The sequence below is a fragment of the Bradyrhizobium sp. HKCCYLRH2060 genome (assembly GCF_051168135.1).
Lineage (GTDB): Bacteria > Pseudomonadota > Alphaproteobacteria > Rhizobiales > Xanthobacteraceae > Bradyrhizobium.
In genome coordinates this window covers 566827-623799 of the sequence record NZ_JBNPUK010000001.1, presented here as the reverse complement: position 1 = coordinate 623799, position 56973 = coordinate 566827, and the positions used below count along the sequence as shown (strand labels likewise).

At 66.6% G+C, this 56973-nt stretch carries 49 protein-coding genes and 1 tRNA gene (2 of these 50 cut by a window edge); 27 read left to right on the top strand and 23 right to left on the bottom strand.

The window, feature by feature from the left end; genetic code table 11:
* The 5 genes from ACQR10_RS02725 to ACQR10_RS02705 all read left to right on the top strand — a co-directional run.
* A protein-coding gene (locus ACQR10_RS02725) for a cytochrome P450 (protein WP_316215462.1) crosses the window boundary here: on the top strand, positions 1 to 1268 show its 3' portion. 124 nt of this gene lie to the left of the window's left edge; 1268 of the gene's 1392 nt are visible here — the last part of the coding sequence; its start codon lies beyond the left edge, outside the window; its stop codon occupies positions 1266 to 1268.
* Positions 1269 to 1332: 64 nt separating this feature from the next.
* Positions 1333 to 2742 carry an adenylate/guanylate cyclase domain-containing protein gene (locus tag ACQR10_RS02720; protein ID WP_316215461.1) on the top strand — a complete coding sequence of 470 codons (1410 nt, stop codon included), beginning with the start codon at positions 1333 to 1335 and terminating at the stop codon, positions 2740 to 2742.
* Positions 2743 to 2868: 126 nt separating this feature from the next.
* The gene (locus tag ACQR10_RS02715; protein WP_315800817.1) at positions 2869 to 3336 is read left to right on the top strand and encodes a TerB family tellurite resistance protein; all 468 of its coding nucleotides are present in this window, start codon (positions 2869 to 2871) and stop codon (positions 3334 to 3336) included.
* Positions 3337 to 3553: 217 nt separating this feature from the next.
* Entirely contained in the window at positions 3554 to 4333 is a 780-nt protein-coding gene (locus ACQR10_RS02710) for an SDR family NAD(P)-dependent oxidoreductase (protein WP_315800818.1), read from the top strand.
* An 81-nt stretch (positions 4334 to 4414) separates the two neighbouring features.
* The gene (locus ACQR10_RS02705) at positions 4415 to 5221 is read left to right on the top strand and encodes a glutamine amidotransferase (protein WP_315800819.1); all 807 of its coding nucleotides are present in this window, start codon (positions 4415 to 4417) and stop codon (positions 5219 to 5221) included.
* 182 nt (positions 5222 to 5403) lie between these two features.
* On the opposite strand, the gene ACQR10_RS02700 is transcribed toward ACQR10_RS02705, so the two are convergent.
* Positions 5404 to 5479 (bottom strand) — tRNA-Ala (locus ACQR10_RS02700).
* Between the two features lie 198 nt (positions 5480 to 5677).
* Here ACQR10_RS02700 and ACQR10_RS02695 point away from each other — a divergent pair.
* From ACQR10_RS02695 to folD, 3 genes are read left to right on the top strand one after another with little or no spacing between them, the layout of a single operon-like run.
* Entirely contained in the window at positions 5678 to 5968 is a 291-nt protein-coding gene (locus ACQR10_RS02695; protein ID WP_315716734.1) for a YggT family protein, read from the top strand.
* A gap of 18 nt (positions 5969 to 5986) precedes the next feature.
* Positions 5987 to 6319, top strand: a complete 333-nt coding sequence (locus ACQR10_RS02690) for a DUF167 domain-containing protein (protein WP_316215460.1) — start codon at positions 5987 to 5989, stop codon at positions 6317 to 6319.
* Between the two features lie 51 nt (positions 6320 to 6370).
* Positions 6371 to 7255, top strand: coding sequence for a bifunctional methylenetetrahydrofolate dehydrogenase/methenyltetrahydrofolate cyclohydrolase FolD (gene folD, locus ACQR10_RS02685; protein WP_316215459.1), 885 nt, complete (start codon positions 6371 to 6373; stop codon positions 7253 to 7255).
* A 117-nt stretch (positions 7256 to 7372) separates the two neighbouring features.
* On the opposite strand, the gene ppa is transcribed toward folD, so the two are convergent.
* Both ppa and ACQR10_RS02675 read right to left on the bottom strand, forming a co-directional pair.
* Positions 7373 to 7909 (bottom strand): inorganic diphosphatase, encoded by a 537-nt coding sequence (gene ppa, locus ACQR10_RS02680; protein WP_011923519.1) that lies wholly within the window; start codon positions 7907 to 7909, stop codon positions 7373 to 7375.
* A 172-nt stretch (positions 7910 to 8081) separates the two neighbouring features.
* Positions 8082 to 8591 (bottom strand): GNAT family N-acetyltransferase, encoded by a 510-nt coding sequence (locus tag ACQR10_RS02675; protein WP_006611902.1) that lies wholly within the window; start codon positions 8589 to 8591, stop codon positions 8082 to 8084.
* A 240-nt stretch (positions 8592 to 8831) separates the two neighbouring features.
* On the opposite strand from ACQR10_RS02675, the gene ACQR10_RS02670 reads away from it, so the two are divergent.
* The 6 genes from ACQR10_RS02670 (at position 8832) to ACQR10_RS02645 (ending at position 14068) form a co-directional block, all read left to right on the top strand.
* Positions 8832 to 9737, top strand: coding sequence for a dienelactone hydrolase family protein (locus tag ACQR10_RS02670; RefSeq protein WP_316215458.1), 906 nt, complete (start codon positions 8832 to 8834; stop codon positions 9735 to 9737).
* A 9-nt stretch (positions 9738 to 9746) separates the two neighbouring features.
* Positions 9747 to 10214 carry a DUF2269 family protein gene (locus ACQR10_RS02665; protein WP_316215457.1) on the top strand — a complete coding sequence of 156 codons (468 nt, stop codon included), beginning with the start codon at positions 9747 to 9749 and terminating at the stop codon, positions 10212 to 10214.
* Positions 10215 to 10224: 10 nt separating this feature from the next.
* Positions 10225 to 11553 (top strand): SDR family oxidoreductase, encoded by a 1329-nt coding sequence (locus ACQR10_RS02660; protein ID WP_316215456.1) that lies wholly within the window; start codon positions 10225 to 10227, stop codon positions 11551 to 11553.
* The gene (locus ACQR10_RS02655; RefSeq protein ID WP_316215455.1) at positions 11553 to 11963 is read left to right on the top strand and encodes a thiol-disulfide oxidoreductase DCC family protein; all 411 of its coding nucleotides are present in this window, start codon (positions 11553 to 11555) and stop codon (positions 11961 to 11963) included. Before ACQR10_RS02660 ends, ACQR10_RS02655 begins: the two co-directional genes overlap by 1 nt.
* Positions 11964 to 12183: 220 nt before the next feature.
* Positions 12184 to 13158 (top strand): YeiH family protein, encoded by a 975-nt coding sequence (locus tag ACQR10_RS02650; RefSeq protein WP_316180454.1) that lies wholly within the window; start codon positions 12184 to 12186, stop codon positions 13156 to 13158.
* A 7-nt stretch (positions 13159 to 13165) separates the two neighbouring features.
* The gene (locus ACQR10_RS02645) at positions 13166 to 14068 is read left to right on the top strand and encodes a LysR family transcriptional regulator (RefSeq protein ID WP_316215454.1); all 903 of its coding nucleotides are present in this window, start codon (positions 13166 to 13168) and stop codon (positions 14066 to 14068) included.
* A gap of 142 nt (positions 14069 to 14210) precedes the next feature.
* Here ACQR10_RS02645 and ACQR10_RS02640 read toward each other — a convergent pair whose 3' ends face one another.
* The 3 genes from ACQR10_RS02640 to ACQR10_RS02630 form a co-directional block, all read right to left on the bottom strand.
* A complete protein-coding gene (locus tag ACQR10_RS02640) occupies positions 14211 to 15455 on the bottom strand; it encodes a flavin monoamine oxidase family protein (RefSeq protein ID WP_316215453.1) in 1245 nt (414 codons plus the stop codon).
* A gap of 166 nt (positions 15456 to 15621) precedes the next feature.
* On the bottom strand, positions 15622 to 17448 hold the full coding sequence (gene typA, locus ACQR10_RS02635) for a translational GTPase TypA (RefSeq protein WP_315800830.1): 1827 nt from the start codon (positions 17446 to 17448) through the stop codon (positions 15622 to 15624).
* A 413-nt stretch (positions 17449 to 17861) separates the two neighbouring features.
* A complete protein-coding gene (locus tag ACQR10_RS02630; protein WP_315800831.1) occupies positions 17862 to 18623 on the bottom strand; it encodes a Crp/Fnr family transcriptional regulator in 762 nt (253 codons plus the stop codon).
* A 168-nt stretch (positions 18624 to 18791) separates the two neighbouring features.
* On the opposite strand from ACQR10_RS02630, the gene ACQR10_RS02625 reads away from it, so the two are divergent.
* On the top strand, positions 18792 to 19166 hold the full coding sequence (locus ACQR10_RS02625) for a response regulator (RefSeq protein ID WP_315800832.1): 375 nt from the start codon (positions 18792 to 18794) through the stop codon (positions 19164 to 19166).
* 45 nt (positions 19167 to 19211) lie between these two features.
* Here ACQR10_RS02625 and ACQR10_RS02620 read toward each other — a convergent pair whose 3' ends face one another.
* Entirely contained in the window at positions 19212 to 20783 is a 1572-nt protein-coding gene (locus tag ACQR10_RS02620; RefSeq protein WP_316180181.1) for an alkaline phosphatase D family protein, read from the bottom strand.
* 139 nt (positions 20784 to 20922) lie between these two features.
* Complete coding sequence (locus ACQR10_RS02615; protein ID WP_316180179.1) at positions 20923 to 22269, bottom strand: TAXI family TRAP transporter solute-binding subunit; 1347 nt, start codon at positions 22267 to 22269, stop codon at positions 20923 to 20925.
* A gap of 349 nt (positions 22270 to 22618) precedes the next feature.
* Here ACQR10_RS02615 and ACQR10_RS02610 point away from each other — a divergent pair, with 349 nt between their 5' ends.
* Positions 22619 to 22921 (top strand): 4a-hydroxytetrahydrobiopterin dehydratase, encoded by a 303-nt coding sequence (locus ACQR10_RS02610; protein WP_315800835.1) that lies wholly within the window; start codon positions 22619 to 22621, stop codon positions 22919 to 22921.
* Positions 22922 to 23026: 105 nt separating this feature from the next.
* On the top strand, positions 23027 to 23440 hold the full coding sequence (locus ACQR10_RS02605) for a YkvA family protein (protein ID WP_316215452.1): 414 nt from the start codon (positions 23027 to 23029) through the stop codon (positions 23438 to 23440).
* A 120-nt stretch (positions 23441 to 23560) separates the two neighbouring features.
* Here the strand turns inward: ACQR10_RS02605 and ACQR10_RS02600 are convergent, their stop codons facing one another.
* The 3 genes from ACQR10_RS02600 to ACQR10_RS02590 form a co-directional block, all read right to left on the bottom strand.
* On the bottom strand, positions 23561 to 24736 hold the full coding sequence (locus ACQR10_RS02600; RefSeq protein WP_315800837.1) for a TAXI family TRAP transporter solute-binding subunit: 1176 nt from the start codon (positions 24734 to 24736) through the stop codon (positions 23561 to 23563).
* 148 nt (positions 24737 to 24884) lie between these two features.
* Positions 24885 to 25895, bottom strand: coding sequence for a hypothetical protein (locus tag ACQR10_RS02595; protein ID WP_315800838.1), 1011 nt, complete (start codon positions 25893 to 25895; stop codon positions 24885 to 24887).
* Positions 25896 to 26424: 529 nt separating this feature from the next.
* Positions 26425 to 27399 carry an NADPH:quinone oxidoreductase family protein gene (locus ACQR10_RS02590; protein WP_316215451.1) on the bottom strand — a complete coding sequence of 325 codons (975 nt, stop codon included), beginning with the start codon at positions 27397 to 27399 and terminating at the stop codon, positions 26425 to 26427.
* Between the two features lie 262 nt (positions 27400 to 27661).
* On the opposite strand from ACQR10_RS02590, the gene ACQR10_RS02585 reads away from it, so the two are divergent.
* From ACQR10_RS02585 to argG, 5 genes are all read left to right on the top strand, one after another.
* Positions 27662 to 28273: an invasion associated locus B family protein gene (locus ACQR10_RS02585; protein WP_316215450.1), complete on the top strand. Its 612-nt coding sequence runs from the start codon at positions 27662 to 27664 to the stop codon at positions 28271 to 28273.
* Positions 28274 to 28388: 115 nt separating this feature from the next.
* Positions 28389 to 29600 carry a 23S rRNA (adenine(2503)-C(2))-methyltransferase RlmN gene (rlmN, locus tag ACQR10_RS02580; protein ID WP_315800841.1) on the top strand — a complete coding sequence of 404 codons (1212 nt, stop codon included), beginning with the start codon at positions 28389 to 28391 and terminating at the stop codon, positions 29598 to 29600.
* 168 nt (positions 29601 to 29768) lie between these two features.
* Positions 29769 to 30254, top strand: a complete 486-nt coding sequence (locus ACQR10_RS02575; RefSeq protein WP_316215449.1) for a hypothetical protein — start codon at positions 29769 to 29771, stop codon at positions 30252 to 30254.
* A 46-nt stretch (positions 30255 to 30300) separates the two neighbouring features.
* Complete coding sequence (locus ACQR10_RS02570; RefSeq protein WP_316180173.1) at positions 30301 to 31080, top strand: phosphatase PAP2 family protein; 780 nt, start codon at positions 30301 to 30303, stop codon at positions 31078 to 31080.
* Between the two features lie 102 nt (positions 31081 to 31182).
* Positions 31183 to 32520 (top strand): argininosuccinate synthase, encoded by a 1338-nt coding sequence (gene argG, locus ACQR10_RS02565; RefSeq protein ID WP_316215448.1) that lies wholly within the window; start codon positions 31183 to 31185, stop codon positions 32518 to 32520.
* 240 nt (positions 32521 to 32760) lie between these two features.
* On the opposite strand, the gene ACQR10_RS02560 is transcribed toward argG, so the two are convergent.
* From ACQR10_RS02560 to sdhC, 10 genes are all read right to left on the bottom strand, one after another.
* Complete coding sequence (locus ACQR10_RS02560) at positions 32761 to 34821, bottom strand: OmpA family protein (protein WP_316215447.1); 2061 nt, start codon at positions 34819 to 34821, stop codon at positions 32761 to 32763.
* A 243-nt stretch (positions 34822 to 35064) separates the two neighbouring features.
* Positions 35065 to 35283, bottom strand: a complete 219-nt coding sequence (locus tag ACQR10_RS02555) for a hypothetical protein (RefSeq protein ID WP_315800846.1) — start codon at positions 35281 to 35283, stop codon at positions 35065 to 35067.
* Complete coding sequence (locus tag ACQR10_RS02550; protein WP_316215446.1) at positions 35283 to 35768, bottom strand: pyridoxamine 5'-phosphate oxidase family protein; 486 nt, start codon at positions 35766 to 35768, stop codon at positions 35283 to 35285. The genes ACQR10_RS02555 and ACQR10_RS02550 overlap by 1 nt, the downstream gene beginning before the upstream one ends.
* 86 nt (positions 35769 to 35854) lie before the next feature.
* A complete protein-coding gene (locus ACQR10_RS02545; protein WP_316215445.1) occupies positions 35855 to 36682 on the bottom strand; it encodes an FkbM family methyltransferase in 828 nt (275 codons plus the stop codon).
* A gap of 119 nt (positions 36683 to 36801) precedes the next feature.
* Positions 36802 to 38757: an ABC transporter ATP-binding protein/permease gene (locus ACQR10_RS02540; RefSeq protein WP_316215444.1), complete on the bottom strand. Its 1956-nt coding sequence runs from the start codon at positions 38755 to 38757 to the stop codon at positions 36802 to 36804.
* 64 nt (positions 38758 to 38821) lie between these two features.
* The gene (locus ACQR10_RS02535) at positions 38822 to 40972 is read right to left on the bottom strand and encodes a hybrid sensor histidine kinase/response regulator (protein ID WP_316215443.1); all 2151 of its coding nucleotides are present in this window, start codon (positions 40970 to 40972) and stop codon (positions 38822 to 38824) included.
* Between the two features lie 116 nt (positions 40973 to 41088).
* Positions 41089 to 41871 carry a succinate dehydrogenase iron-sulfur subunit gene (locus ACQR10_RS02530; RefSeq protein WP_315800851.1) on the bottom strand — a complete coding sequence of 261 codons (783 nt, stop codon included), beginning with the start codon at positions 41869 to 41871 and terminating at the stop codon, positions 41089 to 41091.
* A 48-nt stretch (positions 41872 to 41919) separates the two neighbouring features.
* Positions 41920 to 43758: a succinate dehydrogenase flavoprotein subunit gene (gene sdhA / locus ACQR10_RS02525; RefSeq protein ID WP_315800852.1), complete on the bottom strand. Its 1839-nt coding sequence runs from the start codon at positions 43756 to 43758 to the stop codon at positions 41920 to 41922.
* 3 nt (positions 43759 to 43761) lie between these two features.
* Complete coding sequence (gene sdhD / locus ACQR10_RS02520) at positions 43762 to 44136, bottom strand: succinate dehydrogenase, hydrophobic membrane anchor protein (protein WP_315800930.1); 375 nt, start codon at positions 44134 to 44136, stop codon at positions 43762 to 43764.
* A gap of 20 nt (positions 44137 to 44156) precedes the next feature.
* On the bottom strand, positions 44157 to 44555 hold the full coding sequence (sdhC, locus tag ACQR10_RS02515; protein WP_315800853.1) for a succinate dehydrogenase, cytochrome b556 subunit: 399 nt from the start codon (positions 44553 to 44555) through the stop codon (positions 44157 to 44159).
* A 555-nt stretch (positions 44556 to 45110) separates the two neighbouring features.
* Here sdhC and ACQR10_RS02510 point away from each other — a divergent pair.
* Positions 45111 to 45368 carry a hypothetical protein gene (locus tag ACQR10_RS02510; protein WP_316215442.1) on the top strand — a complete coding sequence of 86 codons (258 nt, stop codon included), beginning with the start codon at positions 45111 to 45113 and terminating at the stop codon, positions 45366 to 45368.
* 7 nt (positions 45369 to 45375) lie between these two features.
* Here the strand turns inward: ACQR10_RS02510 and ACQR10_RS02505 are convergent, their stop codons facing one another.
* On the bottom strand, positions 45376 to 46902 hold the full coding sequence (locus ACQR10_RS02505; RefSeq protein ID WP_316215441.1) for a malonate--CoA ligase: 1527 nt from the start codon (positions 46900 to 46902) through the stop codon (positions 45376 to 45378).
* A gap of 179 nt (positions 46903 to 47081) precedes the next feature.
* On the opposite strand from ACQR10_RS02505, the gene ACQR10_RS02500 reads away from it, so the two are divergent.
* A complete protein-coding gene (locus tag ACQR10_RS02500; protein WP_316215440.1) occupies positions 47082 to 47840 on the top strand; it encodes an SDR family oxidoreductase in 759 nt (252 codons plus the stop codon).
* 1145 nt (positions 47841 to 48985) lie between these two features.
* On the opposite strand, the gene bamA is transcribed toward ACQR10_RS02500, so the two are convergent.
* The gene (gene bamA, locus ACQR10_RS02495; protein WP_316183048.1) at positions 48986 to 51490 is read right to left on the bottom strand and encodes an outer membrane protein assembly factor BamA; all 2505 of its coding nucleotides are present in this window, start codon (positions 51488 to 51490) and stop codon (positions 48986 to 48988) included.
* Between the two features lie 889 nt (positions 51491 to 52379).
* Here bamA and ACQR10_RS02490 point away from each other — a divergent pair.
* The 3 genes from ACQR10_RS02490 to ACQR10_RS02480 form a co-directional block, all read left to right on the top strand.
* Complete coding sequence (locus tag ACQR10_RS02490) at positions 52380 to 53594, top strand: aminotransferase class I/II-fold pyridoxal phosphate-dependent enzyme (protein ID WP_316183047.1); 1215 nt, start codon at positions 52380 to 52382, stop codon at positions 53592 to 53594.
* Between the two features lie 11 nt (positions 53595 to 53605).
* Complete coding sequence (locus ACQR10_RS02485; RefSeq protein ID WP_316215439.1) at positions 53606 to 56083, top strand: DNA translocase FtsK; 2478 nt, start codon at positions 53606 to 53608, stop codon at positions 56081 to 56083.
* A 168-nt stretch (positions 56084 to 56251) separates the two neighbouring features.
* On the top strand, positions 56252 to 56973 hold the 5' portion of the coding sequence (locus ACQR10_RS02480; protein ID WP_410051387.1) for an outer membrane lipoprotein carrier protein LolA. Its footprint extends 67 nt past the window's final position; 722 of the gene's 789 nt are visible here — the first part of the coding sequence; it begins with the start codon at positions 56252 to 56254; its stop codon lies beyond the right edge, outside the window.

Sequence of the window (56973 nt, the reverse complement as noted above, 5' to 3'; positions counted from 1 at the left end):
TCGCGACCTGGAGCCAGCGCGCCTATGAGGACGACATCATTCGCGGCCGCTTCTTCGGCAGCTCCAGCTACATTCTCAATACGCCCGATACGATCAAGCATGTGCTGGTCGACAATTGGGAGAACTACGGCCGCACCGTCGGCGCCATCCGCGTGCTGCGTCCGGTGCTCGGCGAGGGGCTGCTGATCGCCGAAGGCAAGGCGTGGAAGCACCAGCGCCGGACGCTCGCGCCGGCTTTCACGCCGCGCGCCGTTTCCGGCCTCATCCCGCACATGGTCGCGGTGAGCGACGAGACCGTCGCCAGGCTGAGGCAGCAGTGCGGGCAGCCGCTCGACCTGCGCGAGATCATGCAGCGCATGACGCTCGACATCGCCGGCCGCACGATGTTCTCGTTCGAGATGGGCCGCCACGGCGCCACCCTGCGCGATTTCGTCTACGAATATGGCGCGCGGCTGGCCAGCCCGCATCTGCTCGACATCGTGCTGCCGCTGTCCTGGCCGACACCGCGCGATGTCGCGCGCCGGCGGTTCCGCAAGCGCTGGACCGCCTTCGTCGCCATGCTGATGGCGGAGCGCCGCGCCGCCGGCAAGCTGGAGGACGCGCCGCCGCGCGACCTGTTCGACCTGATGGGCGCGGCACGCGATCCCGAGACCGGCGCGGCGTTCACCGACGCACAACTCGCCGACGAGGTCGCGACCATGATCCTCGCCGGCCATGAGACCACGGCAACGGCACTGTTCTGGGCGCTGTATCTGATCGCGCTCGATCCAGCCAATCAGGACAGGCTGGCGCAGGAGGCGCGCGCCGCGACCGATCTCAGCGACCCCGATCAACTGCCGTTCACGCGCGCCGTGCTGGACGAGACATTGCGGCTCTATCCGCCCGCGTTCCTGATCGCGCGCGCGGCCAGCGGCCCGGACCGGATCGCCGCGTTCCCCGTGAAGCGCGGCGACGTCGTGCTGATCTCGCCGTGGCTGCTGCACCGGCACGAGAAGCTGTGGGATGCCCCCAACGCCTTCAAGCCCGAGCGATTCGTGCCGGGCGCGCCGCCGCCGGAGCGCTTCGCCTATCTGCCGTTCGGGGCCGGCGCGCGGGTCTGCATCGGGGCGCATTTCGCGCTCGTCGAAGCCGTGCTGGCGCTGGCGCGGCTGGTCGGCGCCTTCAGGATCGAGCTCGTCGACCGCGCGCCGGTGCTGCCGGTGGGCGTGGTGACGACGCAGCCGGACCGGTCGCCGCTGTTCAAGATCACGCCCAGGATGGAGGTCTGACCGCCACGCGGCAGCCACGCTCGGCACTTGCTTGCGGGTTTGCCAAGTCCCATCTTAGCCGGGCATGAGCGACATCCAGGCCCAGCTTTCGGTTCTGAAGCAGACCGCCCATCCGGCCGTCGCCGACGCGATCATACGGCTGATCGAGTCGGGCGAAGATCACGAGCTCAACCGTATCAACGCCCTCGAGTTCTCCGCGCGCGCAGGTCTCGACGAGGAGCAGGTCATCTCCGGCTTCCTCCATGCGGCACGGATCGGCTTGTTCGATCTCACCTGGAACGTCCTGTGTCCCGGCTGCAGCGGCGTGCTCGATGCGCACGCCACGCTGAAATCCCTCCGCCATGACGATTACCATTGCGGATTATGCGCGTGCGGCTACGAGCCCTCCGTCGACGAGCAGGTCGAGGTTGCCTTCACCGTGACCTCCAAGGTCAGGCGCATCGCAGCCCACGATCCCAACACGCTGACGCTCTGGGAGTATTACAAGCAGATCTTCTGGAGCTCCGGCATCGACCTCGACCGGGAGTCCTTTGCTTCGCTGAGCGAGCAAGTGATCCTCGATGCCCTCGAGCTGCCGGCCGGCGAGAAGGCGGTGCTATCGCTGCAGCTCCCGTCGGATTTCATCATCATCTTCGAGCCGGTGACGCATTCTGCGCATTTCATCGACGTTCAGGGCGAGCCGACCAGGGAGCGCCAGCAACTCGGGCTGCTGTTCAACAAGACGCATCCTCCGACCGGTTCGGTCACCTTGCGTCCAGGCCCGCTGCGGCTGGCGCTCGACAATCAGGCCGGCGTACGGACGCTGCCGACGGTGTTCATCGCCGGCGATGCGCTCCACCATCTCCTCGGCAAGCGCCGGCCGTTCCTGACCGCCAAGCGCATCCTGTCCAACCAGACCTTCCGCGACGTGTTCAAGGCCGACAATCTCAACATCGACCAGCGGCTGAAGATCACCTCGCTGACCTTCCTGTTCACCGACCTCAAGAGCTCGACCGCGCTGTACGAACGCGTCGGCGACCTCGCGGCGTTCGACCTGGTGCGCGCCCATTTCCGCGCGCTGCTGGAGATCATCAACGCCGAGAAGGGCGCGGTGGTGAAGACGATCGGCGACGCCGTGATGGCGACCTTCATCAAGCCCGAGCATGCGCTCGCCGCGGGCCTGCGCATGCGCGCGGCGATGCAGCGGCTGAACGCCGAGCGGGGCACCGAGGACCTCGTGGTCAAGATCGGCATCCATGAGGGGCCGTGCCTCGCGGTGATGCTGAACGACCGCCAGGACTATTTCGGCCAGACCGTCAACATCGCCGCCCGCGTGCAGAGCCTGTCGACCGCGCAGGAGATCCACCTCACCGCGCCGGTGATCGAGAGCCCGGGCGTCGCCGACATCCTGCGCAGCGCAAAGATCGCGCCGATCCAGAAGCACGCGGCGCTGCGCGGCATCGCCGACCGGATGATGGTGTACGAAATCCCCTGAGGCCTTACCGAAATGTCATGCGCTGCGCAGGCCGCGGCGGATTGCCGGCGGCGCGTGGCATTTGCATATAATGAGCAGTTGCCGACCGGCTTGCGGCCGCCAAGGGATCCAACAGCGAAGGACGCCATGCTCGAAGGACTGCGCCAATTCATCGCCGACGTGGTTTCGCCGCACGAAACCCCGGCCTTCGACGACAACGGCTATCAGCTGGCGGCAACCGCGCTGCTGATCCACGTGATCTCGCTGGACGGCGAGCCGAGCGAGATCGAGCGGCGCAAGCTGCACGGCCTGATCGAGCTGCGCTTCGGGCTCGACCACGGCTCCGCCGACCGGCTGATCGCCCAGGCCATGCTGGCCGAGGGCGAAGCGGTCGATCTCTATCGCTTCACCAGCGTGATCATGCGCGAGGTCGATGAAGCCGGCCGCCTGCGCATCGTCGAGATGATGTGGGAGCTGGTGTTCGCCGACGGCAAGGTGACCGAGTTCGAGGACAATGTGGTCTGGCGCGCCTCGGAGCTGCTCGGCATCTCCACGCATGACCGCATCGACATCAAGCACCGGGTCGCGGCGCGCAAGTCCGGCGCTCCCGCGTGAACCGCTCTGTCTCGGCCGGAACCGGCGTGATCCGGAGATGAACAAACTTTAATTTTGTTCCGGACCTCGCCCCTGCATGTAAACCTATGTGAATCCGAAACTATTACTGCAATCTGGTGCAGGACTGCCGATCGCGGCGTCTTGCATGTTCCCGTCCGCCTATGCTCTCGTCCGCCGCTATTGGATGATGTGTGGATTGTGATCGAAGAGCAGGATTGTGGGTGAACGTGTCACGCTGGTAACGGGTGCGTCGGCCGGGATCGGCAGCGAATTGGCGCGCGTGTTTGCCGCGAACGGGCACCGGCTCGCATTGACGGCCCGGCGCGAAGACCGGCTCGCCGCGCTGGCGCAGGAGATCGCGGCCAAAGGCGGCCCGGCGCCGCTGGTGATCCCCTGTGATCTCACCTCCGCCGACGCCGGGGCGACCATCGAGGCCGCGCTGGCCGCCGCCGGCGTGGAGCTGGAATATCTGGTCAACAATGCCGGCTTCGGCCTGTTCGGCAAGGCGGTGCAGCTCGACCGCGCCGAGCAGCTGGACATGATCTCGGTGAATGTCCGCGCCCTGACCGAGCTGTCGCTGCGCTTTTCCGAGCAGTTGATCCGCAACAAGGGCGGCATTCTCAATCTGGGCTCGGTGGCCGGGTTCCTGCCGGGGCCCGGCATGGCGGTCTATTACGCCTCCAAGGCCTATGTGATCTCGTTCACCGAGGCGCTGCGCAAGGAGATGGCGCCGCATGGCGTCCGGGTCACCGTGCTGTGCCCCGGTCCGGTGCCGTCGGAATTCCAGGATCGCGCCGGGTTCAAACCGGGCGTGGATTCGGTGATCCTCAACGTCTCGCCCAAGGCGGTGGCAGAGGCCGGCTACCGCGGCCTGATGGCCGACAAGCGCGTGGTGCTGCCCGGGCTCGGCATCAAGATCGTACCGTTCCTGCTGCGCTGGTTCCCGCGGGGCTTCATCCTCGATGCGGTCGGGCGGCTGCAATTGAAGCGGAGCTGATCGCGCTGGCCCGGCCCATTGCTTTGCAATGTGCGCTCGCTCACGCGCCGTTAACCTTTGCTTAGCTATGATCGCCAGGTGATGCTCAGGCAAGACCCTTCGTTCCATCCGAACGGGCCCCAGGCGGACGTTCGGCAGCTCCATCCGAAGCCGGCCATGGCGGCTGCGCCGCATCGGCCGGTCCTCATCATCCTGCACCAGGAAACCTCGAGCCCCGGCCGGGTCGGCAATGCGCTGCGCGCCCGCGGCTATCCGCTCGACATCCGCCGGCCGCGGTTCGGCGATCCGCTGCCGGAGACGCTCGATGGGCATTCGGGTGCCGTTATTTTCGGCGGTCCGATGAGCGCGAACGACCCGGACGATTTCGTCCGCCGCGAGATCGACTGGATCGAGGTGCCGCTGCGGGAGCAGCGTCCGTTTCTCGGGATCTGCCTGGGCGCGCAGATGCTGGCGATCCAGCTCGGCGCCGAGGTGGCGCCGCATCCGCAGGGGCGCGCCGAGATCGGCTATTATCCGATTCGCCCGACCCGGGCCGGACGCAAGCTGTGCCCGCATTGGCCCGACCATGTCTATCATTGGCACCGCGAAGGCTTCGACCTGCCCGACGGCGCCGAGCTGCTCGCCGAGGGCGGCGATTTTCCGGTCCAGGCCTATCAATACCAGAACGCCACTGGGCTGCAGTTCCACCCCGACGTGACCTACGCGATGATGTGCCGCTGGACCACCCGCGGCCATGCCCGGCTGGACACGCCCGGCGCCCGCCTGCGCCACCATCATTTCGAGGGCCGTGCCGTGCATGACGCCGCCGAGCGGGCCTGGCTGGCGCATTTTCTGGATGGCTGGCTGGCACGCGAGCCGGTGGCAGCGATGGCGGAGGCTGCGGAGTAGGACCGGTGATTTGAGCGGATTGGCTTGGGCGATGCTGAAACAGCCCGGCTTCGCCCTTCAGGCTACTTGCGCGGCTGCGGACGACGGCCCGCCGCCGCCCTTCGGGCTATGGCGCGGCAACCTTCGCTATCGAATTGTCGAAATCGGCTTGCCGAGCCGAAGCTCGCGAAGCGAGCGAAGGTTGGTGGAGCCAGGCGGGATCGAACCGCCGACCTCGTCATTGCGAACGACGCGCTCTCCCAGCTGAGCTATGGCCCCGTAACACGACCGCTTCGATGTTGGGAAAAGGCGGCCGGCAGATCGGGCGCCATTTACAGTGGGTGCCGAGGTCAAGTCAAGAACGGTCACATCACCCGTTAGCCTTGACGGGCAGCTTCCCTTGTTTGCGCCGGGGGGAACCGATATCTAGCGGTCGTCACAGGTCGAATTCGCGACCTCGCCCCCGAGTGGACCCGCATGCGTGCCGTTCTCGACATCGTTCTGATCGTTCTCGACCTCTATGTCTGGCTGCTGATCGCCTCGGCGATTCTGTCGTGGCTGATCGCGTTCAACGTCGTCAACACGCGCAATCAGTTCGTCTCCGCCGTGGCCGAGTTCCTGTACCGAATCACCGAGCCGGTGCTGGCGCCGATCCGCCGCATGCTGCCCAATCTCGGCGGCCTCGACATCTCGCCGATCATCCTGATCCTCATCATCATGCTGATCCAGCGCGTGATCACCTACTACATCTATCCATTCGTGTTCTGATCGGCCTGGCCGCCCGCCATGGAGCCCTGGCGCGCCGCCGCTGACGGTCTCACCGTCGCGCTGCGCGTCACGCCGCGCGGCGGCCGCGACGCGATTGACGGCGTCGAAACGCTGTCCGACGGCCGCAGCGTGCTCAAGGTCCGCGTCCGGGCCATCGCCGATGGCGGCGAGGCGAATCGCGCGGTGACCGAGCTGCTCGCCAAGGCGATCGGCGTCACCAAGGCCTCGGTGCGAATCACCTCGGGCACCACCTCGCGGCTGAAGCAGGTTGCCATCGATGGCGATCCCGCCCGGCTCGATCAGGCCTTGCGCGACCTCATTGCAGCCCATAAGCCGACCGGGAAATCCTAGAGCGGGCCGCGCTCGTGCGACCAGCGGCGAACGACGAGGCAGAGAGCAGACATGACGGCGCGCATCATCGATGGAAAAGTGATTGCGGCGGATCTGCGCGCGCAAGTCGCCCGTGAGGTCGAGCGGGTCAAGCGCGAACATGGCCTGACGCCAGGGCTGGCCGTGGTGCTGGTCGGCAACGACCCGGCGTCCGAGGTCTATGTCCGCAGCAAGCACACCCAGACCCAGGCGGCCGGCATGGCCTCGTTCGAGCACAGACTGCCGGCCGACGTGTCGCAGGACGCGCTGCTGGCCTTGATCGGCAAGCTCAACCGCGATCCCGCCGTGCACGGCATCCTGGTGCAGCTGCCGCTGCCGAAGGGGCTGGAGAGCGAGGTCGTGATCAATGCGATCGATCCGGCGAAGGACGTCGACGGGCTGCATCCGCACAATGCCGGCCGCCTCGCCGGCGGGCAGCCGGCGCTGGCGCCATGCACGCCGCTCGGCTGCATCATCCTCAGCAAGACCATTCACGCCTCGCTGGAGGGCCTGAACGCGATCGTGATCGGCCGCTCCAACCTGGTCGGCCGTCCGCTGGTGCAGTTGCTGCTCAACGAGAACGCCACGGTGACCATCGCGCATTCCCGTTCGCGCGACCTGCCGGCGCTGACCGCGCGCGCCGATCTGGTCTACGCCGCCGTCGGCCGCCCGGAGATGGTGAAGCGCGACTGGATCAAGCCGGGCGCGACCGTGATCGACGTCGGCATCAACCGCATCCCGACGGCCGAGGGCAAGACGCGGCTGGTCGGCGATGTCGCCTATGCAGAGGTGTCGGAGGTCGCCGGCGCGATCACGCCGGTGCCGGGCGGCGTCGGCCAGATGACCGTGGCCTGCCTGCTGGTGAACACGCTGCGCGCCGCCTGCGCCATTGCCGGGCTGCCGAAGCCGGCGGTTTAGCGAGCGTCATTCCCCGGGCAGCCGCAAAGCGGCTGAACCCGGACTTTCGAGATTCCGGGTCTGCGCTTCGCGCATCCCGGAATGACGTTGTGAGCGTTGAAGCCAACGCTCCCACGGTCACTTCTTCGCGGCCTTGGCGCGGGCAATGCCCTCGGCGATCAGCTGGTGGGCGTCGTCGGCATTGCCCCAGCGCAGCACCTTGACCCATTTGCCGGGCTCGAGATCCTTGTAGTGCTCGTAGAAGTGCTGGATCTGCTGCAGCGTGATGTCGGGCAGGTCGCTGTAGGTGCGGACCTTGTCGTAGCGCTGGGTCAGCTTCGAGGACGGCACCGCGATGATCTTCTCGTCGCCGCCGGCCTCGTCCTCCATCAGCAGCACGCCGACCGGGCGCACGCTCATCACCGCGCCCGGCACGATCGCGCGGGTGTTGGCCACCAGCACGTCGCAAGGGTCGCCGTCGTTCGACAGCGTGTGCGGGATGAAGCCGTAATTGCCGGGGTAGCGCATCGCCGTATAGAGGAAGCGGTCGACGAACAGCGTGCCGGCTTCCTTGTCGAGCTCGTACTTGATCGGCTCACCGCCGACCGGCACTTCGATGACGACGTTGACCTCGCGCGGCGGATCTTTCCCGATCGGGATGGCGTCGATGCGCATGGATGCTCCGTAGAACTTGAACGTTTCAGGGTCGGACGCCCGAGGAATGAGCGCTGGCATTCGCAGTCGCAAAAAAATCGCGGCTGCGCAACAGCTACCTCAAGCCAACACTTTCAGTTCAATTCGCCGGCGCGTTAACGCTTAACGCGCCCAGAGCACGGCCGGTCCAGGCTCAGTTGGTCCAGGCAAAGGCAACCTTGTCGAGCGACTTCGGCCCGAAGCGCTCCGACGACCGCGCGACCATGCGGCCGCCCAAGGCGCGGTAGAACTCGGTGGCGGGATCGTTGTCGGACAACGCCCACACCACCATGCTCTTCAGGCCGCTCTGCGCGAGGTCGCGCTTGGCGGACTGAAAGAGCCGGCGACCGAACCCCAGCCCCTGAAATTCCGGTCGCAGATAAAGCTCGTAGACTTCACCGTCGAAGTGCAGGCTGCGGGCGCGATTGCGGCCGTAATTCGCATAGCCTGCGACCTTGTCGTTGAACACCAGCACGCTGACGCGGCTGCCTTTGCGGATCGCGCTGTCCCACCATTGGGGGCCACGCCGGTTGATCAGCTTCTCCAGCTCAGCGCCAGGGATGATCCCCTGGTAGGCGGAACGCCAGGCTTCATCATGGGCTGACGCCACCGCAGCCGCATCTGCAGCCTTGGCCGGACGGACTTCGATCAGGGTTGTGCTCATGACGGGATCAAAGCAAGTCGGCGGTCCGCCTTCAAGGTGCCACGTTAAAGATCGGTTAACCTGTGGACTTTCGGCATCACCGTGGCGGAAAGCTGTGCCGAAAAGGGACAATTTCGCAACATTGTCGAGGGATGGCGGTGCTCCGTCACCGCGCGTTCATACGTCGAACGAGAAATCGCATCCGACGCGCCGCGACCTCGGCTAGTGTGGCGCGGGCTCAACATCTTCCCGTCCGGCTGAATGGTACTGCTTCGCTGCGTCTCATGGTTGCTCGCGCTGGTCGTCCTGTCAGTCGCAGCCGGCGCAACGGCACAGCCGTTCGGTCCCGCGTCGCCCGAAGCCGAGCCGGCGCGCCGGCAGCAATGGCTCATTCCGTCGACCGCGACCGACGTTCCCGCGCACGCGATCCTCTACCGGCCTGCTGGCGATGGACCGTTTCCGCTGGCGGTGATCGCGCATGCCTCAACGCAGAATCCGCTGCGGCGGGCGGAGCTGCCGCAACCCACCTACACGGCGCTGGCGCGTCTCCTGGTCGGGCGAGGCTATGCCGTGCTGGTCCCGGAGCGGCTCGGGCACGGCCGCACCGGCGGTCCCTATGTCGAAGACCAGGGCGGCTGCGCCGACGCGGACTACGAGAAGGCAGGACGCGCGACGGCGGCGCAGATTTCGCGCGCGCTCGCCTACATGCGCGAGCAGCCGTTCGCGGCGAAGGGCGGCGCCGTCGTCATCGGCCATTCGGCCGGCGGCTGGGGCGCACTGGCACTCGCCGATCAGCCGCCGCAGATCGTCTCGGCAATCATCGTGTTCGCACCCGGCCGTGGCGGCCATGCCGACGACGTGCCAGGGCGCGTCTGTGCAGAGGCGCGCCTGCTCGATACGGCCCGCGTGTTCGGACTCGGCGCGCGTGCTCCGGTCACGTGGCTGGTCGCGACCAATGACAGCTACTTTCCACCAGCGCTTTCGCGTCGGCTCGCGGAGGCCTTCAATTCGGCCGGAGGCCGGGCGGGCTTCAACCTGTTTCCAGCTTCCGGCGCGGAGGGGCATTGGATGATCGAGCACGACGACGGCGTGGCACTGGCGGCGAATTTGTTGTCGAAGGCGCTGACAACGACTCGTCGGTCGACGCATCCGATGCCGCCGAACTAGCAGGACACGATGACGCTGTATTTCCTGGTCAAATATCTCCACGTGCTCGGTGCCATCGTCATTCTCGGCACCGGCACGGGGATCGCATTCTTCATGCTGATGGCGCATCTCAGCGGCGAGGCCGCGTTCATCGCGCGCACCGCCGGCGTCGTGGTGATCGCCGACATGCTGTTCACGCTGTCGGCCGTGCTGCTGCAGCCGATCACCGGCGGCACGCTGATGTGGCTGTCGGCGACGGCGCTGAGCGAGCGTTGGCTGCTGATCTCGCTCGCGCTCTATGCCATAGCCGGGCTGTTCTGGGTGCCCGTGGTCTTCATGCAGATCGAGCTGCGCGATCTCGCGCGCGCTGCCGACATCCGGTCCGAGAAGCTGCCGCCGCGCTATCACACCGTGTTCCGCCGCTGGTTTCTGTGCGGCATCCCCGGCTTCGGGGCGGTCATGGCCATTCTTTGGCTGATGATTGCGAAGCCGTACTGACGGAATTGGCATGATCGCGTCGAACAATCCGCGCTTCCTCGTGCTCGGCGCCTCCGGCCTGATCGGGCGTTCCGTAACCGATGATCTGCGTCGGCGGGGCTGTGTGACGATCGGCGTCGCGCGTGCATTCTCCGCCTCCCAACGAGTGTCGCCGCTCGATATCGAGCTGCCGATCATGGCGATGGATGCCAGCGCCCTCGCGGGTCTGGTGCGCGCGCATGAGATCGACGTCGTCGTCAATTGCCTCGGCGTGCTGCAGGATGGTCCGGGCAGCGATACCGCTGCCGTGCATCGTGACTTCGTCGCGCGCCTGCTCGCCGCGATCCCGGCCTGCGGCCGTCGCGTGCGCTTCATCCACATCTCGATCCCCGGCATGGCCGACGAGGATCACACCGCCTTCGCCACCACCAAGCGCGAGGCGGAGCGGCTGATCGCATCCTCAGGCGTTGCCCATGCCATCCTGCGCCCGGGTTTCGTGATCGCGCCGTCAGCCTATGGCGGCAGCGCGATGGTCCGCGCGCTGGCCGCGCTCCCCGTCGACCTGCCGGCGAAGGATGCGGCGACGCCGTTCCAGCCGGTGGCGGTGGCGGACATCGCCACGACCATCGCCTGGCTCGCGATGCGGCCGATCGATGACGAGGCGACGCGCGCGGTGAGCTGGGACCTGATGCAGCCCGAGGCGGTGACGCTCGGCGACGTCATCGGCGCGTTTCGGCGCAGTTTGGGCACAATGGATTGGCCACGCGTTGCCGTGCCTGCGACCCTGATCAATCTCGGCGCTTTCGCCGGTGACCTCTGCAGCCGGCTCGGCTGGATGCCGCCGATGCGCACCACCGCGATCGCCGAGCTTCGCCGCGGGGTGCAAGGCGATCCCGCACCGTGGATCGCGGCAACCGGCATCACACCCGCGACGCTGGACCGCGCCGTCGGCGCGCATGGCGCCACCATTCAGGACAAATGGTTCGCGCGGCTGTTCCTGATCAAGGCGCTGATCATCGCGAGCCTCGTGCTGTTCTGGGTCGCATCGGGGTCGATTGCGCTGTTCATCTCGTTTCCCGCGACCACGGCGATCCTAACCACGCGCGGCTGGCCCGACTGGTTCGCCGTTCCGTTCGCGGCGATCACCAGCATGATGGACATCTCGGTCGGCGTGTTAATCGCGTTCCGCAAAACGGCGACTTTCGGCCTCGCTACCGGCATCTTCGTCTCGCTCGGCTACATGGTGGGCTGCGCGGTGCTGACGCCTGATCTCTGGCTCGAACCGCTCGGCGCATTGGTGAAGACGGGACCGGCGATCGTGCTGATGCTGGTCGCGCTGCTCATGATGGACAATCGCTGATGACCAACTGGCCCGACGACGACGTGATTCTCTACGACGGCGTCTGTGTGTTCTGCTCCCGCTGGGTGCAGTTCGTGATCGCGCGCGACACCGCCAAGCGCTTCCGCTTCACGCCGATCCAGTCGCCTTACGGCACCCGGCTGGCGCAGGCCTTCGGCATCGATCCCCGGGATCCCGACACCAACGCCGTCGTGCATGGCGGCACGGCGCATTTGAAATCCGATGCTGCGCTGACCGTCTTGTCGAACCTGCCGGGCTGGAGCTGGACGCGCGCGCTGCTCGCCATTCCGAAGCCGCTGCGCGATGCGGTCTACAGCGTGGTCGCGCGCAACCGCTACCACATCTTCGGTAAATACGAATCCTGCTTCGTGCCGGATGCCGAGCTGCGCAATCGGGTGCTGGAGTCGTGATCGGGTCGGCGGAGAGATGCGGCAGCGAGCCAATTAATCGATTGAAACGAATGATACATACAATATAATCTGTTGGATCGATTGATAACAGCATGAAATTCTTCTCCCCAGACTTGGTTTGGGAGAGATTTCCATGACTGCCCCTTCGCACGATCTGATCGCCGATGCGCCCATTGCCGTTCATCATCGACCTTCGCACGCACCGGCGGCATCGGCGCTGCTGCCCGGGCTCGCGCTGTCAGCCGCGCTCGCGGCCGGCGCCTTCGGGCTGCGGCTGCTGCCGGGCCTCGGCCTGTTCAGCCCGATGATCCTGGCGATCGTGGCAGGGATGGCGCTGCACAACGTGGTCGGCACCCCGGCGCGGGCAAAGCCCGGCGTCGCCTTCTCGATGCGCCGCGTCCTGCGGCTGGCGATCATCCTGCTCGGCCTGCAGCTGACGGCGGCCCAGATCGTCGAGGTCGGCGCGCGTGGTCTCGCCGTGATCGCCCTGAGCCTCACCGGCACCTTCCTGTTCACGGTGTGGATGGGACGGCTGCTCGGCGTCAACCGCAAGCTGGCGGAGCTGATCGCCGCGGGGACCTCGATCTGCGGCGCGTCCGCCGTGATCGCGACCAACACGGTCACGCGCGCCCATGACGAGGACGTCGCCTATGCGGTGGCCTGCGTCACGGTGTTCGGCTCGATCGCGATGTTCATCTATCCGCTGCTTCCGGCGCTGCTGCATCTCGACGCGCACGCCTTCGGCCTGTGGAGTGGCGCCTCCATTCACGAGATCGCCCAGGTGGTCGCGGCCGCGTTTCAGCAGGGCCAGCAGGCCGGCGAGTTCGGCACCATCGCCAAGCTGGCCCGCGTGATGCTGCTGGCGCCGGTCGTGCTCACGCTCGGCCTGCTGGCAACGCGGCGTGTGCGCCATGGCGGCGAGACCCGGGGCAATGCGCAGCCGCCACTGCCCTGGTTCGTGTTCGGCTTCATCGCGCTGGTCGGCCTCAACAGCGTGATCAGCATTCCCGCCGAGATGAAGACGGTGATCGTGACGGCGACCACATTCCTGCTGTCGATGGCGCTGGCCGCGATGGGACTGGAAACCGATTTCGCCAAGCTCAAGGCAAAGGGCCTGCGGCCGCTGGCGCTGGGCCTGCTCGCCTTCCTGTTCATTGCAGGCTTCAGCCTGGCTCTGGTGAAGCTGACCACATAGGACGCATGTGACGCTCGAACAGCTCAGGATTTTCGTTGCGGTCGCGACCCGCGAGCACGTCACTCAAGCGGCCCGCGACCTCAATTTGACCCAGTCGGCGACATCGGCGGCCGTGGCTGCACTCGAAGCGCGCTACGAGACCAAGCTGTTCGATCGTGTCGGACGCCGCATCGTGCTCACGGCGACCGGGAAGGCATTTCTCGTCGAAGCAAAGGCGGTGCTGGCGCGGGCGGCCGCCGCCGAGACCGTGCTGAACGATCTCGCCGGCCTGAAGCGGGGGCAGCTGGCACTGGCCGCGAGCCAGACCATCGCCGGCTATTGGCTGCCGGCCTTCATTCACCGTTTCAAGGCGGCGCATCCCGCCATCAGGCTGCAACTGTCGATCGGCAATACCGAGCAGGTGGCGGACCGGGTGCGCGAAGGCTCCGCCGATCTCGGCTTCGTCGAGGGCGACGTCGACGATCCCGCGCTCGCGGCCCAGCCGGTCGCCGAGGACGAAATGGTGCTGGTCGGGCCGATCGATCATCCCCTGTGCCGCGGCGCGTCTGTCACAACCAGAGACCTGAAGACGGCACGCTGGGTGCTGCGCGAGCAGGGCTCCGGCACGCGCGCCGTGCTCGAATCAGCGCTCGGCGGGTTCGGGATCGCGCCAGCCGAGCTCGACGTGGCGTTCGATCTGCCGTCCAACGAAGCCGTGCGCGGCGCCGTCGAGGCCGGCGCCGGCGTCACGGTGCTGTCGCGCCTCGTCGTGATGCGCGCGGTCAAGGCGGGCCTGCTTGCTGTCGCCAATATCGAACTGCCCAAGCGCCGCTTCTACAGCCTGCGCCACAAGGAGCACCATCAGACCCAGGCTGCGCGGGAGTTCCTGCGAATCGCAGGGGAGACCGCGGCTGTCGACACTCATCGGTGACGGCTGAACCGCGAAAATCACAGAGAGAATCGAATCTGGATCAACGAATTCCGTCATCGCGAGCGCAGCGAAGCGATCCAGAACTGCGACCACCTGCGTGACCCTGGATTGCTTCGCTGCGCTCGCAATGACGAAGGAAGGACTAGGGCTTACGTAACGATGCCAACGCTTCCCGCGCCGCCCGCTCGCCCGAGTCTCGCGCGCCATGGGCGGTGGAGAAGAAGTCCGATGGCGTCGCTTCCCCAGCGAAGAACAGGCGGTCATCGACCGGCGCGGCGAGCACCGCGCGCTTGTCGGCATGGCCCGGCAGCGCATGCGAATAGGCGCCGCGCGCGAACGGATCGGCACCCCAGCGCGACTCGGCGAGCGGCTTGAGACTTTTGCGGATGTCGCCGCCGAGCAGCGCGACGACGTCATCGATCGCCTGGGCCGCGAGCGCGCCCTCGCCGGCCGCTTCGATGTCGCGGGCGAAGCTGCCGCCGTAGAAGCCTTCGATGCAAGGCTGGCCGAACGGGCGCAGCTGGAAGCTGCCGACCCGCGCGGTGCTGCTGCGGCCGCGCATCCCGGAATCTTTTGGCAGGTGCTCCCAGCCGTCGAGCGCCAGCGTCACCTTGTTGTCGAGGCCGAGCGGCAGACCGGCGGCGGCTTCGACCTTGGCCGGCAATCCGGGCGTAAAGCGGATCGCCTCGTCGGCGATGAGATTGGTCGGCACGGTGACGATCACCTTGTCGGCGGTCAGCGTGCCCTGTGATGTCGTCAGACGGATAGGCTTGTCGCTGTGATCGATCCGCGTGACGTCGCAGTTCAGCGCGATTGGCAGGCCGGCACCGTAGGCGGCAACCAGCGCGCCATAGCCGCGGCGGATCCGCCAGTTCAGCTCGGTGTCCTCATAGGCCTCGAAGTCGAGCAGCGACATCTGCTCGAGCTCGCAGCCGTTGAGATAGGTGCAGATCGCATCGATCATGCCGTTCCAGCGATTGCCGGGCTCGAGGCAGATGCTCGCAGGCGCATCGCGGCCGCTCTTGGCAGCATCTGCCGTGCGGGTGAAGAACGACTCCAGCGCGCCAAGGAAATCCTCGCGCTCAGGCTGCGGGAATGCCGCGTCATAGGCCTGGTCGCGCCACGGCGGACGTGACTTGTCGATGGCGAAAGCGAGCTTCTCGGCGATGGCGACGAACGAATTGCGATCGGCCGAATGCAGCCAGCCGCAGCCGAGATCGAAGGTCACCTCGGGCGAGGCCATGATGGTGTGGGCTCGCCCGCCGATGCGGTCGCGCGCCTCCAGCACGATGAAGGAGACGCCCGCGTTCTTCAGTGCGTGCGCGGCGCCGAGGCCGGCCGCGCCGGCCCCGATGATGGCGATGTCGGTGGAGAGTGGAAAGGACATTGGCTCATCCAACTCCGTCGTCATGCCCGGGCTTGACCCGCCTGCGCGGCCGAAGCCGCTTCGGCGCGGCGAAGGCCCGGGCATCCACGCCGTCGCTTCCACGGCGCCAGACCGTGGATGGCCGGGTCAAGCCCGGCCATGACGAAGGAAAGAGCAAAGGCTGGCCTTACGCCACCGCTTCCTTCTGCTTCTCCGCGCGCTTGCGCTCGTTCGGGTCGAGGTGCTTCTTGCGCAGGCGGATCGACTTCGGCGTGATCTCCACCAACTCGTCGTCCTCGATATAGGCCAGCGCCTTTTCCAGCGTCATCCGGATCGGCGGAGTCAGACGGACGGCCTCATCCTTCGAGGTGGTGCGGATGTTGGTGAGCTGCTTGCCCTTGAGGACGTTGATCTCGAGATCGTTGTCACGGGTGTGCTCGCCGACGATCATGCCCTTGTAGACCTTCCAGCCCGGCTCGATCATCATCGGGCCGCGGTCCTCCAGCTTGAACATCGCGTAGGCCACGGCCTCGCCCTGGTCGTTCGAGATCAGGACGCCGTTGCGGCGGCCCTGGATCGCGCCCTTGTACGGCAGGTAGTTGTGGAACAGGCGGTTCATGATCGCCGTGCCCTTGGTGTCGGTCATCAGCTCGCCCTGATAGCCGATCAGGCCGCGGGTCGGCGCGTAGAACACCAGCCGCAGACGGTTGCCGCCGGACGGCCGCATCTCGATCAGCTCGGCCTTGCGCTCGCTCATCTTCTGCACGACGACGCCGGAATGCTCCTCGTCGACGTCGATCACGACTTCCTCGATGGGCTCCAGGGTCTGGCCGGTGGCCGGGTCCTTCTCGAACACGACGCGCGGACGGGACACGGAGAGCTCGAAGCCTTCGCGGCGCATGGTCTCGATCAGGATCGCGAGCTGCAATTCGCCGCGGCCGGACACTTCCATCGCGTCCTTGTCCTGCGATTCCACCACACGCAGCGCGACATTGCCCTCGGCCTCGCGCAGCAGGCGGTCGCGGATCAGGCGGCTGGTGACCTTGTCGCCTTCGGTGCCGGCGAGCGGCGAATTGTTGACGATGAACGACATCGACACGGTCGGCGGATCGATCGGCTGCGCCTGCAGCGGGCTCTCGACGACCGGATCGCAGAACGTATCGGCCACGGTGCCCTTGGTGAGGCCCGCGATGGCGACGATGTCGCCGGCTTCGGCGAAGTCCACCGGCTGGCGCTCGAGACCCCTGAACGCCAGGATCTTGGTGATGCGGCCGGTCTCGATCAGCTTGCCTTCACGCGACAGCACCTTGACCGCCTGGTTCGGCTTCACGGTTCCGGAGGCGATGCGGCCGGTGATGATGCGGCCGAGATAGGGGTTGGCCTCGAGAATGGTGCCGAGCAGCCGGAACGGGCCCTCTTCGACCACCGGCGGCGCCACATGCTTGATGACGAGATCGAACAGCGGCTGCATGCCGTCCTCGTGCGAGGCATCGGGCGAGGTGCCCATCCAGCCGTTCTTGCCCGACCCGTACAGGATCGGAAAATCGAGCTGCTCATCGGTGGCATCGAGGGCGGCGAACAGGTCGAACACCTCGTTGACGACTTCGGTGATGCGCGCGTCGGGCCGGTCGACCTTGTTGATGGCGACGATCGGCTTCAGGCCGAGCTTGAGCGCCTTGCCGACCACGAACTTGGTCTGCGGCATCGGGCCTTCGGCGGCATCGACCAGCACGATCACGCCGTCGACCATCGACAGGATGCGCTCGACCTCGCCGCCGAAATCGGCGTGGCCGGGGGTGTCGACGATGTTGATCTGGGTATCCTTCCACTGCACCGAGGTGCACTTGGCCAGAATGGTGATGCCGCGCTCGCGCTCCAGATCGTTCGAATCCATCGCGCGCTCAACCTGACGCTGGTTTTCGCGATAGGTACCGGATTGCTGCAGCAGCTTGTCGACCAGGGTCGTCTTGCCGTGGTCAACGTGGGCGATGATAGCGATGTTACGGAGGTTCATGGTCGGTGTCTTCTAAGCTTTCTCAAGAGCCCGTGCTCTGTCCCCGGCGGGGCGCGCGCTTTATGATAGTCGAATCAAGCTGTTAGCTTTGCGACGCGCGCTCGCGAAACTCGTTCGGCGGCAGGGGCCGGCAGCCCCAAATAGGAAGCCCGGCCAATCGACCGGGCAGACCTCGCGCGTTGCGGCGCAATATAGGCAGAAAATGCCAAAAAACAATGACTGCTTTCAGGAGCGAGGAGCAGTTTCCGGGCGGCTGGCTGCCCGTTTCGCGCCTGCACGCTGCCGGGCGGCGCAGTAGACGAGACGAATCCAACCGCCCCGACCGGCGATCCCCACGAGGACCAGCACCGGCCAGCTCATGGCCGAAGCCGTCGGCTGCGCCTATGCGCAGGGAATCGAGAGCGCCTGCGGGCTCAGCCCGCCTCGGCCTGCTCGGTCGGATAGACACCGCGCAGGACCTCCTCGAAATGGGTCTTCACGGCCTCGTTGCACAGGCAGGAACGGCGCTTCAGCGCGTCGAAGTCCCGCACCATGAAGGCGCCGCGGCGGGTTTCGAGAATGCCCTCGGCCCTGAAGGTCTGGACAACCCGGCTGACGTAGCTGCGGCCGACGCCTAGCAGGGTGGCCAGCTGCTCATGCGTCAGCGGCACGATCGGCTCGCCATCGGTGCGGTCCATCGCGGCCACGATCCACTTCGCCGTGCGCTGCTCGATCGAATGGATCGCGTTGCAGGCGGTCGACTGGAACATCTGCGCCAGCATGCAATCGGCGTAGCGCGCGAACACGTTGCGCAGCGTCTTGGATTGCAGCTTGGCGGCCGCCAGGCGGGACAACGGCAGCCGGGCGAACGGGCCGCCGAACTTGACGACGATCCGCGTATAGGCGGGCAGGAAGCCCTCGCTGACGATCCCGCCGACGGCGCCCTCGCGGCCGACCAGGATGGTCTCGACGTCGCGACCGTCCTCATTGGGAACGAGATAGGACGTCAGCGCCGGCCCGCAGGGAAAATGCACGATCTGCACGTCGTCGCCCGGACTGTAGAGCAGCTCGTTCGGCGTTGCCGTGTCCTCGACCAGATTCGGCGAGATCAGCGCGTAGTCGGCCGGACTGAGCCGCCGCAGCAGGTTGTTGTAGGGCCGTTCCCGGCTCAGCGTGGTCACACCCTGGCTCAGCATCGTCATCCCCCGTGCGCAACGCATGTGCGTGATCCGTGCTCCTTGTGTTCACAAGTGCACCGACAGAGGAACTCTGATATGCTGCCTTGGTTCCAGGAACCCGCCAGCGCGCTCGAGAGGAGGCGCCGGCCGCGGGGTCCGTCCCTCCTCCTGGAACCCGCAGATCCCATGACCAGCTCGCAATCAGGCGTGCCCGAGTTCTATCAGCATGTGCTGGTCGTCGAAGACGACCCCATCATTGCGCTCGGATTGGAAGACACGATCACCGACCTCGGCGTTCCCGACATCAGGATCGCAGCCGACGTCGCCACCGCGCTCGCCATGATCGCCGAGCGTGTCCCGCAATTCGCACTCCTCGATGTCGGCCTGGTCCGCGAGAAGAGCTTTGCGATTGCCGAGCGGCTGGCGGCGCTCGGCATTCCCTTCGCATTCTCGACCGGTTATGGCGCCGACCGCGTGCCGGCCGCATTCGCCGACCGGCCGCGGCTGCCGAAGCCGTGCCCGACCGAGGCGCTGGAGGCCGTGCTGCGGCGACGCGATTAGTTGCCGTCGCAGCACGCGATCGTGTTGCCGCCGAGCAACAAGACCTCAGCCGAGCTTCGGATCGAGCGTGGTCGACCACAGCGCGACGTCGGCGCGATCCCGCAGGGTCACGGTCATCTGGCCCGTTGCGCCTTCGATCTTGACGTGGCCGAAGAACTGCATCCCGGCCGATGGCGGCAGGTTCTGCTTGTCGAGGCCGGGCGCCTTGATGAAGCGCACCTCGGGGCCGAAGGTGTTGTCGAGCTCGTTCGGACCGAAGGTGCCGGCATGCAACGGACCGGAGACGAACTCCCAGAACGGCTCGAAGTCCTGGAACTGCGCCTTGTTCGGATCGTAATAATGCGCGGCCGCGTAGTGCACGTCCGCCGTCAGCCACACCGTGTTCTGGATCGGCGCCGTCTTGATGAAGCGCAGGATCTCGGCAATCTCGAGCTCGCGGCCGCGCGCCGGGCCGTCACCCTGGGCGATGGCTTCCGAGCCCTTCTTGTTGGCCGCGTCGTCATAGACGATGATGCTGAGCGGCATGTCGGAGGCGATCACCTTCCAGGTCGCGCGCGAATTGAGCAGCGCCTGCTTCAGCCAGCGCATCTGCTCCGGCCCGATGAAGTAGGACGCCGGGCCATATTTGTCCTCGAGATTGGGACCGTTGGCGCCGCGGTAGCTGCGCTCGTCGAGCACGAACACGTCGAGATGCGGACCGTAGTTGATGGTGCGATAGACGCGGCCCGGCTCGATGATGCTCTCGCGCATCGGATACATCTCGTGGAAGGCGCGCGCCGCGCGGGCCGCGAGCAGCTGGATGTTGCGCTCCTTGTAGCTCGCCGGCAGCTCCTTCGAAGCCGACCAGTTGTTGGTGACCTCATGATCGTCCCACTGCACGAAGATCGGCACCTCGGCATTGAAGGCGCGAACGTTCTCGTCGAGGAAATTGTATTTGTGGGCGGCTCGGAATTCGTCGAGCGTCTCGGCGACCTTGGCCTTCTCTTCCACGGTGAGGTTCTTCCACACCTTGTTGTCCGGCAGCTTTACCTCGGACTTGATCGGGCCGTCGGCATAGATGGTGTCGCCGGAATGCAGGAAGAAATCCGGGCGGTGCTTCTTCATCGTCGCAAAGGTGAACATGCCGCCATCATCGGGATTGATGCCCCAGCCCTGCCCCGCCACATCCCCGCCCCAGACGAACGAGACGTCGCGCTTGTTGCCGGGCGCGGTGCGGAAGCGGCCGGCCACGGCCTCGCTTTCGACCGCGGTATGCGACAGGTCGCGGAACTTGACGCGGTAGAAGATGTCCTGGCCGCTCGGCAGGCCTTCGATCAGCATCTTGGCCGTGAAGTCGCTCTCCGGAAGCGCGGCGATCGGTGGCAGCGCCCGCGCGTCCTTGAACGATTCGGTGGTCGCCACCTCGACCAGCATCTGCGACGGCCGATCGGCACGCGCCCAGACCACGCCGCCATCCATGCCGACGTCGCCGGACTGCACGCCATGCGTGATCTGCGGCCGGTCGGCGGCGCGGCTCAGATAGGGCATCGCCAGCGTCGTGACGCCGGCTGCGGCGGCCGTCGACAGGAAGCGGCGGCGGGACAGGGCTGTGTGCGGTCGAGGAATGCGAAGCGTCATGCGGATCTCCTGGTCGGATCGCGCGCGGGAGCAGGCGCGAGTCACGGCCCGGCAGACCTAGGAAAGATTGATGACGCTGGAATTACAATCGCGCCCCGGCCGCCGCGTGACACGGCCGCAGCGCAAGCGTGGTCCGACCTCAGGTGCCGGCGGCACGCAACTGCGCGCCGGTTCGCTGCAGATTGGCGGGCATGCTCATCAGGATGAGCTTGCGATCGGCCACCGCGTTGTGGAACTGCTCGAGCGCGATGTTGAACGCGGTCAACGCAGCGTGCTCGATCGCACCGTCCTCGAAGAAGGTCAGCGTGTTGCGCAGGATCTCGTCGGCCTCGCTCTGCAATTGGTCGAGCTCCTCGGTCGAATCGCTCCTGCGCGCGATGGTGATCATCTCCAGCAGACGATCGCGCAGCGAGGTGTTGATGGTGCGTTCGTCGCGCTTGAGATAGCCGGCGAACCACGCACCGGCCGAACCCATCGCCGAAAGCGCCATCAGGCTCCACCAGATGTAGTCGCTGTAGCGGTCGAGGAAGGTCTTCTCCTCGCCGTCGACGAACGCCGCCGCGCCGGGATGAGCGGGGATCGCCGCGTCCTTGTCGGTGTCCGGCGTCTCGATCTTGGCGGCAAGCGGAAATTCCGACAGCAATTGCTGGCGCACCGAGAACAGCTGATGCGTGAACGTCGAGACCGTCGAGTCGGTGAGGCCCTTGCGTGCCACGATGTGGTGATTGAAGCTGATCGTCTTCACTTCATCTTCGGGGCGATCGGGCGCCCCGCCGAACGCGCCGGCCGGAATCTCGGTGGCCTCGTATTCGGGATGGTTCTGTGCGATGGCTGCGGCGGAATCGATGGCCAGGAACGTCGGAGGCCCGCTTTCCTTGGTGGCGGCGGCGATCGCATCCGCCGTGATCTTGCTGTTGATGGGACCGGCCGCCAGATAGACATCGGCCCTCTGGCTTCGGACCGCTTCGGCGGCCTCGGTGATCGGGAATTGGACGATCTCGACCTTGCTGGGGTCGACGCCATATTGGCGCAGGATGACCTTCAGCAGGTTCGCGTTCGCCGGCGTCCGGCCGATGATGCCGACTTTGTGGCCCGCGAGCTGCGAGATCTTCGTGATCTTGGCGCCACCTTTGCGGCTCTTGCCCTTGCCGGACGAGGGCACCCAGAGGATGACGACGTTCTTGCGCAGCGTCGCCACCGCCTGTGCGTTCTTTGGGACCTCGAGGTCACCCCGCACGATCGCAAGATCCACCTTGGCGGCGGCCAGCGCCTGCGCGCTCTCGGCGGCGCCCTCGGTCGGAACCGGCCGCAGCCTGACGGAGGCGTGCGACTGGGAAAAGGCCTGGGTCAGGGCCTGGACGACCTTCAGGTCGTCGCTGTTGGGCGGACCGACCGCGATCTTGAGCACCACGGGACGCATCGCAAAATAGTAGGCACCCGTCAAAGCGCCGACGACCGCAAGGATCCCGGCGATGACGATGAACACGGCAGGGCGCATCCGTGAGCGCTGCGCTGGCGTGGTCTGAGCATCTACCAGATTCTGTCCTCCGGTGGTCCTGGGCCCGGGCGATGCCACAGGTGGCTTCGTCTGGCCACGTCGTCCTTCGATAGAGCTGAACTGTAGCAAATTTCTTGTCCGCCCGGGGTGACATCTGCGTCATGGTTACCATCGCACCAGCCACCGGGGGATCGGGACAGGTCCGAGCCCCTCCGGCAACGGCCTGTGACAAGGCTCTGATCGGGCGGACCCCGGCGCGATCCGGCTGGAGGTAGACCCCGCAATCGCCCGGATGTTGCCACGTGTCCGGTCGATTGCACCACGAGAGGAGATCGAGATGCCGCAACGATTGTCGGCGGAGGCACGCGCCACTGCCTTGCGGGAGCTTCCCGGCTGGTCCGAGGCGGTGGGCCGTGAGGCCATCGCCCGCACGTTCACATTCACAGACTTCAACGAAGCCTTCGGCTTCATGACCCGCGTCGCCCTGGTCGCCGAAAAGGCTGACCATCATCCCGAGTGGCGCAACGTCTACCGCACCGTCGAGGTGGTCCTCACGACCCATGACGCCGGCGGCGTGACCCTGCGCGACATCGAGCTCGCCAAGGCGATGAACGCGATCGCCGCGACGATGCGCGGCTGAGGCCTTGGCGACGACGGCACGCGCCTTGCGGCCGGCGTCGCCATCACCACATCCGAGGGCGTGGACCGCGCCCCCGGCGCCGTCTGGAACCGGAGATCGGACATCATGTCGGATGCGACCGACTACAGCGTTGGCTTCGAGCCCGCGGAGCGGCTGGCCCGGGATCGCGAGACCCTTCGCCGTCGTTTCTGGATCAAGTTCAAGAAGGTTGTCGCGCGGTTGCCATTCGCCGAGGAGCTGCTTGCGGCGTATTACTGCGCCTTCGACAAGGAGACACCCCGGCACGTACAGGTCGCCCTGCTCGGCGCCATCGCCTACTTCGTCGTGCCGTTCGACTTCATGCCTGACGTGCTGCCCATCCTCGGCTTCACCGACGACGCGGCGGTGCTCGCCACCGCCATCCGCATGGTCGCCTCGAACATCACGCCCGACCATCATGCCGCCGCCCGCGCCGTACTCGCGCGGCTGGCGGCAGACAAGAACGCTGACGTCGCGAAGGACGGCGAGACGATCTGCTGACGACGGCTCCGGCCGGGCAAGCCGGGCGCCCGCAGTCAGCGCCTCGGAAGGGCGCAAAAGCAAAAAGCCCCGCATCCGCGGGGCTTTTCTCTTGATGGGACGTCGTCGAACGCTCCGAGCTCAGCGCTGGCCGCGCGCCTGGGCGCGGGCGCTGCCGGTCTTCTCGGCCTCCCAGGCCTGGTACTGCTTGAACAGCGCCTCGCGGTCGGCCTGGCTGGGCATCGCCCTGCCGGCGCTGCTCTGCTTCAGGAAGTCGTCGAAGCGGTCGCGTTGCGCGCCTTCCATGGCATGGCTCTCCAGCCATTTGCTGGCGGACGGCAGCCGCTGCCAGCCGGCGAGCGGGGCCGACAGCGAAACCTCCTTCCACTTCGGATGAAACGGCGGATTCTGGAATGCCGGGAATTTGGTGAAGAAGGCGTCGACGAAGGTTGCGAGCTTGCGATAGCGGTCGGTGTTCGGCGCCCAATTGTAGGCGGCGAGGACGGCCGGCACCGCGATCGTGTCGACCTTCTCGCCCTCGGCGATCAGGTTCGGGTAGTCCTTCGCCGTCAGGGTCGCGGGCAGATAGTCGGTCTGCAGCGGTCGATCGTAATCGACGTTGACGAGATGGAAGCGGCCGTCGTTCACGAAGGTCGAGACCGACTTGTAGGGCTTGCCGCCGACCACGATGACGGCATCGAGCTCGCCGCGCTTCAGCTTCTCCATCGCGATGCGCTGCTCGATGTAGGCGAAGTTGGCGCGCAGGCCAAGCCGCTCGAACACCGTCAGCGCCGTGACGAAGGTGCCGCCATTCGGCAGGTCGACGCTGACGCGGCGGCCCTCGAGGTCACGCAGGTTGCGCACCGCGCGCGGCGCGATCACCTGCATCTCTTCATTGTAGAGCTTGGTGACGTAGGTGAACTGCCGCTTGATGTCCTTGGCGAAACCCTTGCGCTCGAGATAGTCGAGCGTATCGGCGCGGACGATGCCGAGATCGACGCCCTGCAGGAACAGGATGTCGGCCACGCTCTGCACCGAGCCGCGGCCGACGATCGGCAGGACGCGCAGATTGTTGCCGTCGTCGAGCAGCGAGGCCAGGTCGGCGCCGAACTGCACGTAGGTGCCGCCGATCGTGCCGGTGATGAGCGTCACCGTGTTGGCGTTCAGCGCCTGCTTGGTCTGCACCGAGCCGAACTGGAAGATCGCCTTGAGGCTGTCGCTCACCTTGGCCGGGTCGAACTCGCCTTCCTCGGCGTGGGCAGCAAAACCGCACGCTATCATCATTGCGGCTAGGGCCGCTCCAACAAGACGTCGCATCTGTCCCCCTTGATGTAAGGCTGGCACATGGTTGCGAGCCGGACGCGGGCAGCGCCAAGTCTCGGCTGGCGTCGCCCCTGAACGGACCCGAAAATCATGCGTGAAACAAAAAAATGAAACGGGGCGGCATCGCTGCCGTCACGAGCGTTCAGTTCTGCAGCTGATCGAGCCTGCGCTGCGCCTCTGACGAGCCGAGTTGGGCGGCGCGGCGGTACCAGTTGCGAGCCGCAGCCGGATCGGCATTGATGTTGCGGATGTCCTTCGTTCCCAGCACGTGGGGATCGTAGGTCTGCGCCAGCATCAGCGCCGCGGCCGGTTCTTGCGCCTCGGCGGCGCGCTCCAGCAGCAGTCGCGCCGGCGGGATGTCACCCGCGGCCAGCAGACTCTTGGCGCGTTTCATGATGCCAGCGAGTTCGTCGGGATCGAGCCGGCGGACCTGCGCGGGCGGCGGAGCGGCGGTCACGGCGCCGAGGCCGGGTGCGACGATTGCCGATCCCGCGCCAGGCGAATTGATCGAGGACGGCTCCATCGCGCTCGGGGCCGGCGCGGCCGGTGCCGTGGCGAAGCTCGGCGGCGCTGCAACCGGCGCAGGCTGCGTCACGCTGCGATTCTGCAGCGCTGTCTGGTAGGCGTTGGCGATGTCGTCACGCGTCGGGGCGACGGCTGCCGTCTGCACCGGCGCCGCAGCGGCAGCCGGCGGCTCGGGCGGCAGTCGCGCCGGCTCGTTCAGCTGCATGTCGCGCGCGGTGAGCTGCGTGTTGGTGGCCTGCGGCGGGGCCGTCGGATCCGGCGTGGCGCCGATGATGGAAGCCTTGGCACTGGCGATCAGGTCGCGCGTCGCATCCGAGGTGACAAGCGCGAAGAGCACCGCGACGCCGGCCGCAGCCACCACGGCGAGAAGGATCCGGGACGAGATCGAGACGCGGCGGGTCCGCGCCGGCCACTGGTCCTCAAAATGCGTGCTGTCGATCTGATTGCCGCTCTCATACTCAGAGAGGAACATCGGCATCGATTCGTCGTTTGGATAGTTGTCCTGGGTCGACCGGCCGAAACGATAGTTCGGTGGGCGCTCCTGAGGGAGTTCGTCGGGGAAAGGCCTGAAATCAGGCTCCGAAGGAGTTCTGTTGTTGAAACGTCCGCGCGTCGTCCGCTCAGCCATGGCCTTCATCCCCATCTCAACTTCACGCAACATACTTTTGGTCCCAAGCCCGTCAGAAGCTCGAGACACGTCACGATTGCCAGAGGCACCCCACTGCCGACAACTAATTGACTAATTGAATCCGACTAAAAGTGGACGAGAGCCGGCATGATTCTGGAAATATTTTGATCTGATTGTGGCGACGCACGTGCGACATCGCACGGCACCAAATCCAGAAACGTCGAGATAACAACGGCAAAGCCCTACAATTAACCATGCCATAATGTGGCGCGGTTGCGTTAACCAAGAAACGCTCGTTTTCGGATTTTCTGCTTCCGGTTGCGAATCCGTGACGCCGGCGCGGCAGCCCGCCGAACAAATTTGCGACCGCCGCGCATCGCGCGGATGTCACAGCGACCTCGGGCCGGCTCGGCTCGAGCCTTGCGCCCGCAGAACAGACAGGGCTCTGCCCGGTTTGGTTGCGCGGATCAGGGCGAGGCTACCCCGGGGGGAATACAGCAACCCCGGGGGCCTTCATTGCGCGACGTCCTCAGGGGTGCAGGATCACCTTGCCCATCGCCTGGCGGCCGGCCAGCACCTTCAAGGCATCGGCGGTCTGCGCCAGCAGGAAGGTGCGGTCGACATGCGACGACAGCTTGCCCTCCGCGGTCCACTGCACCAGCTTTTCGAGGTTCGCGCGGTTCTTGGCGGGGTTGAGTCGGGTCCAGGCGCCCCAGAACACGCCGCGGATATCACAGCCCTTCAGCAGCGCGAGGTTCAGCGGCATCTTCGGGATGTCGCCGGCGGCGAAGCCGATCACCAGGAACCGGCCTTCCCAAGCGATCGAGCGCAGCGCGGCCTCGGCGTAGGTGCCACCGACGGGATCGAAGATGATGTCGGCGCCCTTGCCGTCGGTGAGCCGCCGCAGCCCCTCCTTGAGATCCTCCTTGGCGTAGTTCAACGTCAGCGTCGCGCCGTGCTGCCTGGCGAATTCGAGCTTCTCGTCCGAAGAGGCACAGGCGATGACCTTCAGCCCCATCAGCTTGCCCAGCTCGCAAGCGGCAAGGCCGGTGCCGCCGGCGGCACCAAGCACGGCCAGCGTCTCGCCCGGCTTCGGACTGGCACGATCCTCCAGCGCATGCAGCGCGGTGCCGTAGATGATGATGATGCCGGCGGCGCGATCGAAATCGAGATTGTCCGGAATCTTGACGATCGACGCGGCCGGCAGCGCGATCTTTTCGCGCGCGCCGTTGTGGCCGCAGGAGGCGACGACACGGTCGCCGACCTTCAGGTCGGTGACGCCATCGCCAACGCTCTCGATGACACCTGCGACCTCTGCGCCCGGCGAGAACGGGAACGGCGGCTTGATCTGGTACTTACCCTGGATCATCAGGATGTCGAAGAAGTTCAGCGCCGCCGCCTTGATCGCAATCACGGCCTCGCCGGGACCGGCCACCGGATCTGGCACCTCGGTGAGGACGAGATCGTCGGGCTGACAGAATTGCGAGCAGAGAATGGCTTTCATGGGCGCTCCTTGGTCGTTACCGCCGGATCGAGGTCCGGCTTTGGGAACGTCATGCCGGATTTGCCGCCGCGCCACAATCATCATCGGGCCGCGGCATGGGCGCGGCGCCGGCCCGAGGACGCGAAGCGCCGGACAATCCGGCTCTGCGGCCTTTGCAAGCGGTGCATTTAGCCGCTATCCATCGCGACCACGGTCAGCGATTCCGGGCCATTTTCCAGTCACAATATTGGTGGAACGAAGTCGCGGGGGAACTCAACGTATCATGTTGTTCGGGCGATTGTTGACAACGCTGGTCGGCGGCGTGCTGCTGTTCGGAGCTCCGAGCCTCGTCGTGGCACAGAGCGCCGCGCCAAAGGCCGCAGCTCCGCGTCCGAAGGCCGCACCGAAATCGGAATCGAAGCCGGCCGTTCCCAGCATCGGCGGCGCGGAACCGACGCTGATCGGACAGTTCGGCGGCTGGGGCGCCTACACCGCGATGCCCGGCGGCAAGAAGGTCTGCTTCGCGCTGGCCAAGCCGACAACCTCCAAGACCAATCCGCCCAACCGTCCGCGCGATCCCGCCTATGCCTTCGTGTCGACCCGGCCCTCCGAGAAGGTCTTCAACGAGGTTTCGATCATGATCGGCTATGCGCTGAAGCCCGGATCCGACGCCGCGGTGGAGGTCGGCGGTGCCTCCTATGCCATGTATACCCAGGGTGACGGGCTCTGGATCAAGAACGCCGCCGAGGAAGAGCGGCTGGTCGAGGCCATGCGCAAGGCGCCCGAGGCGGTGGTCAAGGGCGTTTCGGCCAAGGGCACGGAGACCACCGACGTGTTCTCGCTGAAGGGGCTCGCCCAGGCGCTCGACCGCATCGCGCAGGATTGCCGCCGGTAGACGGCGGCCGCCGGTACCGCTCGTCAGGCGGGTCGCATTTGCCGGCCGGATCGTTATATAACCCCGCTGAACGCCTTCGGCCGCCGCGGCCGGGCAGCACTTTGGGCCCCTCGACATGGCAACGACTGCCGGGCTGCGCGACTCCTCTGCGCCCCTCGAAAAGACTCCGCTCGAAACCTACGTCCCGCCGGCGAAGCCCTCGCTGATCGGCCTGTCGCGTGCGGAGCTGGCCGCGAGACTGGGCGAGGTCGGAGTACCCGAGCGCCAGCAGAAGATGCGGGTGCAGCAGTTGTGGCACTGGATCTATTTCCGCGGCGCCAGCTCGTTCGACGAGATGACGTCGGTGTCGAAGGACACACGCACCGCGCTGGCCGAGCATTTCACGGTCGACCGCCCCGAGGTCGTGGCGGAGCAGATCTCGAACGACGGTACCCGCAAATGGCTGCTGCGGCTGCCGAGCGGCGACAATCTGCAGAAGGCGCACGAGGTCGAGTGCGTCTACATCCCCGAGACCGACCGCGGCACGCTCTGCGTCTCGTCGCAGGTCGGCTGCACGCTGAACTGTTCGTTCTGCCACACCGGCACGCAGCGGCTGGTCCGCAACCTGACGGCCGGCGAGATCGTCGGCCAGGTGATGGTGGCGCGCGACCGGTTGAACGACTGGGCCGACCGCGAGACCCCGCTCGGCAACCGGCTCATCACCAACATCGTCATGATGGGGATGGGCGAGCCGCTGTACAATTTCGACGCGGTGCGCGACGCGCTGCTGATCGTCTCGGACAACGAGGGCATCGGCATCTCCCGCCGCCGCATCACGCTGTCGACCTCGGGCGTGGTGCCGAACATCAAGCGCGCCGGCGAGGAGATCGGCGTGATGCTGGCGATCTCGCTGCACGCCGTGCGCGACGAGCTGCGCAACGAGCTGGTGCCGCTCAATCGCAAATATCCGATTGCCGAGCTGCTGCAGGCCTGCCGCGACTATCCCGGCGCCTCCAACGCGCGCCGCATCACCTTCGAATATGTGATGCTCAAGGGCGTCAACGATTCGCTCGATGACGCCCGGCTGCTGGTCAAGCTGCTGAAGGGAATCCCGGCCAAGATCAACCTGATTCCGTTCAATCCCTGGCCCGGCTCGGCATATGAATGCTCGGATTGGGAGCAGATCGAGAAGTTCTCCGAATACGTCTTCAACGCCGGCTACTCCTCACCGGTGCGCACGCCGCGCGGCCGCGACATCCTCGCCGCCTGCGGCCAGTTGAAGTCGGAGACGGAGAAGCTGTCCGCACGGGAGCGTCAGGCGCTGCGCGCGATGGCGATGACGGATTGATTCTTCTAATCCTCGGCGACTTCAAGCAACTCGTAATGCCCGGGCTTGACCCGGGCATCCATCCGCCAGCATGACGCGATCTTGATCGAGTGATGGATGGCCGGGTCAAGCCCGGCCATGACGAGCGAAGAAAACGGAGCCTTGCTTGTCTAACGCGGGTCTAGAGCCATGGCGCTGATCGGCCGTCTCATCGTGATCGCGTTCGCCTTTCTCGCCGCGTGCTTCCTGGCCGGGCTGATCGTCGTGACCGCGATCCTGTTCCCGGAGTTCTCCGATCTCGGCAACGGCCCGATCGACCAGGGCGCGTTCGAGGTCATCATCGGCTTCGGCTTCATCTTCGTGTCGGGGTTCGCGCTGATCCCGGCGCTGCTGATCGCGCTGATCACCGAGGCGTTCTCGATCCGCAGCGTGCTCGCCTATGCGATCGGCGGCGGCGTGGTCGGCGCCGCCTGCTATCTTGGCCTGGTCCCGTTCGATCCCGAGACCTTCCGGTTCGAGGGCATCGTGCGCCGCCATCTCGAGATCCTGACCGGCGCCGGCATCGTCGGAGGGCTGACCTATTGGCTGATCGCCGGTCGCAACGCCGGCCGCTGGCGCGAGCCGTCGCCGCCTCTGCCGCCGCCCCCTCCGCTTCCGTCGGGGTCGCCGCGGTGAGCGCGCGGCCTTTCCATCGCCACCCGCTTTCGCTAAACCGCGCGCCATGAACCGCACTGGACTCTTCATCGCATTGTCGCTCGCGCTCGTCATCGGCGTGCTGTTCGGCGTCTATCCCGAGCTCGACCTCAAGCTCGCCGCGCTGTTCTACGATTCCCACACGCGCAGCTTCCCCGTGAAGCTCGACGGCTATGCCGCCTTCGCGCGCGATGCCGCGATGTGGGTTGCCTGGGGCATCGCGCTGCCGTCCATCGTTGCGCTGGTGGTGAAGCTCATCCGTCCCGACCGGCCGCTGCTGGTGAAGGGCCGCACCATGGCGTTCCTGCTGCTGACCTTGTCGCTGTCGGCCGGCGTGCTCACCAATTTCACCTTCAAATCCTATTGGGGCCGGCCGCGCCCGGTCGTCGTGACCGAGTTCGGCGGCGACATGCAGTTCGTGCCGTGGTGGGATCCGCGCGGCGGCTGCGGCCGCAACTGCTCGTTCTTCTCCGGCGAGGGCGCGACCGCGTTCTGGACCCTGGCGCCGGCCGCGCTGACGCCGCCCGCCATCCGGCCCGTCGCCTACGGCGCCGCCGTCCTGTTCGGCATCGCCACCTCGGTGCTGCGGATGGCGTTCGGCGGACATTTCTTCACCGACATCGCCGCGGCCGGCCTCGTCACCTTCATCGTGATCTGGCTGCTGCACGGCTACATCTACCGCTGGCCGTCCACCCGGCTCACCGACGCCGGCATCGACGCCGCCCTGACCCGCTTCGCCTGGCCGGGCTTCCGGCTGATGCGCCGGCTGTTCGGCCGCCGCCAGCCCGGCACCAGCCCCGCGGCCTGAGCGCGGCGTGAAGGCGATTAATCGCGTGCCGAGCGGGGCGAAATCTGCTATCCGCGCCCGAATTTCTGAGCGGCATAGCCCTAAACACTGGTTGGACTCCCCATGACCACGATCCTGAAAAGCCTGCCCAAGGGCGAGAAAGTCGGCATCGCCTTTTCCGGCGGCCTCGACACCAGCGCCGCGCTGCTCTGGATGAAGCAGAAGGGCGCGCGCTGCTTCGCCTACACCGCCAACCTCGGCCAGCCCGACGAGTCCGACTATGACGAGATCCCGCGCAAGGCGCTGAGCTTCGGCGCCGAGAAGGCGCGCTTGGTCGATTGCCGCACCCAGCTGGTGCATGAGGGCATCGCCGCGATCCAGTCCGGCGCCTTCCACATCTCGACCGGCGGCATCACCTATTTCAACACCACCCCGCTCGGCCGCGCCGTCACCGGCACCATGCTGGTCGCCGCGATGAAGGAGGACGGCGTCAACATCTGGGGCGACGGGTCGACCTACAAGGGCAACGACATCGAGCGGTTCTATCGCTACGGCCTGCTGACCAATCCAAACCTCAAGATCTACAAGCCCTGGCTCGACCAGCAGTTCATCGACGAGCTCGGCGGCCGCGCCGAGATGTCGGCGTTCCTGACCGCCAACGGCTTCAATTACAAGATGAGCGCCGAGAAGGCGTACTCGACCGACAGCAACCTGCTCGGCGCCACCCACGAGGCCAAAGATCTCGAGAGCCTCGACAGCGGCATCCGCATCGTCAACCCGATCATGGGCGTGCCGTTCTGGCGCGAGGACTGTGTGGTCAAGCCGGAAACCGTCGTCGTCCGCTTTGAGGAGGGCCAGCCGGTCGCGCTGAACGGCCAGACTTTCGGCGACGCCGTGGCGCTGTTCCTGGAGGCGAACGCGATCGGCGGTCGCCATGGTCTCGGGATGAGCGACCAGATCGAGAACCGCATCATCGAGGCCAAGAGCCGCGGCATCTACGAGGCGCCGGGCATGGCGCTGCTGCACATCGCCTATGAGCGGCTCGTCACCGGCATCCACAACGAGGATACGATCGAACAGTACCGCATCAGCGGCATGCGCCTGGGACGCCTGCTCTACCAGGGCCGGTGGTTCGATTCGCAGGCTTTGATGCTGCGCGAGACGGCGCAGCGCTGGGTGGCGCGCGCCGTCACCGGCGAGGTGACGCTGGAGCTGCGCCGTGGCAACGACTACTCGATCCTCAACACCGAGAGCCCCAACCTGACCTACCAGCCGGAGCGGCTGAGCATGGAGAAGGTCGAGGACGCCGCCTTCACGCCGGCCGACCGCATCGGCCAGCTGACGATGCGCAATCTCGACATCACCGACACCCGCGCCAAGCTGAAGCTCTATTCGGACACCGGGCTGCTGTCGGGTTCGGACGGCGCGGAGATCTTCCAGCTCGGCCACGACAAGGGTTGAGCGACGTCTCAAACAAGATACGGCGCCGTCTCCACCGGCGTCGTCCCTGCGAACGCAGGAGCCATAACCACCGGCTGACGTGGTGAGAGCTGGCTGTAGCTCCAACCATCGCAAAACTGGATCCTGGGAGTATGGGTCCCCGCGTTCGCGGGAAGACATCGAGTTGGCCGCGACAGATTGCCTCCAACGAAAAATGGCCGGGATTGCTCCCGGCCATTTTCTTTACTGAGTCGCAGCGCCTCAGCGCGGCGGCGCGACGCCCGGAGGCGGCGGCGGCAGCGCGGCCTGGCCGCCGTTCAGCAGCGGCGTGATGCGGCGGACCGTGACGCGGCGGTTGATGCGGCTCGGGCCTTGGGTCTGCTCCTTCAGGTACTGCTCGCCATAGCCCTGCGAGGTCAGGTTCTCGGCGGGCACGCCGAACTGCTGGGTGAGCAGCGTGGCGACCGATTCGGCGCGGCGGTCGGAGAGCGACAGATTGTCGGTCTCGTTGCCGACCGCGTCGGTGTGGCCCTCGATCAGGTAGACCTCGCGCGGATTGCGCTGGATCGCCTGGTTGAGGCCGTCGGCGATGACCTGCAGCTTCGCCGCCTGCTCCGGTCCGATCTCCCACGATCCGGTCTCGAAAGTGATCGTGTTGAGATCGATCGACGGCATCAGCTGGCGCACCGACGGCGAGTAGCGGACCTCGTCGAGCGAGTAACGGCGCTGCACGCGCTCGACAGGCGGGGCCATCAGCGTGTCGTAGATGACATCCGGCGGCGCCTCCTCGGCGTCGACGATGTAGCGGTTGTAGGGGATGCGGATCTCCGGCGGCGGCAGGTCGACATAGAAGCCGCCGACCGCCTGAGGATCGCGGAAGGTGTTGTCGATGATGATGATCTCGCGGCCGCCGACGTCGCGACGGATGCGGCGCAGCAGCCGTCCATCGGGCGCCGTGATCGTGACGATCTGGCTGCCGTCGGGACGGATCACCACGGTGCGCGTCTCGCCCCGCTCCTGCTGCACGCGGATGTCACGGGCGCCGTAGCGGAAGCGCTCGAGCTCGTCGTGACGCACGAAGGCCTGTCCGCTCGGATCGCGGACGATGACGCGGCCCGGCTCGTAGATCACCGTGCGGCCCCCCTCCTGGACCTCGCGGCGCTGGCCGCGGAAGTCTTCCAGCCGCTGCGGCCCGGGCATCGGAGCGCCCGGTGCGATCGGCGTGAGCTGCTGGGGCGTCGGCGGGGGCGGCGCCGGAAGTGGCGCGGCGACCTGCGGCGGCGGCCGATTGGACATGGCCGGGGGACCGGCAGGCGGCACAGCGCCCGGCCCGGCCTGCGGCGCGCCGGCGGGTCCCGGTCCGGGTCCAGCAGCACCGGGACCTGCCGCCGGGGGCGCCGCCCCCGGGGCACCCGGGGGCGTTCCCGGACGTCCGCCGGGCGGGCTGCCGGCGACGGGCGGCGTGCCTTGCTGTGACGGCGTCTGGCCGGCCGGAGGCGCGGGTGGCGCCGGCGGAGTTCCCGGAGCAGGCGCGACGGTGCCGGCGGGCGGGATGGGAGCCCCGCGCGGCGGGGGTCCGCCTTGCGGGGAACCGGGCGGCGGGCCGCCAGCGCCCGGACGGCCTCCTGGTCCACCGGACGGTGGAGTAGGCGCGGCCGAGGGTTGCGGCGACGGGCCCGCGGCGGGTGGCGGCGAATGGGGCGGTGTTGCGCCAGCCGGAGGCGGCGGGGTTCCTGGCCGCTGATTCGGCGCAGCACTCGGCGGCGGGGGCGGAGCTACCACGGGCGGCGCAGGCGGCGTTGGCCGCGATGGTGCCGCCGCGGGCGGCGGCGGAGCGGGCGGAGTTGCTGGACGCGGAGGCTCGCGCACCACGGGCGGCGGGGCCGGCGGATGCGCCGGAGGCGCTGCGACCGGGGGCGGCGGCGGTGTCGGACGCGGGGGAGCCGCCGGCGGCGGGGGCGCGGGGCGCGGTGGCTCCGCACGGGGTGGCGGCGGGGGAGGTGGTGGCGCGGGACGCGGTGCCGCAGCCGGGGGAGGCGGTGGGGGAGCAGGACGCGGCGGAGCCGCCGCGGGCGGCGGCGCAGGCGGTGCCTGATGGGGCGGTGCAGCGGCCGGCGGCGGGCCAGCCGGCCGCTGAGGCGGGCCTGGCGGTTGACCATGCGGCGGCTGCTTGGGCCGACCGTCCGGGCCGACCTCGCCGCCGGGGCCGCCTGGACCTTGCGCCATGATCATCGGCGCGCTCTGCGCGTGGGAGCCGGAGCTCATCAGTTGCATCGCCGACAGCGCAGTCGTCGCCAGCAGCAGGACGCGAAGTTTGCTCATGTGTCTTGTTTTCCCGGAACGATCTTTTTCAAGCACGGAGAGATCAACGAGTATGGGTTAGGCCGGATTGTGGCGCAGTTCAAATCCGCAGGCGGATTTATTTCGACGCGAAGCCACCACCGCGGGGCCGCCATTCAGGTTTCATTCAGCCTTGATTTTCAAGGGCTTGGCGTAACCGCAGAGATGCGGACCGGCTCGCGGCCAAGCCCTTGGCAGGCGATCATCATGACCGTCCAATCGCGGTCAATCCGTGGCCGGATTCGGTGTGGTGGGACCGAGCGGCCCTCGGCCGGGGATTTCGTCCGGCGTCGGCCCTGGCAGCTCGCGCGGCGGCGCCGGCGCATCAGGCTCGTACACCGGCGGCGGAATGTCGGGCTGCGGATTGCCGACCGGGTCTTCCTGCGGTGGTTCGACCGGATGGCCCGGCGTCGCCGGCGGAATCTCTGGCGGTTCGATCGGCATCACATCGCGACCTTGCGGTTGTCGCCGAGGTTGGGACGCGTGCCGGTCACCGCGGCCGCCGCCATCTTGACGTAGCTCACGACCGTGCCGGGCGAATCCCAGAACTCGGCGTCATCAGGCGTGATCTTCAACAGGCGGATGTTCGGATCCTCGGCGCTGTCCCACCAGGCCTTGGCCGGCGTCGAGAAGAGCTCCCGGATCTTGCCGCGATCGTTGGAGACGGCTGCCGTGCCCGTCAGCGAGACGTATTTCTGGGCTCCGGCGTCCGCAAACGACAGATTGATCTGCGGCGACCGCGCGATCTCCTCGTCCTTGTGACGCCGCGCGTCGGTGAGGAAATAGATCATGTTCTCGTCGCGCGCGAGATAGGCGCTCATCGGCCGTGCTCGCAGCCTGTCACCGTCGCGGGTGACCAGCATCGCAAATCCGATCTTCTTCATCAGGTCCCAAACGCGATCCTGATCGCGCGCGTCGTCATTGCTCATGGCCGGCTCCCTTGATGTCAGGGCCGACAACGCAGCGTGGGGCGCCGCGTTCCGGACGTAGCAAGGAAAGCGGACGGATGCGCGGTTCAGCCGCGCAGCAGCAGCGTGTTGCTGCGGGTGCGGCCGCTCTCGCGGTAACCGCGGCCGAGCATGTCGGCGAGGCAGTCGTTCTGCCATTCGTCGCGCGACAGATGTTCGATGACCACCGCCCGCGGCCACAAGGCGGCAGGCGCGTCACGGAAGAAGCAGGTCAGCACGCGGTCCTCGAAACCTTCCACGTCGATCTTCAGCGCGTCGACCTTGGTCGCTCCGGCCTGTTCGAGGATGGTCTGCAGCCGCAACGATGGGACCTTGAATGCCTCCGCTCCGGCCTCGCCGATCACGATATGGCTGGCGCCGAGATTGTCACCGTCCGTCTCGATCATCACCTCGCCGTCGCTGTCGCCTGCGGCCGCTGCCACCAGCCTGACCTGGGACAGCGCGGACGCAGCACGGTTGAAGCTCAGCCGCGCATGCGTGACCGGATGCGGCTCCACCGCGATCACGAGGCCGTCGGGCCCGACGTGACGGGCCAGCGGCAAGGCGAACGTTCCGACATTGGCGCCGATATCCACCACCACGCCGCCCTGCGGAACGTGGCTGCGCAGGAAATCCAGCTCCTCGCGATTGTAGTCGGGATTGAACAGCGCGCCGCGCTCGGTCGCACTGAGCTGATGGTAGAAGCGGAAACTGGCGCCCTGATAGCCGACGTCAACGGGGCCCGCCCCGAGCACATTGACGACGCGCGTCAACATCGGCCGGAACGCGCCGCGCTTGAGCCCGGAGCCGTGCGCCAGCCGGATCACCAGCGCCTGGGCGGCGTTGGGAGCGAAGGCACCAAAGGGAGGCGGAGAAGGATCGTTGTCAGGCGTCAAGGTCGCGTCCTGGGCTGAAGGCGACGTGTGATAGCCGGTTTCGCTGCGATCTCCAATGCAGGCGGCGTGTCCGCATTGTGTCGTCACCGGGACAGCGCTGCGGCAGGGGCGCGAGGCGCTCAGGCTGCCTTGCGCTGGCGCAGGAAACGTCCGATGAGGCGACGCTTCCCCTTGCGCGGAATGAGGTCGATGTCGCTGACGAGCTTGGCGCCGCCCTTGCGCCGCTCGAGCACGATCTTGCGGCTGTGGAAGGCCTCCAGCTCCACCCGGTGCGCCACGCTCACGATGGTCGCCTTCGGCAGCTCGCTCGTCACCATCTCCATCATCTTGTCCTGGCTCTTCTCGTCGAGCGCGGACGTCGCCTCATCGAGCACGACGATGTCGGGACTGTGCAGCAGCAGGCGCGCGAAGGCGAGGCGCTGCTTCTCGCCGCCCGAGAGCGTCTGGTCCCACGGCGCCTCCTCCTCGATTTTGTCCTTGAGATGATCGAGCCCGACCTTGTGCAGGGCTTCGCCGACCTGCGCCACGCTCCAGTCCTCGGCGGCGCCGGGATAGGCGACGGCCCGGCGCAGGCTGCCCGAGGGCACGTAGGGGCGCTGCGGCAGCATGAACAGCCGCCGGTCGGGATGGAAGTCGATGCTGCCGCCGCCCCACGGCCACAGGCCGGCAATGGCGCGCACCAGCGTGCTCTTGCCGGTGCCGGATTCGCCGGCGACCAGGAGTCGCTCGCCGGGATCGACGACGACCTCGGTTTCGCCGACCACGGCGGTGCCGTCGTCGAGCGTCACCTGCAGATCATTCAGACTGAGCATCGCTTCGCCGGCGGTCTCGCCGCGCTTGATGCGGCCAATGCCGTCGCCCCGCTCTGCACGCTCCAGCGCGTCGAGCGACATCATCAGCGAGGCGATGCGGCGGGCACAGGCGTTCCAATCCGCGAGACGCGGATAATTGTCGACCAGCCAGCCGAACGCAGTCTGAACGATCGTGAACGCGCTCGCGGCCTGCATCACCTGCCCGAGCGTCATGCTACCGTCGAGAAATTTCGGCGCGCACAACAGCAGCGGCACGACCGGAGCGATGAGGCTCGAGCCCTGCGACACCAGCGTGGTGCGCATGTGCTGGCCGGCGAGCCGCGCCCATTGCTGCAGCACGTTGCCGAACGTCCGGTCGATGCCGGCGCGCTCTTCGGTCTCGCCGCCGAGCAGGGCGATGCTCTCGCCGTTTTCGCGAACGCGGGTCAGAGTATAGCGGAAATCGGCCTCGGCCTGGTTCTTGTCCTCGGACACCTGCACGAAGCGGCGGCCGATCGTCATGATCGAGCCCGAGGCGATGGCGGCGTACACGATCGCAGCAATGACCAGAAAACCGGGAATGGTGATCTCGGTCGCGCCGAGATGCAACGTCAGCGCGCCGCCGATGGTCCAGAGCACGACGATGAACGTCGCGGCCGACAGCAGCGCAGAGGTCACGCCGGCGATGAAGTCGACCGGCGAATCGGTTGCGACGCGCAGGTCCTCGGCGATCCGGTATTCCGGATTCTTGTGGTCGCCGCTGACGAGATTGAGCTGATAGTAGCGCCCGCTGGTCAGCCAGCGGGTGATGACGCTGTTGGTCAGCCACGCGCGCCAACGCCGCTGGATCGCCATCCGCGCATAGACCTGGGCGACGCCGAGGATGACGCTGCCGATCGCGAGCGGGAAGAAGATCGCGGTGAGATGAAAGACGGTCGCCGAATCGCGTTTCTCGATCGCGTCGAAGATCGACCGATTCCAGACGTTGATGCCATACTGAAATCCGACAGTCGCAACGATCAGGACCAGCAGCCCGATCGTGAACGCCCACGCCAGACGGTCGCCGCTCCGGCCCCAGTAACCGCGGGCGCTGATCCAGAACCGGGTCAGCAGATAGCGCTTGCGCAGTTGCTCGCCCTCTTCGGGCGACAGCTCCGGATCAGGCTCCACCAATTCGGGCGGCGGCGGCTCGACCTCAGCGCCATTCTCGGCCGCGATCTCGATGATCGGCGCCTTCTCGGGCGCCTGTGCCCCCGGCCGCGCGATGTCCTGAACCTGTCCCATGGCGCGATAACAGCAACGCAACCAGAAGGTTCCCGTCCGGGTTCCCGCGCAATGCGTGCCGGTCTCACGGCACCTGCGTGTTCGGCGCCATGGGTGGGGCGCGATACAGCGGCACCGGAACGACCTTGTGCAGCACGCGCGACAATTCCTCGATCGAATAGGGCTTGCGCAACAGCTCGAAGCCATGCGTGCCGTGCTGCGCCAGCACATGGCTGTAACCGCTCGCGAGCACGACCGGCACGTTGAGCTCGAGCCGCCTGATTTCCTCGGCAAGTTCCAGCCCGGTCATGCCGGGCATCACGACGTCGGTGAAGACGACGTCGAACCGGCTGGTGCCGCCGATCAGCTCCTCCAGCGCGTCCCGGGCGTTGTCGACCAGCGTGGTCCGATAGCCGAGCTCGGCCAGCGCTTCGGTCGCCGACCTGCCGACGTCGATGTTGTCCTCGACCACCAGCACCGACATGCCTCGACCGCCGATCGGCTCGGCATGGCTGCCGTCCTCGCCGCGCTGCACCTGGGCTGGAGCGACGCGCGGCAGATAGAGCGTGAACGTCGCGCCGCGGCCCTTCTCGCTCGTGACCCCGATTTCGCCGCCGGACTGCTTGGCGAAGCCGAACACCTGCGAGAGGCCGAGGCCGGTGCCCTGGCCGATGGTCTTGGTCGTGAAGAACGGCTCGAAGATGCGTCCGAAATGCTCCGACGGGATGCCGACGCCGGTGTCCTGGACGTTGATGGCGACATAGCCCAGCGGCGGACGGTCATGCGGCGCCGCCGGAGTCGGCAGCGCCGCTGCGGGGGCGACGGTGATGCTGAGACGTCCCTGGCCGGCCATTGCGTCGCGGGCATTGACGGCCAGGTTGATCAGCGCCGTCTCGAACTGGCCAGCGTCGGAATTGACGTAGCACGGCTCGTCGGGAACGGAGATCACGACCTCGACGCGTGACCCGACCAGGGTCTTGGTCATGTCGCGCAGGGCGACGACGCTGCGGCCGATGTCGAAGACCTCGGGCTTCAGCGTCTGGCGCCGGGCGAACGCGAGGAGCTGCGCCGTGAGCTTCGATGCGCGCGCCACCGTATCCGAGATCGCGTCGATATAGCGCTGCCGCCGTTCGTCAGCCAGATCCGGCCGGCGCAACAGGTCGGCCGAGGCCCGGATCACGGTCAGCAGATTGTTGAAGTCGTGCGCGACGCCGCCGGTCAGTTGTCCCAGCGCCTCCATGCGCTGACCGTGCTTGAGCGCATCCTCGGCCTCGAGGCGGCGGGCGGCCTCGACATGCAGGCGCTCGGTCCGCCGCTGGGCAAGGGTCAGGAAGACGACGAGCAGCGCGGTGGCCGGGATGCCGAAGATGAGGTGCCGGCCGATCGTGCCGAGCCAGCGGTTGCGGATGGTCGACGTCGCCAGCCCCGCCGAGACGTAGACCGGATAGCCGCCGAGCCGCTGATACCCGACGAGACGCTCGACGCCATCGACCGGCGAGATCTCGGTGACGAGCTGCTCCGCATCTGCGGCCCCGGCGGGAATGTCGCTGGGCCCTGCAGCCGCGCCTCTCCCGCCGCCCGGGAAGCGCGCCAGGATGAGACCATCGAAGCGGCGCAGCGCGAAGTAGCTGCCGGGCGCCCGGCCGATCCGGGCGTAGAAGTGCTCGAAATAATCCGGCAGCACCGAGGCCTGGATGATACCGGTGAAGCTGCCGTCGTCGCTCTGGCGGCGGCGGCTGATGCTGAAGAACGGCGCGCCCTGATAGGGCGGCCGCGGCGTCAACCGCGCGCCGATGAAGGTGCCGATGCTGTCCTTGACGTGGGCGCTGAAGTAGTCGCGGTCGAGGAACGTCATGTCCGGCGCCGGATAGATCATGCTGTTGACCAGCGGCCGGCCGTTGGCGTCGAACACCCAGGCGGACTTCATCTGCGGCAGCGCGTCCGACAATTGTCGCAACCGGGCATGCAGCGCCTGCTCGCGCGCCTTGATGTCGGCATCCGACAGGTCGCGGACGACCTCGTCGATCTCCGAGAGGCTGCGCTCGATGGTCTCGAACACCTTCAGCGCGTGCTCGTGGACGATTTCGAGCGAGCGGCTGATCTCGCGATCGGCCTCCTCATATGTCGTGCCGTGGGAGACGTAGGCCGCGATCACGAACAGAGCGACAGGAAGCGCAAGTGACGCGACCATCATCCAGCGCAGCATCGTCAGCGATTTGCGTTGTGCGGTCTGCACGGTCGCTCCGGCCTCAAAGGGCCACGAGCTTAACGCAATCGACGGCGGCTACAAACTCGCTGCGCCCGGAACTTGTGCCGGTTCCGGGCGCATGATCGGTAAAGCTGTCCGCCCGGCTAGATCTGCCGCTCGACCAGCTTGAACTTGAGTTCCGCGATCGCCTCGGCGGGGTTCAGCCCCTTCGGGCAGGCCTTGGCGCAGTTCATGATGGTGTGGCAGCGGTACAGCCGGAACGGGTCCTCGAGATTGTCGAGCCGCTCGCCGGTGGCTTCGTCGCGGCTGTCCTTGACCCAGCGCGTCGCCTGCAGCAGCGCGGCGGGTCCGAGATAACGCTCGCTGTTCCACCAGTAGCTCGGGCACGAGGTCGAGCAGCAGGCGCACAGGATGCACTCGTAAAGGCCGTCGAGCTTCTCGCGATCCTCGTGGCTCTGCCGCCATTCCTTCTGCGGCGTCGGCGAGGTCGTCTTCAGCCAGGGCTCGATCGAGGCGTATTGCGCGTAGAAATTGGTGAGGTCGGGCACCAGGTCCTTCACGACGGGCTGATGCGGCAGCGGATTGATCTTGACCGCGCCGTCCTTCACGTCGTGCATCGAGCGGGTGCAGGCCAGGGTGTTCTGGCCGTCGATGTTCATCGCGCAGGAGCCGCACACGCCCTCGCGGCAGGAGCGGCGGAAGGTCAGCGACGGATCGATGTGGTTCTTGATCCAGATGAGGCCGTCGAGCACCATCGGGCCGCAATCGTTGACGTCGACGTAGTAGGTGTCGACGCTCGGATTCTTGCCGTCGTCCGGATTCCAGCGATAGACCTTGAACTCGCGAACCTCGGTGGCACCGGCCGGCTTCGGCCAGGTCTTGCCGCCGGTGATCTGAGAATTCTTTGGAAGTGCGAACTCAGCCATTTCGGAAGGCCTTCTTGGGTTTGACGGTCGGGCTCAGGTCACACGCGATCAGTACACGCGCGCCTTCGGCGGAATGTACTGCACGTCGTTGGTCATGGTGTAGTTGTGCACCGGGCGGTAATCGATCGTCGTCTTGCCGTCCTTGCTGTCGATCCACGCCAGCGTGTGCTTCATCCAGTTCGTGTCGTCGCGATCCGGAAAATCCTCGCGCGCATGGGCACCGCGGCTCTCGGTGCGATTGACGGCCGAGTCCATCGTCACGACCGCCTGCGCGATCAGATTGTCGAACTCGAGCGTCTCGATCAGGTCGGAATTCCACACCAGCGAGCGGTCGGACACCGCGATGTCACCGATGCCGCCATACACCTTGTGGATCAGGTTATGGCCTTCCTGCAGCACCTCGCCGGTGCGGAACACGGCGCAGTTGGTCTGCATCACGTTCTGCATGCTCTCGCGCAGCTTCGCGGTCGGCGTGCCGCCGGAGGCATGGCGATAATGGTCGAGCCGGCCGAGCGCCTTGTCGGCGGAGTCCTTCGGCAGGTCCGGCTGCTTGCCGTTCGGCGTCAGCTTCTCCGCCAGTCGCAGCGCCGCCGCGCGGCCGAACACCACGAGGTCGATCAGCGAGTTCGAGCCGAGCCGGTTGGCGCCGTGCACGGAGACGCAGGCCGCCTCGCCCACCGCCATCAGGCCGGGGACGATCGCGTTGTCGTCGCCGTCCTTCTTGGTCAGCACCTCGGCGTGATAGTTGGTCGGGATGCCGCCCATGTTGTAGTGCACCGTCGGCACGATCGGGATCGGCTCGCGGGTGACGTCGACATTGGCGAAGATCTTGGCCGATTCGGAGATGCCGGGCAGACGCTCGGCCAGCACCTTCGGATCGAGATGGTCGAGATGCAGGAAGATGTGGTCCTTCTTCCGGCCGACGCCGCGGCCTTCGCGGATCTCGATGGTCATCGCGCGGGAGACGACGTCGCGCGAGGCGAGGTCCTTGGCGGATGGCGCGTAGCGCTCCATGAAGCGTTCGCCCTCGGCGTTGACGAGATAGCCGCCTTCGCCGCGCGCGCCTTCGGTGACCAGACAGCCGGAGCCGTAGATGCCGGTCGGGTGGAACTGCACGAACTCCATGTCCTGCAGCGGCAGGCCGGCGCGCAGCGCCATGCCGCCACCGTCACCGGTGCAGGTGTGCGCCGAGGTGCAGGAGGCAAAGGCGCGTCCATAGCCGCCCGTCGCCAGGATCGTGGTCTGTGCGCGGAAGCGGTGCAGCGTGCCGTCGTCGAGCTTCAGCGCGATGACGCCACGGCAGACGCCCTGGTCGTCCATGATCAGGTCGATGGCGAAGAACTCGATGAAGAACTCCGCGGCGTGCCGCAGCGACTGGCCGTACATCGTGTGGAGCATCGCGTGGCCGGTGCGGTCGGCGGCGGCGCAGGTGCGCTGCGCCTGGCCCTTGCCGTAGTCCAGGGTCATGCCGCCGAACGGCCGCTGGTAGATCTTGCCGTCCTCGGTGCGCGAGAACGGCACGCCCCAATGCTCGAGCTCATAGACGGCCTCGGGCGCGTTGCGCACCATGTATTCGATCGCGTCCTGGTCGCCGAGCCAATCCGACCCCTTGACGGTGTCGTACATGTGCCAGCGCCAGTCGTCCTGGTGCATGTTGCCGAGCGAGGCCGAGATGCCGCCCTGCGCCGCCACGGTGTGCGAGCGGGTCGGAAACACCTTGGTGATGCAGGCGGTGCGCAGGCCCGCCTCGCTGCAGCCGACGACGGCGCGCAGGCCCGCGCCACCGGCACCGACCACGACGACGTCGTAGGTGTGGTCCTCGATCGGATAGGCTTTTCCGTTCGTCGCGGGCGCGCCGTTCGCGCTGCCATTTGCTCCGCCGGCCATGGGCTAGACTCCAGTGGACAGTTTGATGAGGGCGTAGATCGAGGCGAGCGCCACGGTCACCGCGAAGAAGTTGTTGGCCATGATCGCAACGAGCTTGAGCGGCTCGCTGTGGACGTAGTCCTCGATCACGACCTGCATGCCGATCTTCATGTGCCAGCAGCTCGCGATCACGAACAGCAGCATGATCACGGCGATCGGAATCGAGCCCAGGATCTGGACCGCGCCGGCCTGGTTGCGGCCGAGCAGCATGATCACGACCACGACGACCGGCACGATCAGCAGGGTCATGGCGACGGCGGTGATGCGCTGGCGCCAGAAGTCGCCGGTGCCGGAATGCGCTGCGCCGAGGTTGCGGACGCGGCCGAGCGGGGTCCGCATCGATTTCGCGCGTGCGTTGCTCATCGGCCGCCTCCCACCGCGTAAGCCACGATCCACACCAGGACGGTCAAGGTGATGCCGCCGATCAGGGCACCCCAGGTCAGCGCCTCGCGCTCATTGGGCTTGAAGCCGTAGCCGAGGTCCCAGACGAAGTGGCGGATGCCGGACAGCAGGTGGTGCAGCAGCGCCCAGGTGTAGCCGAACACGATCAGGCGGCCGAGGAAGCTGCCCATGAAGCCCTGGACGTAGGAGTAGGCGCTGGGACCAGACGCGGCGGCGATCAACCACCAGGCCAGCAGCAGCGTCCCGAAATATAGTGCAACCCCGGTGGCGCGATGGACGATCGAGAGGATCATCGTCAGCGTCCAGCGGTAGGTTTGCAGATGCGGCGAAAGCGGTCGTTCGATCCTGGCTGTCATTGGTTGCTTTGATGATTTCTTGTGGGCCGTGAACGCGGGGGGCTTGCGGCCGTGTGGATCGGCAAGGCGGCCTTTATTTACGGAGAAGGAACAGGCGTTGCAACGAACAAATCGCTCAAAATAGAACACGGATTCAGTACTAGGCGGCCCGAAGGAAAAGGATCAATCGCCGCCGTGGTATACCAGAAACCGATCGCGGCTGGATGCAGCGAACCATTATTCATTGCTACCTCCTCTCCCAGGCCGTTGCCAACGTGGCGGAACAGCTGAATAGCGCCGATCGCCGAGCATTGATTCACCGCTTAACGATGGTCCTGAGCGAGCGGTTTCGCGACAACAGCCAGCGCCATCTGATGATTCTGCAAACCTGCCCGGAGCGATACGCGGAGCAACAACCTGTCTCGGCGCCGGCCCGCGCGGCAGCAAAAGCGCCTCGATCTCCCGCGTTCCTCGCCGCGCACATGGCCCTCCGCCGGTCGATTTTGCCGCATGTCGCCACCCGGCGAAGCAGCCTAGTCTCAACGAGGTGCAACAGACGCGGTGCAGGGAGCCTCGATGCCGCTGCCGACGGTGCGACCGACAACCACTGAACGCCCGGCGGAACTGCCGGCGCGCAAGGTGTCGTCGCACGAGCCCGTCGAGGAGCCCCTGACCTGCGTGCTCGGCTTCGCCGCCGCCGGCCTGTTCGCCGCCTGTCTCGCGCTGGCCATCCAGCATGAGATTGCCTCGCTCGCCGTGATCGAATTCGTGCTGATCTGCGCCGCGCCGCCGCTGGCCGCGCTCGCCGGCCTCGCGATCGGACGACGGCGCTAGGCCGTCGTCACTTCGTATAGATGTCCTTGTACTGATCACGCAGCACGTTCTTCTGCACCTTGCTCATCGCATTGCGCGGCAGCTCGTCGACCACGAACACGCGCTTGGGCATCTTGAATTTCGCCAGTCGGCCGTCGAGACCCTTGAGCACGCCGGCCTCGCTGACATCAGCGCCGGGATGGCGCACCACGACCGCTGTGACACCTTCGCCAAAATCGGGATGCGGCACGCCGATGACGGCGGACTCGACCACGCCCGGCATGGCGTCGATCTCGCTCTCGATCTCCTTCGGATAGACGTTGAATCCGCCGGAGATCACGAGGTCCTTGCCGCGTCCGACGATGTGGACGTAGCCCTGTTTGTCGATCTTGCCGAGATCGCCGGTGATGAAGAAACCGTCGTCGCGGAATTCCGACTTGGTTTTCTCCGGCATGCGCCAATAGCCCTTGAACACGTTCGGGCCCTTCACCTCGATCATGCCGATCTCGTCGCGCGCCAGCTCCTTCGCGGTCTCCGGATCGGTGACGCGCACCGAGACTCCGGGCAGCGGGAAGCCGACCGCGCCGGGCACGCGCTCGCCCTCATACGGGTTCGACGTGTTCATGTTGGTCTCGGTCATGCCGTAGCGCTCGAGCACGGCGTGGCCGGTGCGCGCGAACCATTCGCGATGCGTGTCGGCGAGCAGCGGCGCCGAGCCGGAGACGAAGAGACGCATGTGACTGGTCGTCTCCTTCGACAGCCGCGGGTTCTGCAACAGCCGCGTGTAGAAGGTCGGCACGCCCATCAGCACGGTGGCGCGCGCCATCAGATTGATGATCAGGTCGGGATCGAGCTTGGGCAGGAAGATCATCGAGGCCCGCGCGAACAGCGTCACGTTGCTGGCCACGAACAGGCCGTGCGTGTGATAGATCGGCAGCGCGTGGATCAGCACGTCGTCCTTGGTGAAGCGCCAGTAGTCGATCAGGGTCAGCGAGTTCGAGGCGAGATTGTCGTGAGACAGCATCGCGCCCTTCGAGCGGCCGGTCGTGCCCGACGTATAGAGGATCGCCGCCAGATCATCGGCACCGCGCGGCACGGTGGTGAACGCGGTCTCCGCCTTGTCGGCGGCCTCGGTCAGCGAGCCCCTGCCCGACGCATCCAGTGTCTCCACCTTGGCGCCGACCTTGGCCGCGAGCGCACCGATGCCCTCGGCCTTGGCAGGATCGCAGACCACCACGGTCGGCTCGGCATCGCCGATGAAATAGTCGAGCTCGTTGAGCGTGTAGGCGGTGTTGAGCGGCAGATAGACGCCGCCGGCGCGGACCGTGGCGAGATAGAGCACCAGGCCGGACACCGACTTTTCGGTCTGCGCCGCCACGCGATCTCCGGGCTTGACGCCACGGGCCACCAGCACGTTCGCCATCTGGCCCGCGCGCGCGATCAGATCGCCGTAGGTGATGCGCTGGCCGTCATGGGTCTCGATCGCGAGACGGCTGGGATCGTCGAGACCGTCGAACAGGCGGGAGAACAGATTGGCGTTGGCGGCTTGGTTCATGCGACATTCCCCTGGAGCGGTGGCCCGCCGGCAGTGCCAGCCTGCGGAACATGATGCTCGACGAAGACGAAAAGGGCTGGGACGGCGGATGGCACCGGCGATGTCGCCAGGGTTGCCGTCTCTGATCGAGGCTGCCTTAGCAAAAACGCCCTTTCAAAGGCAACGGGAGACGCCAAGATATGACCAAAGGGAAACGGATCGCGTGGATCACGGGCGGCGGCACCGGAATCGGCGAGGCCGGCGCGCTGGCGCTGGCGTCCGATGGCTGGACGGTCGTGGTGTCGGGCCGTCGCAAGGCGGCGCTCGACTCCGTGGTGGCGCGAGTCGCGGCGAGCGGCGGCACAGCCGAGGCTGTCGTGCTCGACGTCGCCAAGGCGGCGGACGTGCAGGCCGCCGCCGATGCCATCCTGATGCGGCACGGCCGCATCGATCTCCTGGTGAACTCCGCCGGCGTGAACGTACCGAGGCGGCGCTGGGACGACATGACGCTCGACGGCTGGAACCAGCTGGTCGAGATCAATCTCAACGGCGTGCTGTACTGCATGAAGGCAGTGCTGCCGGCGATGCGCGCGCAAGCGGACGGCACCATCATCAACGTCTCGTCCTGGGCCGGGCGCCACGTCTCGAAGATGCCGGGGCCGGCCTACACCTCGACCAAGCACGCGGTGCTGGCACTGACGCACTCCTTCAACATGGAAGAATGTGTGAATGGCTTGCGCGCGTGCTGCCTGATGCCGGGCGAAGTCGCGACGCCGATCCTGGAGCAGCGCCCTGTGGTGCCGAGCGCGGAGGAGCAGGCGCGGATGCTGCAGCCGGAGGATCTCGGCCGCACCATTGCTTTCGTCGCGAACATGCCGCCGCGCGCGTGCATCAACGAGATCCTCATCAGCCCGACTTGGAATCGTGGGTTCATCCAGACGCCGGGCAACAGGGATTGAGGGGGCTTGCATATCAAACATGCCGAACGTTCCCTACAACGACAGAGGACCTCGGGCCTGGTCTCACGGGATAACCACTGTCGGGCGGGCCTATCACGCGCGACCCCACCGGTGTCGTCCCCGCGAACGCGGGGACCCATACCGCGTGATGTCTGAAACAGGCAGGCGGCCAGTATCGAGCACGACAATTTAGCCCTGTGGTTATGGGTCCCGGATCTGCGCGCTTCGCGCTTGTCCGGGACGACAGTGGAGGTTGGCGCATCGAGCGCCGCCTCCGAAAAGCAGATTGAAATCGTGCGGTCTCATCCTCGCGACACGGTGCGCCCGAGCTGTGCTGAAACTCATCGCCCTCAAACAAACAGAGGGCGCAGGGAAGGCCGGGCGCTGGCCGCGCCCGTGGCCCGCCTGCGAAAGAAAATGCAGGCGGCAGGTACCACAGGTCTGGCCGAACACACCCGGCCCTCCCTGCGCAACGGTTTTAACGGCTGCTTCGCGTTCTCCCTGGTGCGCCGGCTTGCTGGCCACCATCACGAGCGCGACACGCCAGGGCATCGCCACCCGCTTGATATCAGCGTCGGGATATCAGGACCGCGCGACTTGACCGTGCGTGCATCGCCGTTCGTCCGCGCAGACGGATCCACGCTGCAGCCACACACGCCCATCGCATCCCACTGCCAACGTCTCGTGACGGTCGCGACACGCCCCTCATGCGGCAGCAGGGACGCGCGGAAATGTGCAGGTGATTTGCCCGACGGCGCAAGGCCGAATATCGCGACAAACTAACACGACGGGCAGTTTGCGCATGGGAGGGATGCGAGCGACGTCAGGCGATCTCGCATGAGCGATCATGTAGCCGAAGACTGTGCCGCCCGGACGGTCGGCTTCCCTCCCCCTTGCGGGGAGGGGTTGGGGGTGGGGGTCCGCGGGCGATGACGTTAGCGGCGTAAATGCGGTCCGAGTAGCGAAGCGACGGACCATCGCTGATGTCCGTTGTGAGCCTCGACTCTCATGAACAGCGGGATTTGTGGACCCCCACCCCCGAACCCTCCCCGCAAGGGGGAGGGGAGCGCACCGTCGTTGCGGCAAGGGCGGCGTCACCGACGGAAAGCGACGTCATAACTGCCCAGAGTTCGTCACGCCCGCCCTCAGAACGACGTGCCGCCGCCGAACCGGAATTCCTGGGTGACGTCGTATTTGCCCTTGGACAGCGGCACCGCGTAGTCGAAGCGGAGCGGGCCGAACGGGGAGGCCCAGATCAGGCCGACGCCGACGGAGGAGCGCACGACCTTGCTGTCGTCATACAGCATGCCGCATTTGCAGGCGGCCGAGTTGACCTCGCCGGTGGCGGCCCAGGAGGTCGGGCCCTGATAGCCCCACAGCGAGCCGGCGTCGGCATAGACGGCGCCCTTGAGGCCGACTTCCTTGGGCAGGAACCAGAACGGCATCTGCAGCTCGGCGGAGGCGCCCCAATATTTGGTGCCGCCCAGCGAATCGCCGGTGGCGCCGAGGCTGCGATAGGTGATGTCGCGCGGCCCGATGCCGTTGGACGCGAAGCCGCGCACCAGCGTCGGGCCCATCTGGTAGTGGTCGAGCATGCGCAGGTCCTTGTCGCCGATCTTGTTCAGCATGCCGCCCTGCAGATGGATGACGCTGACGATATCGGCGACCAGCGGGGTGTAATATTTCGCGTCCACCGCCGACTTCAGATAGCTGACATTGCCGCCGACGCCGGCGAAATCCTGCCGCCAGTCGATCAGCAGGCCGTCGGTCGGGTTCTTGGTGTTGTCGAGCGTGTTGTAGGTAAGTGTGTAGCCGAGCGCCGAGGTCAGCGCGGCGCCGTCATTCAGCTCCTTGCGCACCGCCAGGCTGGATTCGCCGTCGCCGTAGCAGCCATAGCCATAGACGCCGGAGCTGGTCGCGTTGGTCGGATCGACGCCGCCGAGCACGCTCTGGATATAGGCCGGGGTCGGATTGAAGGCGAGCAGGCCGTTGGCGTTGTTGTTGTTGCAGTTCGCCAGATAGGACGGCAGCGTGATCTCCTGCCGGTACAGCGAGTAGCGCAGCTGCAGCGACAGGTCCTCGCGCAGCTGGAAGCCGAGCCGCGGGCTGAAGCCGATCGTGCGCGTGCCGTAGCTCGTATAGCTGTTGGCGAGCTGCTGACGATAGGAGACGTCCAGCCCGAGCGCCACGCGGTAGTCCAGCAGATAGGGCTCGACAAAGGACAGCGACACGCCGCGGGTATATTGTCCGTAGGTGACCGCCGCCTTGGCGTACAGGCCGCGGCCGAGGAAATTGCGCTCGGAGATCGAGACCTCGGCCAGGGCGCCGTCGGTGGTGGAATAGCCGCCCGAGATCGAGAAATCGCCGGTCGACTTTTCCTCCAGATTGACCACGAGGATGACGCGGTCGCTCGACGAGCCCGGCTCTGCGGTGATCTTCACGTCCTTGAAGAAATCCAGGTTCTTCAGCCGGCGCTCGGCGCGATCGACCAGCGCGCGGTTGTAGGCGTCGCCCTCGGACAGATCGAACTCGCGCCGGATCACGTAGTCGCGGGTGCGGGTGTTGCCGCGGATGGTGATGCGCTCGATATAGGTGCGCGGGCCCTCGTCGACCTGGAACACGATCGCCACCGTATGGGCTTCCAGATTGCGGTCGCCGCGCGGACGCACGACGGCAAAGGCGAAGCCGCGGCGCGACGCCTCGATCTGCATCTCCTCGACCGACTTCTCGAGCTGCTCGACGTTGTAGAGCGCGCCGACATTGACGCGCGAATAGCCGCGCAGCGTGTTGGCGTCGAGCGCCGCGACGCTCGACTGGAACTGCACCGAGCTGACGCGGTATTGCTGGCCTTCCTCGATCTGGAACGTGACCAGGAAGCCCTTCTGCCCAGGGTCGTATTCGCTGAGCGCCGCGACGACCTGAACGTCGGCATAGCCGTTCTTCAGATAGAACCGGCGAATCAGGTCTCGATCGGCCTCGACGCGATCGGGGTCGTAGACGTCGTTGTTGCCGAGAAAGCTGAGCCAGTTCGATTCGTGGGTCTTGATCACGTCGCGCAGGCGCGCGGCGGAATAGGCGTTGTTGCCGACGAAGCTGATCGACTTCACGCCGGTCTTGACGCCCTCTTCGATGGTGAAGACGAGATCGACGCGGTTGTTGGGCTGCTCGATGATCTCGGGCGTGACGCGGACGTCGTAGCGGCCGGAGCGGCGATAGATCTCGGCGATGCGCTGCGCGTCGGACTGCACCATCGGACGGGACAGCGTGCCGCGCGGCTTCGACTGCACTTCCGCCGTGAGCTGCTCGTCCTTGACCTTCTTGTTGCCCTCGAAGGCGACGCGGCCGATCACGGGATTCTCGACAACGCGCACGATCAGCCGGCCGCCCTGCCGGTCGATCTTCACGTCGGCGAACAGGCCGGTCTCGACCAGCGCCTTGAGACCGTCGTCGACCTGGCCGGCATCCAGCGTGCCGGACGGGCCGGGCTTGAAGTAGGAGCGGATGGTGTCGGATTCAACGCGCCGGTTGCCCTCGACGGTAATCAAAGTAGCAACCGCGGCCGGCGCTGCCATGGCGATGCGGGGCGGCGCGGTCATTGGCAGGGCCAGCATGATCAGGGCAAACACGCCCGGCAGTCTCAGACGCATCATCGACGCTCTTTCGAAAGTCAGAGTCCTCGGCGCGCACGCATTCGCCGGCACGCCACGGGAATCGCTGATGCCCGCCAATCATGGTCGCGATGCGCCGATCTCGTTTCGCGAAATGTCTGATGATTCTGGATGTGGCTGATTATGTCCGGCCAGACAAGATTCTCGGCCCGGCGGGTCGACAAAGCGTGCGACACGCTAATAAGTGCGTCCGCCGCGCTGCGACCGGAAAGCCACGGCGGAGGCGGACATGTCCGTTAAGCAATTGGTCCATCCACGCCGCACTCGGTGGCTTCCGAAATCAAATTCTACAAATCTTCGGAAGTTGGCAATACAAGGGAAAAACCAGGGTGCTAATTGACCATCACCCGAACTAAGCCCCCAAGTAGTTCGGCCAAGGCCCGGTGCGCGCAGATTCCCATTGATATTCCGGCGCACCGGGCCGCCCGTTTTTGTCATCTGCGGCGGTGCTTATGAATGCGCCCTCTCCCCTTGTGGGAGAGGGCATGTATGAGCGTGCGGCAGGCGCGGTTGAGTGAGGGGTATCTCTCCACAAGCTCAGCCCGTGGAGAGACCCCTCCTCACCCAACCGCGCTCGCGGATGGGCCAGCGATGCCCTCTCCCCACAAGGGGCGAGGGCGCTGTATCGGGCAGCGCGCTGGCGGCGGCTTGGGCCTAGCCAAATGAGACGGTTCCCCTCCGCCCCCCGAATCACCACAATGTCCGCCGCTGTTGCGAAATTGCCTCTGGATCGGGGCGGGAAAACCGATCAAAACGGGCGGCAGCGCCGATGGTTAATCGCGTCTTAACCTCGCCCCACCTATGGTGACCGCTAAAGGCACCGGTTCATGGGCGATCGGCGGCTTCCACTGGTTTGGCGCGCGTTTTACGTATGGCAATGACCGCTTCATCCCCCGCGCCCGCTGGCGCCAGCCATTCGGAGAGCGAACGCTCGCCGTTTGCGCGGCTGAACGAGCTGCTCGCCCCCTACAAGCCGGGCAAGCCGATGATCACGCTCGCCGTCGGTGAGCCGCAGCATCCGGTGCCGGGCTTCGTCGGGCCGGTGCTGGCCCAGCACATCGCCGAGTTCGGCCGCTACCCCGCGGCCAAGGGCATCGAGCCGTTCCGCAAGGCGGCCGCCGGCTGGCTGTCGCGCCGATTCGCGCTGCCGCGCGCTGTTGATCCCGAGCACGAGATCCTGGTCCTCAACGGCAGCCGCGAGGGCCTGTTCTTCGCCGCCCATGCCGCGCTCCGCCACGTCGGCCCGCGCCGCGGCAAGCCCGCGATCCTGATGCCGAACCCGTTCTATCCGGTCTACGGCGTCGGCGCGCGCACCGCCGGCTGCGACTCCATCTATCTGCCGACGACGCGCGAGAACGGCTTTCTGCCGGACCTCGAGGCGATCGACGAGGCGACGCTGTCGCGCACGATCGCGTTCTACCTTGCGACGCCGGCCAACCCGCAGGGCTCGGTGGCATCAGCGGACTATATGCGCAAGCTGGTCCGGCTCGCCAACGCCTACGGCTTCCTGATCTTCAGCGACGAATGCTATTCGGAGATCTACACGAAGGCGGCGCCCGGCAGCATGCTGGAGCATGCCGGGCCCGACTACACCAATGTGGTCGCGTTCCAGTCACTGTCGAAGCGCTCCAACGTGCCGGGCATGCGGATCGGCTTCGCCGCCGGCGACCGCCGATTCCTCGCGGGCTTTCACGAGCTGCGCAACGTCGCGGCGCCGCAGGTGCCGGTGCCGCTGCAGCACGTGGCGGTCGCCGCCTATGCCGACGAGGCCCATGTCGAGGAGAACCGGCGGCTGTACCGCGCCAAGTTCGACCTCGCCGACCAGATCATCGGCAACCGCTATGGCTACAGGCGGCCCGATGGCGGCTTCTGCGTCTGGCTCGACGTCACTGAGCGCGGCGGCGACGAGGAGGTGACGTTGCGGCTGTATCGCGACGCCGGCGTGCGCGTGGTGCCCGGCAGCTACCTGGCGCGGCCGCAGGCCGACGGCTTCAATCCGGGCCTCGGCTACATCAGGCTGGCGCTGGTGGCCGATGCCGAATCCACCGGTGAGGCGTTGCACCGGCTGGTCGAGGTCCTGGGATAATCGCGGGGCTGATGCAGATGCCGGCGATCGAACGAGTCATTCCCCTGGTCAACCACCTGCCGACGTCGCTGCGCGACGCGCTGGTGCGGCGGCTGCGCGAGCTCGCGGGCCTCTGCCTGATCGCGCTGTGCGGCGTGGCCGCGGCGGCGCTGATGACGTGGTCGGTGCAGGACCCCAGCCTGAGCCACGCCACCTCGCGCGCGATCCGCAACATCGTCGGCTATCCCGGCGCGATCAGTGCCGATCTGCTGATGCAGATCCTCGGTCTCGGCTCGATCATGGCGATCCTGCCGCTTTCGATCCGCGGCTGGCGGATGATGACGCACCGGCCGTTCGACCGCGAGGCGCTGCGCTTCGGCGCCTGGATTCTCGGCGCCGTCATCGCCGCCGGCTTTGCCAGCTGCTGGCCACGCTCCCATGCCTGGCCGCTGCCGACCGGTCTCGGCGGTGTCGTCGGCGATGCCCTGGTGCGCGCACCGGCCGTGGTGTTCGGACCGCCCGGCGTGATCTATCGGCTGGTGCTCGGCGCCCTTCTTCTGGTGGCGATGATCGGCTGCCTGCTGGTGGCCGGCGGCATGGGCGCGAAGGAAGCCGACCCGAGCCTGCTCGCCGACGAGGACGACGACACGCCGCTGGCCGACCCGGAGGATGACGACGACCGCAAGGCGATCCGGCTCGGCTGGGTGTTCCATGCCATCATGAGCGCCAAGGCCCAGGTCGTCTGGTTCCTGAGCACGGCCTACCGCGCGCTGGTGTCGTCAGGACCGCAGCCGCGCGCCGCCGCCGCAGGCCGGCAGGAGCCGAGCCTCGGCCGCGGCCAGGGCAAGCCGACGCTCGCGCCCGAGATGGACGAGGACGGCGGCGACGAGGAAGAAGCCGAGGAGGGCGAGGACGAAGAAGAGGAGGAGGAGCCCGCTCCGAAGTCGCGCAAGAAGCCGGCGCCGAAGACTCCTGCGAAAAAGTCCAACGACAAATACGACCTGCCGTCGGTCTCGATGCTGGCGGCGCCGAAATCGTCCGACCGCCAGCCGCTGTCGAAGAGCGAGCTGGAGGCCAATTCGCGCGCGCTGGAAGGCGTGCTGCAGGATTTCGGCGTGCGCGGCGAGATCGTCAAGGCGCATCCCGGCCCGGTCGTCACGCTGTACGAGCTGGAGCCGGCGCCCGGCATCAAATCGTCCCGCGTGATCGGCCTCGCCGACGACATCGCCCGCTCGATGAGCGCGCTGTCGGCGCGCGTCGCCGTCGTGCCCGGCCGCAACGCCATCGGCATCGAGCTGCCCAATGTGCACCGCGAGAAGGTCTACTTGCGCGAGCTGCTGGTCGCCAAGGAGGCGACCGAGAGCGTCGCCAAGCTGCCGCTCTGCCTCGGCAAGAACATCGGCGGCGAATCCATCATCATCGATCTCGCCCGCACCCCGCACATGCTGATCGCCGGCACCACCGGCTCGGGCAAGTCGGTCGCGATCAACACCATGATCCTGAGCCTGGTGTATCGGCTGCGCCCCGATCAGTGCCGCCTCATCATGGTCGACCCGAAGATGCTCGAGCTTTCCGTCTATGACGGCATCCCGCATCTCCTCACGCCCGTCGTGACCGACCCGAAGAAGGCCGTGGTCGCGCTGAAATGGGCCGTGCGCGAGATGGAGGAGCGCTACAAGAAGATGGCCAAGCTCGGCGTGCGCAACATCGACGGCTACAACGCCCGTCTCGGCGAAGCGCGCGCCAAGGGCGAGGAGCTGACCCGCACCGTCCATACCGGCTTCGACAAGGAGACCGGCAAGGCGATCTACGAGGAAGAGAAGCTCGACCTCGATCCCCTGCCCTACATCGTCATCATCGTCGACGAGATGGCCGACCTGATGATGGTCGCCGGCAAGGACATCGAGGGCACGGTGCAGCGCCTCGCCCAGATGGCGCGCGCCGCCGGCCTGCACGTCATCCTGGCGACGCAGCGTCCGTCGGTCGACGTCATCACCGGCACCATCAAGGCCAACTTCCCGACCCGCATCTCCTTCCAGGTGACGTCGAAGATCGACAGCCGCACCATCCTGGGCGAGATGGGCGCCGAGCAGCTGCTCGGCCAGGGCGACATGCTCTACATGGCCGGCGGCGGCCGCATCAGCCGCGTGCACGGCCCGTTCTGCTCCGACGAGGAGGTCGAGAAGGTGGTCAAGCATCTCAAGGCCCAGGGCTCGCCGGAATATCTCGAGGCGGTCACCGCCGAGGAGCCGAGCGAGGAGGATGGCGCCGTGTTCGACGCCACCGGCATGGGCGGCGGTGGCGGCGGCGACGACCTGTTCTCGCAGGCGGTCGCCGTGGTCAAGCGCGACCGCAAGGCCTCCACCAGCTACATTCAACGGCGGCTGCAGATCGGCTATAACAAGGCCGCTTCGCTGATGGAGCGGATGGAACAGGAAGGCATCGTCGGCCAGGCCAACCACGCCGGCAAGCGCGAGATCCTGGTGCCCGAGGAGGAAGGCGGGTTCTGACGGCCCGACGGCCGCAGAAACGCCGCTTCGGTGCCCGATCTTCACGCGATTACGATCACGCTGCCCGGCCGAACCGGGATAGAACGCGTAAAACCTCAGGACGTCGTTTTGAAAAGCTCCTTGTTGAACAGCACGTTTTCGTATCACGCAGCTTGGCGCGGGCGCCGGATCGGCGCCTGGCTGGTCGCCTGCGCCGTGACGACATGCTCCATCGCCGGAGCGTCCGGTCACGCAGCCGCGCAAGGCACGCCGGCTTCGAAATCAGGCCCGAAGAGCGGCTCCCAGCTCAGCGCCTCCGACCAGCAGCGGGCCGGCCAGAGCCCCTCGACCACCCAGACGGCCCCGCCCAATCCGGTCATTCCCGATCCCCGGCGCAACGTGCCGGCCAGCATCTTCACCTCGTTCGACGCCAACCAGAAGGCGCAGGCGGCCAAGGTCAGCGCCTATCTGTCGTCGCTGCAGACGCTGGTCGGGAATTTCGTCCAGGTCGGCCCGGACGGCAGCAAGACCAAGGGTGATTTCTACATCCAGAAGCCCGGCAAGGTCCGCTTCGAATATGACCCGCCGACCCCGATCGACATCATCGCCGACGGCTCCTCGCTGGTGGTGCGCGACCGCAAGCTCGCCACCCAGGACGTCTATCCGCTGTCGCAGACGCCGCTGCGTTATCTGCTGTCCGACCGCATCGATCTGTTGAAGGACACCAACGTGATCGCGGTTGCCGCTGACGACCTCTACGTCACGATCACGATCGAGGAGAAGCAGGCTCTGATCGGCACCAGCCGGCTGATGCTGATGCTCGGCGCCAAGGACGGCCAGCTCAAGCAGTGGACCGTGACCGATCCGCAGGGCTACGACACCACGATCGCCGTCTACAATCTCGATACGAC

Coding starts and splice junctions, on each gene's coding strand:
- typA (WP_315800830.1), bottom strand. CDS start 17,448: ATGAACCTCCGTAACATCGCTATCATCGCCCACGTTGACCACGGCAAG.
- sdhD (WP_315800930.1), bottom strand. CDS start 44,136: ATGCGGACCCCGCTCGGCCGCGTCCGCAACCTCGGCGCAGCGCATTCC.
- argG (WP_316215448.1), top strand. CDS start 31,183: ATGACCACGATCCTGAAAAGCCTGCCCAAGGGCGAGAAAGTCGGCATC.
- ACQR10_RS02505 (WP_316215441.1), bottom strand. CDS start 46,902: ATGAACCAAGCCGCCAACGCCAATCTGTTCTCCCGCCTGTTCGACGGT.
- bamA (WP_316183048.1), bottom strand. CDS start 51,490: ATGATGCGTCTGAGACTGCCGGGCGTGTTTGCCCTGATCATGCTGGCC.
- ACQR10_RS02640 (WP_316215453.1), bottom strand. CDS start 15,455: ATGTCCTTTCCACTCTCCACCGACATCGCCATCATCGGGGCCGGCGCG.
- ACQR10_RS02575 (WP_316215449.1), top strand. CDS start 29,769: ATGGCGCTGATCGGCCGTCTCATCGTGATCGCGTTCGCCTTTCTCGCC.
- ACQR10_RS02705 (WP_315800819.1), top strand. CDS start 4,415: ATGCTCAGGCAAGACCCTTCGTTCCATCCGAACGGGCCCCAGGCGGAC.
- ACQR10_RS02490 (WP_316183047.1), top strand. CDS start 52,380: ATGGCAATGACCGCTTCATCCCCCGCGCCCGCTGGCGCCAGCCATTCG.
- ACQR10_RS02595 (WP_315800838.1), bottom strand. CDS start 25,895: ATGGCTGAGCGGACGACGCGCGGACGTTTCAACAACAGAACTCCTTCG.
- ACQR10_RS02600 (WP_315800837.1), bottom strand. CDS start 24,736: ATGCGACGTCTTGTTGGAGCGGCCCTAGCCGCAATGATGATAGCGTGC.
- ACQR10_RS02715 (WP_315800817.1), top strand. CDS start 2,869: ATGCTCGAAGGACTGCGCCAATTCATCGCCGACGTGGTTTCGCCGCAC.
- sdhC (WP_315800853.1), bottom strand. CDS start 44,555: ATGACAGCCAGGATCGAACGACCGCTTTCGCCGCATCTGCAAACCTAC.
- ACQR10_RS02695 (WP_315716734.1), top strand. CDS start 5,678: ATGCGTGCCGTTCTCGACATCGTTCTGATCGTTCTCGACCTCTATGTC.
- ACQR10_RS02610 (WP_315800835.1), top strand. CDS start 22,619: ATGCCGCAACGATTGTCGGCGGAGGCACGCGCCACTGCCTTGCGGGAG.
- ACQR10_RS02550 (WP_316215446.1), bottom strand. CDS start 35,768: ATGAGCAATGACGACGCGCGCGATCAGGATCGCGTTTGGGACCTGATG.
- ACQR10_RS02655 (WP_316215455.1), top strand. CDS start 11,553: ATGACCAACTGGCCCGACGACGACGTGATTCTCTACGACGGCGTCTGT.
- ACQR10_RS02555 (WP_315800846.1), bottom strand. CDS start 35,283: ATGCCGATCGAACCGCCAGAGATTCCGCCGGCGACGCCGGGCCATCCG.
- ACQR10_RS02485 (WP_316215439.1), top strand. CDS start 53,606: ATGCAGATGCCGGCGATCGAACGAGTCATTCCCCTGGTCAACCACCTG.
- ACQR10_RS02625 (WP_315800832.1), top strand. CDS start 18,792: ATGACCAGCTCGCAATCAGGCGTGCCCGAGTTCTATCAGCATGTGCTG.
- ACQR10_RS02590 (WP_316215451.1), bottom strand. CDS start 27,399: ATGAAAGCCATTCTCTGCTCGCAATTCTGTCAGCCCGACGATCTCGTC.
- ACQR10_RS02510 (WP_316215442.1), top strand. CDS start 45,111: ATGCCGCTGCCGACGGTGCGACCGACAACCACTGAACGCCCGGCGGAA.
- ppa (WP_011923519.1), bottom strand. CDS start 7,909: ATGCGCATCGACGCCATCCCGATCGGGAAAGATCCGCCGCGCGAGGTC.
- ACQR10_RS02630 (WP_315800831.1), bottom strand. CDS start 18,623: ATGCTGAGCCAGGGTGTGACCACGCTGAGCCGGGAACGGCCCTACAAC.
- ACQR10_RS02585 (WP_316215450.1), top strand. CDS start 27,662: ATGTTGTTCGGGCGATTGTTGACAACGCTGGTCGGCGGCGTGCTGCTG.
- ACQR10_RS02530 (WP_315800851.1), bottom strand. CDS start 41,871: ATGGCTGAGTTCGCACTTCCAAAGAATTCTCAGATCACCGGCGGCAAG.
- ACQR10_RS02670 (WP_316215458.1), top strand. CDS start 8,832: ATGGTACTGCTTCGCTGCGTCTCATGGTTGCTCGCGCTGGTCGTCCTG.
- ACQR10_RS02540 (WP_316215444.1), bottom strand. CDS start 38,757: ATGGGACAGGTTCAGGACATCGCGCGGCCGGGGGCACAGGCGCCCGAG.
- ACQR10_RS02720 (WP_316215461.1), top strand. CDS start 1,333: ATGAGCGACATCCAGGCCCAGCTTTCGGTTCTGAAGCAGACCGCCCAT.
- folD (WP_316215459.1), top strand. CDS start 6,371: ATGACGGCGCGCATCATCGATGGAAAAGTGATTGCGGCGGATCTGCGC.
- ACQR10_RS02500 (WP_316215440.1), top strand. CDS start 47,082: ATGACCAAAGGGAAACGGATCGCGTGGATCACGGGCGGCGGCACCGGA.
- ACQR10_RS02560 (WP_316215447.1), bottom strand. CDS start 34,821: ATGAGCAAACTTCGCGTCCTGCTGCTGGCGACGACTGCGCTGTCGGCG.
- ACQR10_RS02665 (WP_316215457.1), top strand. CDS start 9,747: ATGACGCTGTATTTCCTGGTCAAATATCTCCACGTGCTCGGTGCCATC.
- ACQR10_RS02660 (WP_316215456.1), top strand. CDS start 10,225: ATGATCGCGTCGAACAATCCGCGCTTCCTCGTGCTCGGCGCCTCCGGC.
- ACQR10_RS02675 (WP_006611902.1), bottom strand. CDS start 8,591: ATGAGCACAACCCTGATCGAAGTCCGTCCGGCCAAGGCTGCAGATGCG.
- ACQR10_RS02605 (WP_316215452.1), top strand. CDS start 23,027: ATGTCGGATGCGACCGACTACAGCGTTGGCTTCGAGCCCGCGGAGCGG.
- ACQR10_RS02620 (WP_316180181.1), bottom strand. CDS start 20,783: ATGACGCTTCGCATTCCTCGACCGCACACAGCCCTGTCCCGCCGCCGC.
- ACQR10_RS02690 (WP_316215460.1), top strand. CDS start 5,987: ATGGAGCCCTGGCGCGCCGCCGCTGACGGTCTCACCGTCGCGCTGCGC.
- sdhA (WP_315800852.1), bottom strand. CDS start 43,758: ATGGCCGGCGGAGCAAATGGCAGCGCGAACGGCGCGCCCGCGACGAAC.
- ACQR10_RS02570 (WP_316180173.1), top strand. CDS start 30,301: ATGAACCGCACTGGACTCTTCATCGCATTGTCGCTCGCGCTCGTCATC.
- rlmN (WP_315800841.1), top strand. CDS start 28,389: ATGGCAACGACTGCCGGGCTGCGCGACTCCTCTGCGCCCCTCGAAAAG.